This window comes from Paraburkholderia tropica (assembly GCF_914484835.1).
Classification (GTDB): Bacteria; Pseudomonadota; Gammaproteobacteria; order Burkholderiales; family Burkholderiaceae; genus Paraburkholderia; species Paraburkholderia tropica_A.
In genome coordinates, this window is sequence record NZ_CAJZAR010000062.1 from 400,052 (window position 1) to 457,722 (window position 57,671).

The window sequence follows — 57,671 nt, forward strand, 5'->3', positions numbered from 1 at the left end:
TTTGCGCGCCAGCGAATCGGAGAGATACGGATCGATCAGCAGACGCCAACCCGCGCCCTCGATCACGAAGCCCGCCTGGCCGAGCCAGTTGAGCGCGACGCCGCCCGACGGCGGCGCGGGCGTGAACGGTTTCGCAGCGGGCCGTGCGCGCGCCGCGAGTTGTGCGGCGAGCGGCATCTCGAAGGTGTCGACGTCGATCGACAGCGTGGCGGCGCGCATCGTCACCAGCACACGTAGCCGCCGTCGGCGAGCACGATCGAACCGGTCATCAGGCTCGCGGCTTCGCTGGCGAGGAACAGCACCACGGAGGCGACTTCGTCCACGCGGCCGAGCCGGTTCATCGGCGTGCCGCCGACCCAGTGGCGATACATCTCCGGGTCGTCGTAGACGTACTTGTTCATTTCGGTGTCGATATACGTGGGCGCCACGGCGTTCACGCGCACGCCGCGCGCGCCCCATTCGGCGGCGAGCGAGCGCGTGAGGTGATGCACGCCTGCCTTCGACGCGTTGTAGTTCGCCTGTTCCTGCGGCCGGTTCACGATGAAGCCCGACATCGAGCCCACGTTCACGATGCTGCCGCCGCCATGTTCGAGCATGCTTTTGCCGAACGCGCGGCAGCAGCGGAACACGCCGTTCAGATTCACGTCGATGACGCGGTCCCAGACTTCGTCGCTCATGGTTTCGGCGGGATGGTTCGAAATGGCGATGCCCGCGTTGTTCACGAGCACGTCCACGCGGCCGTGGCGCGCGATCACGGCGTCGTGCACGCGCTGCACGGCGGCGGCGTCGGTCACGTCGAGCAACGAGCTTTCGACCTGCGCGCCCGCGGCCGTGAGCTTCGCGACGGCTTCGTCGAGCGCGCCCTGATGCATGTCCGTGAGCACCACGCGTGCGCCCGCTTGCGTCAGCGCCTCGGAGATGGCGAAGCCGATGCCGCGCGCGGCGCCGGTCACGACGGCGAGCTTGCCGTCGAGGCGGAATTTGTCGAGATACATCGTCGATCCTTCGGTTCAGTGTCGGTTCGGTGGCGATTCAGTTTCAAGCCGCCGGTCTGGCCGGAGCGGGCTTGCCCGCCGCGGCGGCGATGCGGCAGATTTCGTCGAAGTCCGGGCCGCGCGTCGGGATGTCGATATGAAACACCTCGGCGATCACGCGCGTCCAGCCATAAATGAAGTAGGTCCAGCCGTCTTCGACCTGCAAGGCGCGCGCGCTTTCCTGGGCCCGCGCCTGATCGAGAAACACCAGATCGCCGCGATAGTTCAGATCCCAGGCGATGGCGCGCTCGGGAAATGCGCCCGCGTTCGTGAGCGGCGAACCGGGCGCATCCTTGCCGAGTCCCGTCGCGTTGATGACGAGCGCGCCCGGCGAAAGGCGCGCGAGCACCGCGTCGTTGTCCTGCGGGCGCGGCGCGACGACGTACTCGCACGGCACGCCCAGATCCAGCTCGCGGTGAATGCGCTCGATTTCCTCCAGGCGCGCGGCGGAGCGGTTCGAGACGATCACGTGCGACGGACGATTCGCGCCCCGGCTCGTCTGCATCAGATGCCAGGTGAGCGCGATGGTCGAGCCGCCCGCGCCCATCGAGAACACTTCCGCGCCGGTGCGCGCGAAATGCTCGGGCGGCAGAAAGCCGTCGAGCGCGAGGCCCGACGTGATCGGGTCTTTCGCGTGGCAGACGAACTTGCCGTCGCGCTTCGAGAGGCAACTGGTTTCGCCCATGATGCGCGCGTGCGGATCGATCTCGTCGAAGAGGTCTTCGCAGGCCGCGTACAGGTCGATCTTGTGCGTGGTCACGAGCGCGCCGAGCGAGAGCGGATCGTCGCGCAGAAACTCGACGGCCTCGCGGTACGCCTCGCGGCTCGCGTGCAGCGGAAAGTCGATGCCTTTCATTTCGACGTCGCCGAGACCGAGATGGCGCGCCCACGCGGGAAACACACGCATGATCGAGCTCTGCGCCGTGGTCACGCCGATGAAGTAGAAGGTCGGTTTGGTGGCGGCGGTGTAGCTCATCGGGCTTGCTCCGTTTCGTTGCGGCGCGCGACCAGCGCCTCGATTTCCGCGAGCGTGCGCGCCCGCCATTCGGGATTCGGCTCGCTGCGCCAGCCACGTCCACCGTTCTCGCCGCTCTCGCCGTCTTCGACGATGCGCAGCCGCATGCCGTTCGAGCGCTCGATGATCTCGTAGTCCTGGCCGGAGTCGGCCGGATAGCAGAACAGCATCACGAAGTCGCCCTGGCCGAGATTGACCGAGCGGTGAATCCAGCGCGGCGGCACGTAGCAGACGGTGTTCGCGCGGATTTCCACGATGCGCGTTTCGCCGTCGGGCGCTTCCATCAGCATCAGGCCGTGGCCTTTCAGGCCGAAGTACAGCTCAGGGCGGTCGATGTTCGCGTGGATGTGCCCGCGCGTCATGAAGAACTCCTTGCCGACCTTGCCCGCGCTCATGCGCGTCACGCCCGTGATGAGGTCGCCCGGCTCCGCGTTGGGCCGATGGTCGGTGACTTCGTAGACGACTTCGCCCGCGCGCGCGGCGGCCAGCGCGTCGAACGCGGCGCCGTCGGCGTACAGGCCGGCGAGATCGCCAAGCCGTTTCTGATAGTGCGAATCCGTACCGGTCATCAGACCCGTCTCCAGATTCACGTCGAACGAACGGGGTTCCGGCCATTGCATGGTGCTTCTCTCCCTGACAGTGTGTGGATAGCAAAACGTTAGTATTAGTGATGATATAGTTTGTGAAACAAACGAACACTCGGGTTTTCACTAGGGTTAAACGTCAGTTTTACAAATATAATGGCAGCCACACTATCGTTAATGCATCTCGGGTAGGAGGCAGATTCCATGCAAGAACAGGCCGAACAGGTGCGCCGCGACACGGTCGTCGCGGCATTGCGCGAGGCGCTCGGGGCCGCCGTGGTCAGCCTGCCGGCCGACTTCGCCGGCCGCCGTCACGCCGACTCCAGCCGCATGCCGTGCGCGGAGCCGATCGCGCTGGTGCGGCCGCGCACGACCGAACAGGTCTCGACGGCGTTGCGCATCTGTCACGCGCACCATCAGCCCGTGGTCACGCAGGGCGGGCTCACGGGCCTCGCGGGCGGCGCGTGCATGCTGGGCGGCGAAGTGGCGCTGAGTCTCGAACTGATGAATGCGATCGAGGAAATCGATCCGGTCAGCGCAACCATGACCGTGCAGGCGGGCACGCCGCTACAGACCGTGCAGGAAGCCGCCGACGCGGCCGGTTTCATGTTCCCGCTCGACCTCGGCGCGCGCGGCAGCGCGACGATCGGCGGCAATCTGGGCACCAATGCGGGCGGCAACCGCGTGATCCGCTACGGGATGATGCGCGAGCAGGCGCTCGACGTCGAAGCCGTGCTGGCGGACGGCAGCGTGGTCGGCGGCCTGCGCAAGATGATCAAGAACAACACGGGCTACGACCTGCGCGATCTGCTGATCGGCAGCGAAGGCACGCTCGGCGTGATGACGCGCGCCGTGCTGCGGCTGCGGCCCAAGCCGCGCGCCGTGTCGACTGCGTGGTGTGGTCTGCCCGACTACGAAAGCGTGACGACGCTGCTGCGCCTCGCGCAGGAACGCTTGCCTGCGGGCGTGTCCGCGTTCGAAGTGATGTGGCCCGGCTATTACGACTTCGTGCTCTCGCGCCTGCCGGAACTGCGCGCGCCGCTCGAAGGCCGTCACGCGTTCTATGTGCTGCTCGAAAGCAGCGGCGCGGACCCGCAGAGCCAGACCGACGTCTTCGAGGCCTTTCTCGCGGACAGGCTCGAAGCCGGCACGCTGAACGACGCCGCGCTGGCCGCCAACGAGGCGCACGCGGCGGCGTTCTGGGCAATCCGGGATGCGCCCGGCGAATACGGCCGCTTCATTCCTGGCCGCGTGTCGTTCGACGTGAGCTTCTCGGTTGCCCAGGTCGGGCTCGCGGCGCAGCGCTGCGAAGCGCGTCTGCGCGAGCACTGGCCGAACGCGACGATCCTCGTCTACGGCCATCTCGGCGACGGCAATCTGCACATCGTCGTGCACGAGCCCGACTGGCCCGCGAGCGCAGCCGCCGAAGTCAAGCGCGTGGTCTATGGCGTGACGGGCGAGCTGGGCGGCTCGGTGTCCGCCGAGCACGGCATCGGCACCAAGAAACTCGACGTGCTCGCGCTCTCGCGCACGCCCGCCGAACTCGCCGCGATGCGCGCGGTGAAGGCCGCGCTCGATCCGCGCGGCATCCTGAATCCTGGCAAGTTGTTCGTTCCGTCAACGCCCACGATGCAGTTGAAGTAGATCCGGCGTCCCCGCGCCGATTCATTACGTGACACACCTAAAAGAGGAGGAGACATGTCGCGTCTCATGCAGAAGTTGCTTTGCGCAGCCGCGTTCGCCACGGCGGGTATTCTGGCCACGGCTCCGGCGTTCGCCGCCGACAAGATCAAGGTCGGCATTTCGATGAAGGTGCTCAACGCGCCGTATTTCGCCGCCGCGATGGAGTCGGCGAAGGCGCGCGCGACCGAACTGGGCGCGGACGTCATCGTCGCCGATGCGCAGGGCAAGATGGGCAAGCAGATTTCGGACGTCGAGGATCTCGTCACGCGCGGCGTGAAGGTGCTGCTGATCGATCCCGCCGATCCCGAAGCGCTGGTGGGCGCCGTCAACGCCGCGAGCGCCGCGGGCGTGAAGGTCGTCGTGTTCGACAGCACGCTCAACGAGAAGGCCAATTACCTCACGCTCGTGCAGTCGTCGAACAGCCAGAACGGCGCGCTGGTGGGCCGCTGGGTGGTCGACAACATGGGCGACAAGCCGCTGAAGATCGCGCTGATTTCCGGCGAGAAGGGCAATCCGGTCGGCCGCGAACGCCGTGACGGCGTGCTCTCGGGCATCGTCGAGGCGCAGCTCGAAAAGACCGGCAAGTCGAATCTCCAGATCGTCGGCCAGGGCTGGGGCAACTGGTCCGACGAGGGCGGCCTGAAGGCGATGGAAGATCTGCTGGTCGCCAACAAGGACATCAACATGGTCCTGAGCGAGAACGACAGCATGCTGCTGGGCGCGCGCCGCGCGATCCAGAGCGCGAACCGCGACGGCATCACGCTGGTCGCGGCCGCCGACGGCCAGAAGGAAGCGCTCGCGCTCATCAAGCAGGGCAAGTACGGCGTGACCGCACTCAACGATCCGGCGCTCGTCGCGCGCACCGCGGTCGATATCGGCATGAAGGCCGCGAAGGGCCAGGCCGTGAACGTGCCGAAGGTCTCGTACACGCCGGCGGTCGCCATCTCGAAGGGCAACGTCGACAAGTACTACAACCCGAAGGCGATTTTCTAAGGCGTCTCGTTCGCCGGTATTTTTCGACGTATGCGCGCGCCCGCCGGACGCCGGGCGCGCGCCTGAGTGGAGACAGTTCAATGATTCCGTTCATCGCACTAACGGGCATCGACAAGCGGTTCGGCGGCATTCACGCAATCGAGAACATCGATTTCGATGTCCGCAGCGGTGAAGTCCACGCGCTCGTCGGCGAAAACGGCGCGGGCAAATCGACGCTCATGCGCGTGATTGGCGGCGGCCATCAGCCCGACGCCGGCAGCATCCGCGTGCAGGGCCGGGAAATGTTGCTGCGCAATCCGCACGCGGCGCTCGCCGAAGGCATCGCCGTGATTCATCAGGAGACGGCGCTCGCGCCCGATCTTTCCGTGGCCGAAAACGTCTTTCTCGGCACGTTGCCCGCTGTGATCGACTGGCGCACGCTGCGCGCGAAGGCGCGCGCGCTGATCGAAAGTCTCGGATTCGAGATCGATCCGGCGGCGCTGGTCGGCACGCTCTCGGCGGCGCAGTGCCAGGTGATCGAGATCGCCAAGGCGCTCTCGGGCGAACTCAAGCTGCTTGTGCTCGACGAACCGACCGCCGCGCTCGCGCCGTCCGACGCGGATCGTCTGCTCGAAATCGTGCGTGCGCTGCGTGCGCGCGGCGTGGGCATCGTCTATATCTCGCACCGGCTCGAAGAAGTGTTCGCCATTGCGGACCGCATCACCGTGCTCAAGGACGGCCGCCGCGTCGATACCGTGACGCCCGCCGAGATCACGCGCGACGAACTGATCCGCAAGATGGTCGGGCGGCCGCTTTCGGTGCTGTTTCCCGAGCGCAAGGCGCAGACCGGCGACGTCGTGCTGAAGGTGGATGGCCTGTCGCGCGGCGAGGCGGTGCGCGATGTGTCGTTCAGCTTGCGCGCGGGCGAAGTGGTGGGGCTGGGCGGGCTGATCGGCTCGGGCCGCACCGAAGTCGCGCGCCTGATCTTCGGCGCTGACCGCGCGGACGCGGGCACGATCGAGCTGAAGGGCAAACGTCTCAACGTGCGCACGCCGATGGCGGCCGTGCGCGCCGGTATCGGTCTCGTACCCGAGGACCGCAAGGGCCAGGGCGCGGTGCTGTCGATGCCGATCCGCATCAACGCGACGCTGGCTTCGCTGAAGTCGGTGAGCGCGCCGGGCGGCTTTCTCGCGTTCGGCCGCGAACGCGGCTACGTTTCCCAGCTGATGGACGCGCTGCGCATCAAGGCGCGCTCGATGGACGCCGACGTGTCCACGCTCTCGGGCGGCAATCAGCAGAAAGTCGTGCTCGCCAAGTGGTTTCATGCGGACGGCGATCTCATCATCCTCGACGAACCGACGCGCGGCGTGGACGTGGGCGCGAAAGTCGAGATCTACACGCTCATCAACCAGCTCGCGGAGCGCGGCAAGGCCGTGCTCGTGATCTCGTCCGAGCATCAGGAATTGATGGGCCTGTGCGATCGCATCATGGTGATGGGCGAAGGCCGGATTCGCGGCGAATTGCAGCCCGGCGACTTCAGCGAGGAAGCGATTCTCGCGCTCTCGCTGCGGCGCGATCCCGGCGAATCTCACGGTGATCCGCATGGCGATCTCGCGGGCCAGCAGGCCAGCACGCGTGAAAGCGCCACGCTCATGCACGGTTGACGCCGCACGCGCGCGTCGAAACAGACAGTCGTATCAGATTGCATAGATTGGACAGATTGGAGACACCTATCATGAATCCCAGCGCCACCACTCCGAACACGCGTCAGCGCCAGGCCAGCAACTGGCAGCATCTCTGGCAGACGGCGCGCCGCTTCAACACGGTCGCGATCCTCGTCGTACTGGTTGTGGCCGCATCGTTTATTTCCGACGATTTCTTTTCCGCACCCAATCTTTCGAACATCACGCGCCAGGTCGCGGGCGTCGGCATCATGTCGGTCGGCATGCTGCTCGTGGTGCTCACGGGCGGCATCGATTTGTCGGTCGGCTCGGTCGCGGCGCTCGGCAGCGTGCTGTCGGCGATGCTGATTCCCGAGCACGGCCTGTTGTTCGCGCTGGTGGCGGCGCTCGTGACGGGCGGCCTGTGCGGCCTCGTCTCGGGCGTGCTGGTGGCGTTCTGCCGCCTGACGCCCTTCGTCGTGACACTCGCGATGATGACCGTCGCGCGCGGCATCGCCATGATCGTTTCAAACGGCTCGCCGATTCTCGTCGACGACGCGGGCCAGGCGCTGCTCGACTTCGGCCGCCACAGCTATCTGGGCATTCCAGGCCCGACGCTGGTCATGCTGATCGTGTTCGTGGCGGGCGGCGTTGCGCTCGGCCGCATGCGCGCGGGCCGCGTGGTGCGCGCGATCGGCTCGAACGAGGAAGCGGTGCGGCTCTCCGGCGTGCCGGTCGCGCGCCACATTCTGGGCACTTACGTCTGCTCGGGCGTGCTGGCCTCGCTGGCGGGCATCATCTCGACGGCGCGCGCGAGCGTGGGCGCGCCTACCGTGGGCGTGGGCGACGAGCTGACCGTGATCGCCGCCGTGGTGATCGGCGGGGCGAGCCTCGCGGGCGGCAAGGGCGGCGTGCTCAACACGCTGATGGGCGTGCTGATTCTGGGCGTGATCGGCAACATCATGAATCTCGCGAGCGTGCCGGGCTACCACCAGCAGGTCGTGATGGGCGCGATCATCGTCGCGGCGGTGCTGATGCAGCAGGGCGCGGGCTTCTGGCGGCGTTGGATCTTCCGCTAAACTCCTCTTCTGGCGCGCCGCGGACCGAACCACGACGCACGGCGCGCCGGATTGCAGGACCCTGGCTCCGCGCCCGTACGTCAAAGAAGGAAATCTCGCGTGCCCGATTACAACATCCTCGAAGTGATTGACCGCGCCCGGCCCAATTTGCGGCGCGGCAGCCGGCAGGTCGCCGATTACATTCTGGAAAACGTTCACTCCATCGCGGAGATGAGCCTGTCCGAACTCGCGCGGCTCGCGCAGGTGAGCGAGCCGACGGTGCTGCGTTTTTGCACGACGATCGGCTGCAACGGCTTCAAGGACTTCAAGATCCGCGCGGTGCAGAGCCTCGCGCTCGGCGCGCCCGCCACGCATTCGGTGCTGTCCGGCGCGGATACGCCCGAAACCGTGGCCACGAAGATTTTCGATTACACGATCACGAGCCTCGACTGGGCGCGCAAGAAGCTCGACTTCGAGGCGATCGGGCGCGCCGTCGATCTGCTGGCGGCGGCCTCGCGCATCGAGTTTTTCGGCTTTGGCGCATCGGGCATCGTGGCGCTGGACGCGCAGCAGAAGTTTCCGCTGTTCGGCGTGCCGTGCGTGGCGCATCAGGATTCGCATCAGCAGTTCATTGCCGCTTCGATGCTGAAACCGGGCGATGCGGTGGTAGCGATTTCCAATACCGGCGCGACGCGTTCGCTCATCGAAGTCGCGCGCACGGCGAAGGAACGCGGCGCGCATGTGGTGGTGATCACCGGTTCGCACGGGCCGCTGACGCGTTATTGCGATGTGGCCGTGGTGGCGGAGACGCTTGAAAATACCGATGTGTATACACCGACCACGTCGCGGCTGGCGGCGCTGGTGATCGTGGATATTCTGTCCACCAGCGTCGCGTTGAAAAAGGGCGAGGCCCACGCGCGCGACGTGCAGGACATGAAGCGCCATCTCGCCGATATGCGGACTTCCGGCGTGATCTGATTTTTGCGGCTGGCAATTGCTCGAAACGGGTGATTGTCCTGTTCGATTATTTAGCTATCCGTATGATATGAAAATTCTTGTCGCTGTGAAACGCGTGGTGGATTACAACGTGAAAGTGCGTGTGAAGTCGGACGGCACGGACGTGGATATCGCGAACGTGAAAATGTCGATGAATCCGTTCGATGAAATTGCGGTTGAAGAAGCGGTGCGCTTGAAGGAAGCGGGTGTTGCGACCGAAGTGGTCGCGGTTTCTGCGGGCGTGTCGCAGGCGCAGGAAACGCTGCGCACCGCGCTGGCGATTGGCGCGGATCGTGCGGTGCTGATCGAATCGAATGAGGACTTGCAGCCGCTGGCGGTGGCCAAATTGCTAAAAGCGCTCCTCGATAAGGAACAGCCCTCGCTGGTGATTCTCGGCAAGCAGGCTATCGACGACGATTCGAATCAGACCGGCCAGATGCTCGCGGCTTTGGCGGATCTGCCGCAAGCGACGTTCGCTTCGAAAATCACGGTCGCCGATGGTAAGGCCACGGTCGCGCGTGAAGTCGATGGCGGCGCGGAAACCTTGTCGCTGACGTTGCCCGCTGTGGTCACCACCGACCTGCGTCTGAACGAGCCGCGCTACGTCACGCTGCCGAACATCATGAAGGCGAAAAAGAAGCCGCTCGAAACTCTGACGCCGGAAGATCTCGGCGTCGATGTCGCTCCGCGTTTGAAAACGCTGAAAGTTTCGGAACCGCCCAAGCGCAGCGCAGGCGTGAAGGTGCCTGACGTGAAGACGTTGGTCGAGAAGCTGAAGACCGAAGCCAAGGTGCTGTGAGGGGCGCAATCAATATGACGAATCTGGTAATTGCAGAACACGACAATCAGTCGATTAAAGCTGCGACGCTGAATACGGTTGCTGCGGCACAGAAACTGGGCGGCGATGTGCATGTGCTGATCGCGGGCCACAATGCGCAAGCGGCGGCGGATGCGGCGGCGAAGATCGTCGGCGTTTCTAAAGTACTGCTGGCTGATGCACCGCAACTCGAACAGGGCCTTGCAGAAAACGTCGAAGCGACGGTTCTTTCGATTGCGAAGCACTACACGCATATTCTCGCGCCTGCTACGGCAAGCGGGAAAAACGTCACGCCGCGTATCGCCGCGAAACTCGACGTCGCGCAGCTCAGCGATATCACGGCGGTGATTAGCGCCGACACATTCGAGCGTCCGATCTACGCAGGCAATGCGATTGCGACCGTGCAATCACAAGACGCGATCAAGGTGATCACGGTTCGCACCACGGCATTCGATGCTGTCGTTTCGGAAGGCGGCAGCGCATCGGTGGAAAAAATCGAAGCGCCCGCAGACCGTGGCCTCGCGCGATTCGTCAATCGCGAAGTCATGAAACTGGATCGCCCTGAACTGACCAGCGCGAAGATCATCGTTTCCGGCGGTCGGGGTTTGGGCAGCGGCGAAAACTACACCCAGGTGCTCGAACCGCTCGCCGACAAACTCAACGCCGCGCTCGGCGCGTCGCGAGCCGCCGTCGACGCAGGCTACGTGCCGAACGATTATCAGGTCGGTCAAACCGGCAAGATCGTCGCGCCGCAGCTTTATATCGCGGTGGGCATTTCAGGCGCGATCCAGCACCTCGCAGGCATGAAAGACTCGAAGGTGATCGTCGCAATCAACAAAGACGAAGAAGCGCCGATCTACAGCGTGGCCGATTACGGCATCGTCGGCGATCTATTCAGCGTTGTGCCGGAACTCGTTGCGTTGACCTGAGCGCGATCGCTAACGGCCCTGCTTGAACAGCAGGGCCGCGCCGCTTGCGCGTCTAAACTGTTCGCAACATCCCCCCGTCCACAAAATACGTGGACCCCACGCTATAACTCGCGCGCTCCGAGCACAGGAACACGATGAAATCGGCCAGTTCCTTGGGCGAAGCAAAGCGCTGAATCGGCGCGTGCTCATTCGCGACCTGTTGCAGATAATCTTCCCAGTCGCCGCCCGTTTCGCTGGTCAGTTGTTTGGCCGTCTTGATCCAGTCCGGCGTGAGGACGAGCCCCGGATTGATGGTGTTGACGCGAATATTGTCGCGCACCACTTCATTGGCCAGCGTCTTCGAAAACATCATCAGCGCGGCTTTCGTGACGTTGTAGATGGGCTCGTAGTCCAAAGGCTGCGTCGCACAGATCGAGGCGTTGTGCAGGATCGCGCCGCCGCCGCGCTGCTTCATCAACGGCACGAGGCCGCGCGCGAGACGCACGGCAGCCATCACGTGCAGGTCCCAATACGCTTGCCATTTTTCGTCGGGCGCATTCATGATCGTTTCATTGCTACCCGTGCCTGCGTTATTAAACAGAATGTCCGCACCGCCGAATGCGTTGGCGGTGGCGTCGACGAGCTGCGTTACGCCTTCGACCGTCGCAACGTCGCACGCCACGGGTATCGCCTGAATGCCGTGTCGAGCGGCGAGTGCTTGGGCCGCTGTTTCCAGACGTTCGCGTTGACGCGCGGCCAGCACGAGATGGGTCCCTTCGGCGGCGAAACTCTCAGCGACCGCGAGACCAATGCCGACACTTGCGCCGGTAATGACCGCGACTTTTCCACGCAATTTCAAATCCATCGCTCGCTCCTGAATGCAGTGAATCGTGTGAATGGCATGACTCGCCATGCCCGCATTTTGCTGTCGTTCCGTGCAGTACAGCGCACTATCGCTGCGCTTATTAAACATTATCATTTGTAATGATGTTTGGGTTTGATAGCGCGCGATTTCACGTATACACCTATGTAACGATAGCAATACTATCGTTATTCTGCGCTTGCACCGTCGTCGAAAATCCGCGCCATCGTGCGCGCGGAGGGCGGTCAGTGTTGTCGTGACGATGTGAATCGCAATCCCGCCAAGCAAAACAAATAAACAGGAAAGTGCGTCATGAGACTACGAAATGTGTTGATGGCCGCGCTCGTTTGCGCCGTGTCCGCGGGTCATGCCTTTGGTGCCGACAAGCTCAAGGTCGGCATTTCGATGAAGGTGCTGAACGCGCCGTATTTCTCGGCGGCCATGCAAGCCGCGAAAGCGCGTGTGACCGAACTCGGCGGCGAGCCGATCGTCACCGACGCACAAGGCACCATGCAAAAGCAGATCGCCGACGTCGAAGACCTCGTCACACGCGGCGTGAAAGTGCTGATCATCGATCCGGCTGATCCCGAAGGCCTGGTCAGCGCGGTCAATGCAGCCACGGCAGCGGGCGTGAAAGTGATCGTGATGGACGCCGACCTCGATCCGAAGGCGAATTACCTCACGCTCGTGCAATCGTCGAATCGGCAAAACGGCGCGCTGGTCGGCCGCTGGATCGTCGATACGTTCGGCGACAAGCCGCTCAAGATCGCGCTCGTATCGGGCGACAAGGGCAATCCGGTGGGCAAGGCGCGGCGCGATGGCGTGCTCGAAGGCATCGTCGAAGCGCAGCTCGAAAAGCTCGGCAAGGCGAATCTGCAAATCGTGGGGCAGGGCTGGGGCAACTGGACCGACGAAGGCGGCCTGAAGGCGATGGAAGATCTGCTAGTCGCGAATAAGGACATCAATCTCGTGCTCGGCGAAAACGACAGCATGGTGCTGGGCGCGCGGCGTGCGATCGAGAGCGCGAATCGTCAGGGCATCACGCTCGTGGCGGCCGCGGACGGTCAGAAGGAAGCGCTCGCGCTCATCAAGCAGGGCAAGTATGGCGCGACGGCGCTCAACGATCCGGCGCTGATCGCGCGCACTGCCGTCGACCTTGGATTCAAGGCCGCGAATGGCCAGGCGCAGAACCTGCCGAAGATCACTTATACGCCGCCCGCCGTGATCGATCGCGGCAATATCGACAAGTTCTATAACCCGAAGGCCGTGTTTTAAATCGGTCCTTCGATTCAACTGCAATGCAGTTTCCATCGAACTGGAGTCAAGCTTGATGTCAGTTATTCCCGCGCTGGGTCTCGGCACATTCCGCGTCGCCCCGGACATCACCACGCAATCGGTGCGCACGGCGCTCGAACTGGGCTACCGCCATATCGATACGGCGGTCCACTACGAGAACGAAGCGGCCGTTGGCGCCGGCATTCGCGAGAGCGGTGTGAATCGCGACGAGATTTGCGTGACGACCAAGGTGTGGTTCGACAGCCTGCGCCATCGCGCGGTGCTCGACAGCCTGGAAGCGAGCCGCGAGCGGCTGGGTGTCGGTGTGATCGATGTGGCGTTGGTGCATTGGCCGTCGGTCGACGGCGTGCCGGTGGCCGAGACGATCGGTGCGATGCGCGAGGCCGTGGACGCGGGGTTGATCCGCTACTACGGCGTGTCGAATTTCACCGGGCCGTTGCTCGACGAGGCCGTTGCGGTACCGGGCGGCGACGCAATCGTGACGAATCAGATCGAGGTGAATCCGTTCTTCGCGAATCGGGCCGACGTGGATGCGACGCATCGGCATGGCATGAAGGTCACCGCGTATATGCCGCTGGGCGAGGGGCGCGTGCAGCGCGATCCCGTGATCGCCGCGATTGCCGAACGTCATGGCGTGGACGCGCCGCAGATCGCCTGTGCGTGGCTGCTCGCGCGCGGCATGCTGGTAATTACCGCGTCGCGCAGCGTCGAGCATCAGCGTGCGAATCTGCGCGCGCTGGATGTGCGTCTGAGCGATGACGAACTCGCACGCATCGACGCGCTCGATTGCGGTGCGCGCAATGCAAATCCGCCGTTCGCGCCGTGGAATCGGGCGTGAGTCGCGCTCATTGCCATGCTGGTCAAAAAATTTTCGTTTTTCGACTGGCATCTTAGATACTCAAAAAGCATGGGGTGAGAAAGGCCGAACCGGATAGAGGCGGTTCGGTGGCTAAAAGAAGCATTCGATTCACGCAGCACAATGTTAGGCATCCAAATCAGTTGAAGCGGGTTCATAAAAATCAGGGAACTCGCTTCTCAATCGAGAGAGGAGACAGCAATTGAAAAGCACGACTCGTCTGCTTGCGGCGTCGGTGGTGGCGTCGGTCATTGGCGTTGGAGTGTCGTCGCCGGCATGGGCGGCTTCCGACAAGACCACGCTCGTCGTCATGATTCGCGGGCTCGACAACCCGTATCACGCCGACTATGCAGCGGGCGCGAAGGCGCTCGGCAAGAAGCTGGGTTTGCCCGTCGATGTGCTGAGCAGCGAGGGCAATAGCCAGAAACAGTTTTCCGATCTGAAAGCGGAGATCGCGAAAACGGGCGGCAACATGGTCGTGAACGTCGATCCGAACGAAGCGCCCGATGTGGTGCCGATCGCGAAGATGCTGGAAAGCGCGGGCGTGTACTGGGTGAGCTGGTGGAACAAGCCGGACGACATCAAGGTGCAGGACTATCCGCACTGGGTCGCGCATATCAGTTTCGACGCCGTGGGGCAGGGGTATTTCAATGCGAAGACCCTCTTCAAAAACATGCCGACGCCGAACAAAGGTTCGATTATCGCGATCCAGGGCATGTTGTCGAATAACGCGGCCATCGGGCGCTTCCAGGGCCTGCAAAAGGCGCTCAAGGAAACGCCTGGCGTGAAGCTCGTGCAATGGGAAGCCGCCGATTGGGACACCAACAAGGCCTACGAAATCACCAAGCAATTGCTGGCCGCGCATCCCGATACGGCGGGCGTGTGGGCCGCCAACGACAACATGGCGCTCGGCGCGGTGGCCGCGCTCAAGGAGGCGGGTCTCGGCGGCAAGGTCAAGGTGAGCGGGACGGACGGCGTGCCCGATGCGTTCGACGCGATCAAGGACGGCACGATGTCCTCGACCGAATACGATGATGCGCGCTATCAGGCGCAACTCGGTTTGTCGATGGCGCTCGCGGCCAGGCAGGGCGCGCTCGACGTGAAGGCCACGCCCGCCAAATACCGCGCGTTTCTGATTCCCGGCATCGAAGTCGATCGCTCGAACGTGGAGAAAGTCGTGAAGGACACGGTCAGCAAGATGCCGGATTACGACCTGAAGAACTTCTACGCGCGCTGGGTTGCACCGCTCAAATAAAACCGCGCATCAGGTCTCGAAGCAAGCTTTCGGCGCGGGCGTTCGAAACGGGAACGCTCGCGGCTGGAACCACCAGGAGGGATGGTAGTTCATGGAACCTGTGGAAAGCATGGGCGACGCGAGTTTCTCGCGCGAGCCCGCACAACACGCGTGGATGCAGGGCGCGAGACGCTGGCTGCGCCGCACCGGCGTGGGCGCACAGCTGCTCTCGCTCGCGCTGATCGTGGCGGTGTTCGCCATCGGCACACGCGGCGCGAGCCTCTCGTGGGACAACGTGCAGGTTGTGCTGAGTCTCGCAGCCATTCCCGCGATTCTCGCCGTTGGACTGCACTTGACCATCGTGATCGGCGGTATCGATCTTTCGCTGCAAGGCACGGTCGCGTTGTGCGCGGTCTTTGTCGGCGTGCTCAGCAAGAACCGCTACAACGAGCACGACGTCGGGCTCTGGATTTTGCCGATCTGTCTCGCCATTGGCGGCGCGGCAGGTATGTTGACTGGCGTACTCCATACAAAACTCAGGATTCCTTCGTTCATTACCACGTTGGGCGTGAGCTGGGTGCTCTATGGCGTGGCCGTCTACGTGAACAAGGCGATGCTGATTACGCTGCTCGATAACCGCATTCAGAACTTCATCAACGACAAGCCGCTGGGCGTCGCGAATGTCGTGCTGGTGGCGCTGGCGATTGTCATCGCCGTGCAGTTCTTCGAGGATCGCACACGCACCGGCCGCTATCTCTACGCGATCGGCGGCGACGAAGCGCTGGCGCGCCAGGCGGGCGTGAACGTGCCGCGTATGAAAGTGATCGCGTTCGCTATCGCCGGTTGTCTCTATGGCCTGGGCGCGCTGCTGCTTGTGAGCCGGATGGGCAGCGCGACCGCGCGCACCGGCCTCAATCTGCTGTTTCCGGTGATCACAGCCGTTGCAGTGGGCGGCGTGTCGCTCACGGGCGGACTGGGCGGCGCGAAGAATGCATTGCTCGGCACGCTCGTGCTGGCCGTGCTTAATAACGGCATGGTGCTGATGGCCGTGAATCCGTACGCGCAAACGGCCGTCAACGGCATCGTGCTGATCGTTGCCGTTGCGCTCACGCTCGACCGCCGCAAGCTCGGCTTCATCAAATAAGGCCGCCCTATGGAAACACTCGAAACGCCTGATACGCATGGCGAACAGGACACCGGCGTGGTGCTCGCGCTCGAAGGCATCACGCGCCGATTTCCCGGCGTGATCGCGCTCGATGATGTCTCGCTGACCGTGCGCAGGAACGAAATTCTGGGGCTGGTCGGCGAAAACGGCGCGGGCAAGTCGGTGCTCACGAAAATCATGACGGGCATTTATCAGCCCGACGAAGGGCGATTGATGCTGGACGGCAAAAAGGTCGTCATGAAGGGCACGGCGGATGCGATCCGCAAAGGTATCGGCGTGGTGTTTCAGGAAGGTTCGCTGATTCCGAATCTCTCGATCACCGAGAATCTGTTTCTGTGCCACGAAGAACGCTTTCGCCGCTTTGGCGTGCTGTCGCGGCGCGAGATGGCGGCGGAGGCGCGGCGCGTGCTCGAACCGATGAATCTCGATGTCGACATGGATCTGCCTGTCGCTTCAATCTCGCCCGCGGCACGGCAGATGGTGGAAATCGCGCGCATGGTCTGGCTCTGCGAGCAATATGGCGCGTCGAATCCGATTGTGATTCTCGACGAACCGACCACCGTGCTCAATGACGGCGAGCGCGACACGCTGTTCGACATTCTCAATCGCCTGAAAAGCCGCGCCTCGATGATCCTCATCTCGCACCGGCTTCAGGAGGTGCTGGAGAATTGCGATCGCATCGTCGTGCTCAAGGACGGCCGCAACGTGACCGACATGTCCACGTCCGGGCTGGATATCGCCAATGTCGAAAAGCTGCTCGTGGGGCACGATTTTGCGGGCGACCGCTTTCGCGAAAGCGAGCAGCGCGCGCCGGGCGGGAAGGTGACGTTCCGCGTCGATCAACTCGCGAAACAAGGCGAATTCGCGCCGCTGAGTTTCGAGGTGCGCGAAGGCGAGATCGTCAGTCTCGTCGGACTCGTGGGCTCGGGGAAGGAAGCCCTGTGCCGCTGCATCGCCGGGCTGGATCGTTACGACGCGGGCACGCTCGTGGTCGAAGGCAAGACGCCCGTGAACGGATCGTCGCGATCCGCCGTGCTGCATGGCGTGGGACACGTGCCCATCGAGCGGCGCGAAGAAGGGCTCGCGCTGAATATGAGTGTGGCCGACAACATCAATTATCTCGTGCTCGACAAGCTCAAGGTGGGCGGCATGATCAGCACGCGCAGAGAGCATGAGCACGCGAAACAGTGGGTGGCGGAATGCCTCGTCAAGACGCCTTCGATTCATGCGGCCTGTTCGGGATTGAGCGGCGGCAATCAGCAAAAGATCATTCTGTCGAAATGGCTGAGTTCGGACGTGCGCCTGCTGATTCTCGATCATCCAACGCGCGGTATCGATATCAAGGCCAAGGACGAGGTCTATCGGCTCATTCGCAAATTCGCCAACGCTGGCATTGCCATGATCATCATGTGCGACACGCTGGAGGAGGATATCGGCCTCGCCAACCGTCTGCTAATCATGCGCGACCGGCGTTTGATCGGCGAACTGGAGGCGTCGGCGCACGCCAAGCCGACGCCGCAGGATCTGATCAAGCTGATCGTCTGAACGAAGCTCTCGACAAGGAACCGTAAATTGGACGCACCTTCTTTTGATGGCGCCCAGCGCGCCTCTTCGCGCACCGGCGTCAAGCATTTGACGAGCCGATTGAAGCCAATCCATTTGACGCTCGCGCTGATCGTGGTCGTCGGCGCATTCATGGCGATCGGCAACGACAATTTTCTGTCTCTGTACAACATCAATACGATTCTGGACTTCGGCGCCATTCTGCTGATCGCCGCGCTCGGGCAAATGTTCGTCATTCTGATTGGCGGTATCGATCTTTCGGTTGGTGGAACGATTTCACTGGTTTCGGTGGTGTTTATTACGCTTGTACATCGCGTTGGGTATTGGGCGTATCCGGTCTGTCTCGCGCTCGGGTTGGCGCTCGGTTATATCAACGGCGTGATTCTGACGCGCGTGAAAATACCGTCGTTCATCGCCACGCTCGGCACAGGCGGCATCATCACGAGTCTCGCTTATCTGGTGTCTCCGCGCCCCGTTAGCGCTGCGCCCGGCGATTATTCGATGCTCGATATCGTCAACGGCACGGTGTTTTCGATCAGCAACGTGTTTATTATCGGCGCGCTGGTTTTTTGCGCGGTTGCCATGTTCCTGCGTTTCACGCGCACGGGGCGCAATATCTATTTCGTGGGGAGCAATATCCGCATGGCGTGGATGTCCGGCACCGACATCGCGCAGACCCGCAACGTGCCGTTCATGATTTCCGGCGCGTGCGCGGCGCTCGTCGGCATCATTATTTCCTCGGTGCGTTTCGGCGGCGATCCGGTGGTGGGAACCTCTTATGTACTCAATTCCATCGCGGCCGTGGTGGTGGGTGGCACGGCGCTTACTGGCGGCGCGGGCGGCGTGCTCAACGTGCTGTTCGGTACGCTCTTTCTCAGCATGCTCGATAACGGCATGAACGTGATCGGCGTGGACCAGTATTTTCAGCAAGCGATTTACGGCGCCATGATTATTTTTGGCGTGGCGGTCACATTTGACCGCAAAAAGACGCCGATTATCAAATGACGTTTGCCTTTCCTTCGACGAGACAAACCAATATGAATGCAATCGCAACGAGAGCCGTAGCGGCCAACGGGCTGGCCGTGACGACCATGGGACTCGGCGGAACCGGGCTCGGCAATATGTATCGCGCGACCGATCCAGAGGTCGCCACTGCCACCGTTCATGCCGCCTTCGAGCGCGGCATGCGCTATTTCGACACCGCGCCGGTTTACGGTTACGGCCTGGCCGAAACGCGTCTGGGAGAAGCGATTAAAACGCTGCCGCGCGATGAGATCGTAATCTCCTCGAAAGTCGGCTACAGCCTCGTGCCGATTGCCGAGCGCGAGAAGTCGCCCGCGCTGTGGGCCGATGCGCCCGCATTCAAACCCGAATTCGATTATTCGCGCGACGCCGTGCTCCGTTCGATCGAGCAAAGCCTGAAGCGGCTGGGTGTGGATCGCATCGACATGATCGCGATTCACGATCCCGACGAATCGCTCGTTTTCGGTCCCGGCGAAGACCCCTATGCGCGCAGCCATTTTCGCGAGGCGATGGACGGCGCGTATGTCGTGCTCGACGAATTGCGTTCTCAGGGCGTGATCGGCGCAGTGGGCGTGGGCATCAATCAATGGCAGATGCTTTCGGATTTCGTGACGGCGGGGCGCTTCGATTATTTCCTGCTCGCCGGACGTTATACGCTGCTGGAGCAAGAGCCGTTGCGCACGCTGTTTCCGCTTTGCGAGCAACGCAACACGAAGCTCATTATCGGCGGCCCGTATAACTCGGGCATTCTCGCGTCCGGGCCAGTGCAAAACGCCACGTTCAATACGCGGCCCGCGCCGCCGTTCGTGATTGACCGCGTGCGCCGCATTCAGCAGGTGTGTCAGCGTCATGCCGTGCCGCTGGCTGCTGCGGCGTTGCAATTTCCGCTGGGTCATCCGCTGGTTGCGAGTGTGATTCCGGGCGCGCGCAGCGTGGCCGAACTGGAAGAGAACGTAGCGTTCATGCGGCATCCGATTCCGGCCGCGTTGTGGTCCGACCTCAAGGAAGAAGGGCTGATGGATGCGAAAGCGCCGGTGCCCGCGAGGGTTTAGCATGGGTGTGCCGCGCGATTCAGGAGAAGGCTTCCGTCCGTAAGCTGTTCGATCTCGACCTCTGGGCCGGAGTAAGACGTCATCGACGCCGGCTTCCGCCCTGTTCGTCGGAACGAGTTTCCCGAACCGGCCAAAACCATCTTCGATCAGGCACTAGCCGGATCAGGTATCCCCGACCATGGCTGTGCTTATGCGCGCTTTTGCGCTGCCTGAGTCCTGCGAGGCAATTCAAGTAAACTGGAGACACATCTCTAAACCTGTTCGGCCCCTCTAAAATCCGGTTGACATTGTCGTCATTATGTCGACAATTATATGAGCAGAGTCCCCTCGCGGTGACGCGACAAAGCAGATTGGACAAAGCAGGGTCGCACGCTCCACAAGCTGCAAGAATTCAGGAATTGATATGGCTAAGCCAGTAGCGGAACAGCCGTCCGGCAAAGAAACGGGCGCTGCCCGGGTGTATAAGATGCTCCGCAGCGAGATTCTCACCATGACGCTCTCCCCCGGCGAGGCGCTGGACGAAGTCAGTCTTGCGGAGCGTTTCGATTCGTCGCGCTCTCCGATCCGGGAGGCGCTCGTACGGCTTTCCGCCGATGGGCTGGTGACCACGCTCGCCAATCGCAGCACCGTTGTCACGCCGATGGAACTGGCCCGGGTGCCTGAATTTCTCGACGCACTGGATCTTCTGCAACGTGTCACGACGCGCCTGGCTGCGCTGCATCGCACGCCGGCGGATCTCGTGAAAATCCGCGAGACGTACAAGGCCTATCAGAAAGGCGTGGCGACGAGCATCAAAACGCGCGTCAGCCTGCCGATGATCGAGACGAATTACGATTTCCATATGGCGGTCGCGCGCGCCGGGCGTAACACCTATTTCGCCGATCTGTACAGTCGCCTGCTGGACGAAGGGCGCAGAATGCTCCATCTGCACCTGCAATTCAAGCTCCAGGACCCCAACATCAGTCCGCAGGAGATGGGCTCGGATCACACCGAAATTCTCGATGCGATCGAAAGAGGCGACGCCGATAAGGCTGAAGAATATGGCCATCTGCACGCCGTGCAGTTCAAGGGCCAATTTATGGAATTCATGGACCGCAACCTCACTGCGTCCGTGCCGCTGAACTACCGCGCGCCGTCGCGCGAAGCGACGACGACGCAATAACGTTTCGGGTCCAATCGACGTGACTCCCGTCTACCAGACGGAAGTCACGCTAGGCATCGCAGCGCGCCTATTTCGCCGACGCGCTGCTCTGCGCCGGCTCCGCGAGCGTGCCGCCGACCGACCACATCGAGCGTTCCACTTCCGTCATCACCAGTTGCACGTCCGAGAGCGGGCATTTAGCGATACGCGCGGTTTCGCGCGTCAATACTTCTGCAAGTTCTGCCTTCTGGGCATGCGTTCTGCCTGTGAGCATTTCCAGTCGAATGATTGGCATTACGAATTGTCCTTGAGTGTTCCGATTGTGGAGTTAGTTAGGCTGCGATGCGTATGCGAGGTAAGCCGAACGAACGAGCCATCCGCAATCGATCGGCAGCGTCGAACCGGTGATCGCTGAAGCGCCTGGCGAACACAGGAAGAAGATCGCGTCTGCCACTTCAGAAGGCTTGACGAAGCGCTTTAACGCCGACATGTCGATAATTGCCTTCGGATCGCGCTCTCCGCTGTCGATGCGATTCTGCATCGCGGGCGTGAGGGTGTAGCCAGGCGCTACCGCATTGACGCGCACGCCGCTCGGCCCCCATTCTGCCGCCATCACTTCGGTCATCATTTTCAGCCCGGCCTTGCCAACGGCGTATCCGATCTGCGCGGAAGGGCGATACGTCGTTAGCGAGCAGAGATTGACGATGGCGCCTTCGCCTTGACGGCACATTTCGCGGGCAAATGCTCGCGAAACCAGTAGCGTCCCGCGCACGTTGATGTCGTAAAGGCGGTCGATTTCCGCGACATCGACTTCGAGCAACCGCACGGCATTCTGCAAAATGCCGCCCGAATTCACCAGCGCATCGGGTACGCCAAAGCGCTCGATCACCTCGGCGGCAAAGCGGCGCACATCGTCCTCCTTCGATACGTCGACCGCCAGAAACTCGGCGGTCGCGCCGGATTGCTGCATGTCGGCCACGACGCTCGCGCCGCGATCAGCGTTCACGTCGGCCACCACGACGCGATAACCGGCGTCGCCAAACCGACGCGCAGTCGCTTCGCCGATACCGCTTGCACCGCCCGTCACCACGACCAGATTTTGCTGCTTGTTCATAAGACGCCCTCATTGTGTTGAGCGCTCCCGCGCCACCGCGGCGCAAGAGTGTTTTTGCGTACTTCCCTCTGACGAAAAGCCATCTTTTTTAGTTGTTTGTTAGTCGACCAAATGTCGACAAATGCTTGCACTAGCCAAAAAAACTGTCAAGCAAAGAGCGACTTTTGACGCGGATTTTGGTCCAGGGTTTTCCTTGGGTACACGGAAATACCATTGAAAACAAAGGACAAAATCCTTTTGTCTGGCGTTTTCTCTTTTTTTCTCGTTGACTTTGTCGTCATTTGGTCGACAATTGGTGTGCGGCGGATGTACCTGAGAACGCACTCAAGCAGCAGCCTGGCGAGGACTTGATCAACCCTCTGCCGGGAGCGATTCCTGGCACGCATCCCCTCTCGTTAGCGGTATTTGCATCGCGCAAACTCTGAACGGATGAAACTATGGCAAGCGCACGCATCGGCGTTGACATCGGCGGGACATTTACCGACCTGGTACTTCTCGACGACAACGGACAGGTGACCTTTACTAAGGTTTCCTCAACTCCGGCAGCACCAGAAGAAGCGGTCCTGACCGGGATCGACCGGATTCTCGGGCAGGCCGGACTCAAGACCTCGGATGTCGCCGAGGTGCTGCACGGTACGACCGTCGGCTCGAACACCATGCTTCAGAAGGTCGGAGCGAAGTGCGGTCTGATCACGACCAAGGGCTTTCGCGACGTGCTGGAAATCGGCCGCGTGCGTACGCCGTCGATGTTCGACCTCACCTGGGACAAGCCGGTGCCGCTCGCTGAACGGCGCTATCGTCTGGAAGTCAACGAACGCGTCAATGCGGCAGGCGAAGTCCTGGTGCCGACGCCCGTCGACGAAATCCTCAGCGCCGGTGAATTTTTTCGCTCAGAAGGTGTGGAGTCCGTAGCAATCTGTTTTCTGAATTCGTACAAGAACGCGGAGAATGAAAAAGTTGCATTGGATGCTTTCCAGAAGGCCTTTCCGGAAATCAGCGTGACGGCTTCGATTTCCGTGCTGCCGGAAATGCGCGAATACGAACGCACTTCGACCACCGTCGTGAACGCGTACGTGCTGCCCGCGCTGCGCACCTATCTGCAGCGCCTGGAATCAGGCCTCAAGCGTATTGGCGTGAACGCGCCGCTGCTGGTCAGCAATTCGAATGGCGGGCTGTCGAGCGCACGTATCGCCCAGGACACGCCGGTCTTCTTCATTTCCTCGGGCCGTTCGGCGGGCGTGGTCGGCGCGGGCCGGCTGGGCGACGCGCAGGGCAGCAAGGAAATGGTCGTGTTCGATATGGGCGGGACGACGGCCTCGGCCTCGCTCATTCACGACGGCCAACTGGCCCGCACCAACGAATACGAGTTCCGTGCCGGTATCTCCACGCCTAGCCGCTTCATCAAGGCGGGCGGCTACATGATGCGCGTGCCGACCATCGACGTTGCCGAAGTCGGTAGCGGCGCGGGTTCGATCGCGTGGATCGACGGCGGCGGTCTGCTCAGCGTCGGCCCGGTTTCCGCAGGCGCGTTCCCGGGCCCGGTGTGCTACGGCATCGGCGGCGAGCGCCCGACGGTGACTGACGCCAACGCGGTACTCGGTTTCCTGCCACCGAGCCTCGCGGGCGGCACGATGGAGCTGAAGCTGGACGCTGCGCGCAATGCGATCGATACGTTGCTTGCGAAGCCGCTCGGCATCGGCGTCGAGGAAGCGGCGGTGGGCATCCGCGAAGTGGTGAACGTCAATATGGCGCGCACCATCAAGGCGGTGACGGTCGAGCGCGGCGTCGATCCGCGTGACTTCACGCTGGTTGCGTTTGGCGGCTCGGGTCCTGTCCACGCGTGCGATCTCGCGCGCGCGCTCGACATGAAGCAGGTGATTTTCCCGGCGGCGCCGGGCGTGTTCACCGCCATGGGCATGCTGGCCGGTGCAGTGGAGCGCTATTTCGTCCGCCCCTCGCTGAATCTGCTGGACAGCCTGGATATCGACGCACTCGCCGGTACGGTCGAGCAGATGCGTGAGGACGCCCGCAAGGCGCTCGCCGAAGAAGGCTACTCCGCCGATCGTATCGAATTCGTCTTCGATCTCGACATGCGATTCCGTGGTCAGGATTACGAAATTCCTGTTCGCGTTCCGGAAACGATCGACGACAACACGCGCGAGTCGCTGCGCGAAGGCTTCATTGCAGCCTATACGGCGATGTACGGCTACGCGTCGAAAGACGCCATCGAATGCGCGAACCTGCGCCTTCTGGCACGCGGCGTCGCATCGAAGACGCTGGACTTCCGCGATATCCGCAGCGCGCAATCGACGAAGGGCGAGCAAAAGCGCGGCACGCGCCGGGTGTATTTCAATCGCGAGTCGGGTTGGGTCGATACGCCGGTGATGTCGCGCTCGTTGCTCGACAACGAGATTACGGGCCCCGTCATTCTCGAAAGCACCGACACCACCATTGTGGTGCCGCCGGGCTGGCGCGTGAGCGCGGATCGGGTTGGCTGCGTTATCGCGACGCTCGCCTGACTTCATTGGAGCTAACATGACACAACGTAAAGTCGACCCCATCACATTTGCGGTCGTAAAGAATGCGCTCGACACCATCGTCGACGACATGGCATTTGCCGTCATGCGCACCGCGCGCTCGCCGATCATTCGCGATGTGCTCGATTATTCGGTGACGATGTGCGACGCCGCGGGCCGTATTCTCGCCCAGGCGAAAACCGTTGCGCTGCACCTCGGCGCGGTGCCCGATGCCGTGGACGTGGTGATCCGCAAGTTCGCCGCGACCTGCAAGCCCGGTGACGTGATCGTGCTGAACGATCCGTACGAAGGCGGCATGCACCTGCCGGACATTTTCATGTTCAAGCCGATCTTCTTCGAAAACCGGCTTCAGGGCTTCTCGGTCGTGATCGCACACCATTGCGACGTGGGCGGGCGCGTGCCGGGTTCCAATGCGGCCGATTCGACCGAGATCTTCCAGGAAGGCCTGCGCATTCCGCCGATGAAGCTCTACAGCGAAGGCAAGCAAAACGAAACGCTCGTCGACATCATCAAGAAGAACGTGCGCCTGCCCGATCTCGTGCTGGGCGATCTGGACGCGCAACTGGCGACCTGCAATATCGGCGAACGCGAACTGCTGCGCATGATCGGCCGCTACGGCGAAGACAATCTGCGTCTCTACTTCGACGAACTGCTCGATTACGGCGAGCGTCTCACGCGCAAGGCGATCGAAGCGTGGCCGGACGGCACCTACGAATTCACTGACTACATCGACAACGACGGCTTCACGAGCGACGCGATTCCTATCAAATGCGCGATCACGGTGGCGGGTTCGAGCCTGTCGGTGGATTTCGCCGGATCGTCGCCGCAGGTCAAAGGCGCAATCAATTCGACACTTTCGTTCGTCAAGTCGGCGACGTATCTGAGCATCCGCTGCGTGCTCGACGCCGATGTGCCGAACAATGCCGGCGTGTATCGCTGCATCGACATCACCGCGCCGGAAGGGTCGATCCTGAACCCCAGAATGCCGGCTCCGGTGGCGGCGCGTGCGCTGACCGGCTACCGCGTGGTCGATACGGTCTTCGGCGCACTGGCGAAGATCGCGCCGAAGAAGGTGATGGCTGCCGGTGAGGGCGGTAATACGGTGATTGCACTGAGCGGGTACGACGCAGACGCGAGCGAGCCGTTCATTCTCGTCGACATGATCAACGGCGCGTGGGGTGGCCGCTCGAACAAGGACGGCGTGGAAGGGGTGACGAACCCGTCGCAAAACATGTCGAATCTGCCGATCGAAACGCTCGAAGCGCGCTATCCGATCCTGATGGAAGAGTACGGCTTCCGTAACGACTCGGGCGGCGCAGGGCGCTATCGCGGTGGCCTGGGACTCGTGCGCCAGTATCGTGTGCTGGCAAAGCGGGTGGTTGCGCAGATTCGCTCCGACCGCGCGGATCATGCACCGTATGGCCTGTTCGGCGGCGCAGCGGGCGCGCCTTCGCGCAACATCCTCAACCCGGCCACCACGGCCGAGGCTGCGCCTAGCAAGTTCACGATGGAGCTGGAAGAGGGCGTGGTTATCCGTCACGAACAGGCGGGCGGCGGCGGCTACGGCAATCCGCTCGAACGCGACGTCGATCTCATCGAACGCGATCTGCGCGACGGCAAGGTGACGGCGGCGTTTGCCGAGCAGCACCACGGTGTTGTCGTTACCGCAGCGGGTGCCATCGACCGCGAAGCGACAACGCAAAAACGTCAGCGCGCCGCGGCCTGAACGTAATAGCGGAATCTTCGTATGTCATGCCGTCGGCGGCTTGATAGACCGGCGCCGGCGGCAACCCGAAAAGGAAATGGAAATGGAGCAAATCGAAGGACGTCTCGCCGAATTGGGCTACACGTTGCCGGACAGCCCGGTTCCCAAGGCGAATTACGTCCCTGCGCGACAGGTCGGGAATCTGCTGTTCATCGCCGGTCAGATCCCCACTGCCAATGGCGAAGATCAATTCGTCGGCAAGGTGGGGCGCGATCTGCCGCTCGAAGACGGTCAGGCGGCCGCCAGGCTCTGTGCGCTGAACATGCTCTCGCAGGTGCGCACCGCGCTGGGCGGGAGCTTCGATCGCCTCGTTGGCTGCGTGAAGCTCAGCGGCTTCGTGAACTGCGAACCGGAGTTCGGACAGCAACCCCAGGTGATTAACGGCGCCTCCGACCTCATCGTGCAGGTGTTGGGCGAAAGCGGCAAGCATGCACGCTTCGCTGTGGGTGCGAATTCACTGCCTAGAAATGTTGCGGTGGAAATCGACGGGATTTTTGAAATCAGTTCGTAAGTTCTTCGTCGAGTGTTGTTGGTACGCCTTTGTATATTTTTAGTATTCCGATGTAAATCATCTCGGATCGTGGAAATTGCATTGACGTATGGTTGGTTTGTCTTTGGTACTGATACGGCGCTCCACAAAAATAGATTGCGAAGTTGAATCGAAAGCGTCTGATTTCACCCTTACCCTACGAGGTTAGAAATGATCCGGATGTCCAGCCTTATTCGCCGCACGCTGATGTGCGCCACCGCATTCTCGGCCTTGCTGTCGAGCGTTCCGTCCCATGCGCAGGATACGTCGACGTGGCAAAGCGTCCGACAGGCCGGCGTGCTTCGCTGCGGCATCGCGCTTTCGCCGCCCTACACCATGCGCGATATCAAGAGCGGCGAATACAGCGGCATCTTCCCGTCGCTCTGCAAGGAGTTCGGCGAAAAAGTCCTGCACGTGAAGGTCCAGTTCGTCGACACCTCGTGGGACAACATCGTCGCGGGTCTGCAGTCCGACAAGTGGGATCTGTCGCTGTCACTCAACGACACGCCGGAGCGTGAGAAGGCCATCGCTTTCTCGCGTTCGGTGGTCGATTACAACGTGACGCTCGCCTACAACAAGAATAATCCCAAGCTGCCGAAGGCGATCCACTCGATTGCCGATATCGACAAGCCGGGCGTGATCATTACGGTGATGTCCGGGACGGCGCAGGACAAGGCGATCTCCGGGCAGATCAAGCAAGCGCAGATCATGCGCCTGCCGGGTTTCGACGAGACGCGTCTCGCGCTGATGTCGAAGCGCGCCGACATGCTCGCCGACGACAACATGACCAACCGTCTGCTGGCCGCGGCGCATTCCGACTGGGCGCTGACCTTCAACCCGAATCCGCCGCTGGCGCAACAGGGCATCTGTTTCGGTGTCCGTAAGGAAACGTCCGCGGCCGATATCGCGGTGCTCAACAAGTTCATCGAGGACGAGCAGAAGTCGGGTGGTGTGAACGCCGTCGTTCAACGGTCGGTGAAGGAAACGATCGCTTCGACGAAGTAAGTGTCAGGCGCGTGCGGTGCGACAGGGCGTTCGCGCCGCACGGCCTGCTGAATGACGGTACCGGCGTCAGCCATCCGGTTCGGATCAAACCGGAGCGCCCGCCAGGCGTTCTACGGAGAAAGTTCCCATGTTGCAATCTACTATGAAGATCGTACCCACCTCCGTTCCTGCGGATGATCCTGTCGATGCGGCAAGCGCGGGTGACTTCGTCCAGCTCCATTCGGTTTGCAAATCGTACGGCGAAAATCTTGTCGTCATGGACCATATGAATCTCGACATGCGCGCGGACGACCGCCTCGTCGTGATCGGGCCGAGCGGAAGCGGAAAGAGTTCGCTGCTGCGCGTGATGATGGGCCTCGAAGGGATTCAGAGCGGATCGATCGACTTTCAGGGCAAGTCGTACATTCACGGCGCGGACTCGGGGCGCGGTAAGCGCATCGACGGCAAACTGCAGCGCCAGATCGGCATGGTGTTCCAGCACTACACGCTGTTTCCGCATCTTTCGGTACTGAGCAATCTGATCCTCGCACCGGTGAAGGTGGGCGGCGTGTCGAAGGCCGATGCAACGGAACGCGCCCGCATGTATCTTGCCAGGCTCGGTCTGGAGAGCAAGCTCAATGCGTATCCCAGCCAGCTTTCGGGCGGCCAGAAGCAGCGCGTGGCAATCGCTCGTGCGCTGATGCTGGAACCCAAGCTCATGTTGTTCGATGAAGTCACGTCCGCGCTCGACCCGGAAATGGTGGTGGAAGTGCAAAACGTGATGCTCAAGCTGGCCGAGCAGAAAATGGCGATGATTATCGTCACGCACGACATGCATTTCGCACGCGACATCGCCACGCGCGTCGTGTTCTGCGCAAGCGGAAAAGTCGTGGAGCAGGGCGCGCCCCGCGACATGTTCAAGTGTCCAAAGGAAGCGCGCACGCGCGAGTTCCTCGAGAAAGTTCTTCACCTCGATTGAGAGAGCGACCATGCACTATCACTTCGATTTCAGCTTTCTCACGGATAGCGTGCCGCCCTTGTTGCAGGGTTTGCAGGTGACCGTCGAGTTAGCGATCGCCGCTAACCTGATGGGCCTGACGCTGGGGTTCGTGCTTTGTCTGCTCGTGATGAGCCGCTGGGCAGTCGTGCGCGTGCCGGCGCAACTCTTCATTGAGTTCTTCCGTTGCACGCCAGCGCTGCTGCAAATCGTCTGGTTTTTCTATTGCATTCCGATGTTGGTGAATGTCTTTCTCGACCCGGTGTGGATGGGCGTCCTTGCTCTGGGACTCAATCTGACCGCGTTCAATGCAGAGGCCTATCGAGCCGGCGTGCAAGCCGTGCCGAAAGAACATATTGACGCCTGCGTGGCGCTGGGCCTCAAGCCCTGGCAACGCACGGTTTTCGTGATTCTTCCGCAGGCGTTGCGAAACTCCCTTCCCGTACTGATGACGAACGGCATCGGTACCTTGCAGCAGAGCGCGCTGGTGGCGATCGTCGCCGTGGCCGATCTGATGTATGTCGCCAAGACCATCGCGACGCAAGCCTATCGGCCCATCGAAACCTATTCGGTCGTGGCGCTGGTGTATTTCCTGTTGTCCTTGCCCATCGCGCGGCTGGTGCACGTGATCGAACGCCGCCAGGACCTGGCTCATCAGCGCTAAGGAGTCGACATGAATATCGATTTTTCGGTCGTACTGCCGTATTGGCTGCTTCTTCTGAAAGGGCTCGGCTTGACGCTGGGCCTGACCGGACTCTGCGCGGTGATCGGCAGCCTGCTGGGCTTCGTGGTTAGCCTGTTGAGAAGCTCCACCGTGGCATGGATCCGCATGCCCATGACGCTGTATGTGGAATTCTTCCGTGGCACGCCGCTGTTGATCCAGCTGTTCTGGGTCTTCTTCTGCTTTCCCGTGGTCTTCCAGTTGCCGATCCCGCCGTATCTGTCGGTCGTGATCGCGTTGACGCTCTATATGGGCGCCATTACCAGCGAGACGTTTCGGGCCGCCTTGAAGTCCATTTCGTCTGAACAACACGATGCCTGCATCGCGCTGAGCCTGTCGCCTCAGGCGAAGGTGCTCTATGTGATCTTTCCGCAAGCGCTGCTGCGCGCCATTCCGCCTTTGCTTTCGAATATCGTCAGCCTGTTCAAGGAAAGCGCGCTCATTTCGTCGGTTGGCGTGGCGGATCTGATGTTCGTGGGCGAAAGTATTTCCAATAGCACGGCCAAGCCGCTGGAATTCCTGACTACCGTCGGATTGATTTATTTTGCCGTCGCATTCCCGCTCACGCGTCTGGTCGGACTGGTCGAGCGACGTTTCCTGCGCCGGTTTGCCTACTAGAGCAATTCAGTACCGCAAAAAATAGTGATGAGAAATATCATGAAAAAGCATACGTTCAAGTGTATTGAAGGTCATACCGAAGGCATGCCGGTTCGCATGGTCATCGAGGGCGCACCGCAGTTGCAGGGAGCGACGATGAACGATCGGCGTCACTATTTCATCGAGCATTACGACTGGATTCGCCGCGCGTTGATGCTGGAACCGCGTGGTCATGCGCATATGTCGGGCACGCTGCTTTATCCGCCGATGAGCGATAACGCGGACTTCAGTCTGCTGTTTATCGAAACCTCGGGCTGCCTGCCGATGTGCGGTCACGCGACCATCGGTTCGATTTCGTTCGCGCTCGAATCGGGCCTGGTCACGCCGAAGCAGGAAGGGCGGGTTGTGGTCGACGTGCCCGCCGGTCAGGTGAGCGCGCGCTATGAAATGGATGGCGAGAAGGTCAAGTGGGTCCGTTTCACCAACGTGCCAAGTTTCCTGCTTCACCGTGACCTTGAAATCGAGGTCTCGCGGCTGGGTAAACTCAAGGTCGATATTGCCTACGGCGGTAACTTTTATCCGATTGTCGACGTTCAGGAAAATTATCCGGGCTGCGAGCACTTTACGCCGGATGAACTGCTGGCGATGGGGCGCGAGGTGCAACGGCGTGTCAATGAAGCGCTCGACGTGGTTCACCCGGACAATCCGAAAATCGCTGGCGTCAAACACTGCATGTGGACCGGCCGGCCGGTTGCGGCCGACTCCGACGGTCGCGCGGTCGTCATTACCGGCGACATTCTGATCGACCGCTCGCCGTGCGGAACCGGCAGCTCCGCGCGAGTGGCGCAGCGTTATGCACGCGGCCTGCTTTCGGAAGGCCAGGCATTCCGGCACGAAAGTCTGATTTGCAGCCGCTTCATTGGCCGTGTGGAAGCAGTCACGAAGCTCGAAAGCGGGTTGGACGCCGTGTTTCCGAGCATCGAAGGACGTGCGTTCATCACGGGGCGCGGCGAGCATTACGTGGACGAATCGCAGCCTTACGCACACGGCTTTACGCTGGAGGACTTCACGAAATGAACGCGATTCCTCAGGCAGCGGTTTCGCCGGTCGGCCGCGCGGTGCCGCAGGAGCACGCGGTGGTGATAGGCGGCGGCATCGTCGGGACATGCTGTGCGCTCTATCTGCAACGCAGCGGCTATGCGGTGACGCTGGTCGATCCCGCGGAGGCCGGCGACAGCACGGCGAAGTGGAGTTGCGGCCAGATTTCAGTCGGCGAGATTATTCCGCTCTCGAAGCCGGGCATCGTGAAGAAGGTGCCGGGCTGGCTGATGGATCAAACCGGGCCGCTCGCGCTGCGTCCGAGCGCCATGCCGGGGATCATCCCCTGGTTTCTGCGTTTTCTATCTTGCGCGCGGCATTCACGGATCAATGCGATCGCGGGCGAAATGGCGTCGCTCACGCAACACGTGTTTGCCGACTACGCACCGTTGCTCGAAGCCTGCGATGACAAGGCTCTGCTCGTGCAGCGGCCAATCCTGCAGGTTTTCGACAGCGCGGCCGGTGTCGAGCACGAGCGCGAGCATAACGAAACGCGCGCGGCGTTGGGCTTTGCATCGCAGGTCCTGAATGGATCGGAGATTGCCGATCTGGAGCCCGCGCTCGCGGGGCGCTTTTCGCACGGCGTGCTGCTGCCGCAGTGGCGATTCGTGAGCGACACCGAAGCGTTCATTCGCGCGCTGACCGATAGCTTCGTCGCACAGGGCGGCCGCCGCGTGCAGATCGGCGCCGATCGCATCGACGAGTCCAACGGCCGGGCGACCGGCGTCACGCTGGCGAATGGCGAACGTCTGGCGGCGGCGCATGTCGTGGTGGCAGCAGGCGTTGGATCGCGGCGCTTCTTCGGCCAGTTGGGTGTCGATGTTCCGCTGGAAGGCGTCGCTGGTTATCAGACGCTACTGGCCGATCCGGGCGTCGAATTCAGACATTCGGTCATCTATTCAGATGGCGGATTCTGCTTCACGCCGATGCGACGCGGCTTGCAGATTGGAGGCACGATCGAATTCGCCGCGCGTGGTGCGGCGCCGAACTTCAAGCGCGCCCAGATCATCGTCGACAAGGCCAAAAAGATTCTCCCGGAATTGCGCACGGAGAAGCACGAATTCGGCGTGGGTTACCGGCCGCTTTTGCCGGACACCAAACCGGTGATCGATCGTTCGAAACGCCTTGCCAACGTCACGATGGCGATCGGACATGGCCAGCTCGGGCTGACACTGGGCGCGACCACGGGACGGCTGGTGGCGGAACTCGTCGCGGGCCAGACCCTGACAACCGATTTGAGTCCGTTCAGCGCGTATCGCTTCTGAAGGCGCCGCAACGAACCGACTGGGCAGTACATCATTTTTCGAGGATGTTTCAATCATGCGTTGGAAGAAAACCCTGCAACTCGTAGGCGTGCACTGTGAAGGCGAGATCGGGAAGGTGATCACCGGCGGTGTGGTCAGCATTCCCGGCGAGACGATGCTCGACAAGATGAATTACATCAACGAGGTCGACGACAGCCTGCGTCGTCTGGTGGTGCTGGAGCCGCGTGGCTGCCTGCAAATGTCGGTGAATCTGCTGCTGCCGCCCACGCGGCCCGAAGCGCATGCGGGTTTCATCGTCTTGCAGTCGGACAAGGCGCATCCCATGTCGGGCAGCAATTCGATCTGCGTGGTCACGACGCTGCTCGAACTCGGCATGGTGCCGATGCAGGAGCCGGTGACGACGGTGGTGCTCGATACGCCCGCCGGTCTCGTGACGGCGCGTGCGACGTGTCAGGACGGCCGCTGCACGTCGGTCTCGCTCGATATGGTGCCTGCGTTTGTCGAGCAGCTCGACGTGGAGATCGACGCCGAGGAGTTCGGCAAGATCAAGGTGGACCTGTCGTTCGGCGGGGTCTATTACGCGCTCGTCGATGTGGAGCAACTGGGTATCGCAATCGCACCCGAGAACGCACGCAAGCTGGCCGATCTCGGTGTTCGCCTGCGCGCGTTGATCGATAGCCAGGTGAAGGTGCAGCATCCGCTGTATGCGTCGATCAACAAGATCGCGTATGTGATGTTCCGCAATCGCGTGGATGGTACGACGTATCAGACGTGCACGACGCTGCCGCCCGGACGTGTCGACCGCTCGCCGTGCGGCACCGGCAGCTCGGCGAATCTCGCGACCCTTGCGGCGCGCGGCCTCGTGCAGAAAGGCGCGACGTTGACGTCGCGCTCGACGATCGGCAGCGAGTTCCGCGTCGAGCATCTCGGCGACGCGGAAGTGGGCGGTCGGGCGGCGGTGCTGCCACGCATCACCGGCCGCGCCTGGATCTACAGCGTGGAGCAGATGGGCGTCGACCCTGACGACCCGCTGGCTGCGGGCTTTATGTTGAGCGATACGTGGGGCGAGGGTTCGCCCGGTGCGTGACGGTTCGATGCGCGTGTCCGGCCACGGGAAGCAGGGCCTCGCGGTCGGATTCTACGAAAGACAATATCAGGAGTGAATGGTGATTACCGGAAAAACGGGTGTGTTCTTCATGGTGGCGGATCCGATCGATCAGGTCCGTACGCCCGAGATATTTAATCAGGTATTCGAACAATTAGGTATCGACGCCGTGATGGTGCCGCTGAACGTGAAAGCGGACCATCTGACGCAGACTATCCGGTCGGTATTCGAGTCGCCTACGACCCGCGGCATGGTGCTGTCGATTCCTCACAAGACAGCCGCTGCACAACTGGTCGATCATCTGACCGCCGGCGCGCAGGTGGCCAATTCGGTGAACGCCATACGCCGCAATCAGGACGGCACGCTCGAAGGCGCACAGTTCGACGGTATCGGCTTCGTCGAGTCGATGGACCGCTATTCAATGAACTATCGCGGCAAGTCCGTGCTGCTGATCGGCGCCGGCGGAGCCGCTTCGGCCATCTGTACCGCGCTCGCGGAAGGCGGCGTTGCGTCGTTGGCGATATTCGACGTCGACTCGTCAAAGGCAGAAGCGCTCGTGCAAGCGATCGCGCAACGCTATCCGATTCGCACGGCGGTTCAGGAAAACAACGATCCTGCGGGCTTCGATGTCGTGATCAATGCGTCGCCTGTGGGGCTGAAGGATTCGGATCCGTTGCCGGTCCCCGCTGAGCGCATCGGCGCACATACGCAGGTTTGCGACATCCTGATGAAGAACCAGCCGACGCCGTTGCTGCGCGCGGCGATGGCGAAAGGCAATGCCGTTTTGCCCGGCTTCGACATGCTGATTCTTCAGTCGCCGCTATTTCTCGAATTTTTCGGCGTCAAGGAAGCCGCCGAGCAGTTGCGCAAGGACGATACGCCCGCCCGTGACCTGTTGTTTCCTCACGAGCTGCGCAGCATGGTCAAGTCCGTTGCCTGATTTTTCTTGTAGTTCGCTGTGAGCAGGGCCGCAGTGTCGAGTCCGTAGCGCCGGGTCTAATGCTACGTCATTTGAAGTGTTCCCCATCATCGCCGTCCACGAAGTTAGAGATAAAGGAAGGCATGTGTTTAACGACAAAGGTTTGGATTGCTAATGAAGAAAATTCTATTGGTGGGCTGCGTGGCGGGATTTTCCCTGCCTGCATTCGCACAAAGCTCGGTGACGCTTTATGGTCTGATCGACGAAGGGTTCGACTACACGAACAACGTCAAGGGCGGCAAGGTCTACGAACTGCAAAGCGGCTATACGCAAGGCAGCCGCTGGGGCCTCAAGGGCAACGAAGATCTCGGCGGCGGTCTCGGCGCCGTCTTCCAGATCGAGAGCGGTTTCGATGTCAATAACGGCAAGCTCGCACAGGGCGGGCTCGGTTTTGGTCGGCAGGCGTATGTCGGCCTGAATAGCAATAAATTCGGCGCTGTCACGCTCGGCCGGCAATACGATTCGGTTGTCGACTATCTGGCGCAGACGACCTCGAACGGTAGCTGGGGCGGCTATCTGTTTTCCCATCCGTACGATAACGACAATACGGATAACACCTTCCGTGTGAACAACACGATCAAGTACGCGAGCCCCAATATCGCCGGCTTGCAGTTCGGCGGAACCTATAGCTTCAGCAACGACACGAACTTCGCCAACAACCGCCAGTACAGTATCGGCGCGCAGTACACGATCGGCGGCCTGCTGCTTGCCGCGGCGTATTTGCAGGCAAATAATCCGTCGGCGACGGCGAACGGCGCGATCAACAATGGCGGCGACGAGAATTTCGTGGCGAAACGTCTGCGTATCTTCGGCGCTGGCGCGACCTATGGATTTGGCAATGCCACGGTCGCCTTTGCGTACACGAATACCTTCGTCGCGGAGCCGGTCAGCTCGGGCTACGTTGGCGCGATTACGCCAGGCGGTGGCGCGACGTTGTCGTCGCTGCGCTTCAATAACTTCGAGCTGAACGGGAAGTATCAGTTCACGCCGGCCTTCTTCGTGGGCGCAGCCTACACGTACACACGCACGGATTTCAACGCGAGTAACGGCACATCGCATCCGCAATTCCACAGCGTCGGCATCATGGCCGACTACAACCTGTCGAAACGCACGGACGTGTATTTTCAGGGCGCCTACCAGCACGCGGGCGGCGACAAGACCGGCTCGGTTCTGGACGTTGCCTATGTTCCCGGCGCGGACGGCGTCTCGTCGACCTCGAATCAAGTGGTCGGCCGAGTCGGTATCCGTCACAAGTTCTGAGCATTCCGCGTGAGTAGAAGTTCGTCGCTTGAGAAGGGCGACGTTTTGGACCCGGCATAGCCGGGTCTTTTTTTCGGTGATGGGGCTGGGAGACTGCTTAGAGTACGCGTTTGAGCGAGGCGAAGAACAATTCCGATTGCAGCCGTTCGCTTTCCATTTGCGCGGCCACGGCAGCGGCGAGACCGGCGTCGACGGGGCGCAGCGGCCTGCCGGTCGACATGGCGAGCACCTGCGATTCGCAGGCGCGCTCCAGGTAATACAAATCGTCGAAAGCATAATCGACACGCTCGCCGCAAACGACCACGCCATGATTGCTCAGGAAAACGATGTCCTTGCCATTCATGGCGTTCGCTATGCGCTCTCCCTCGGCGGCGTCGAGCGCAAGACCGTTGTAGGTGCGATCCGATGCGACGCGGCCGTGAAAGCGCATGGCGTTCTGGGAGAGCGTGGTATCGAGACCGCAGTCGTCGATGAGCGTCAAAGCCGTTGCATTCGGCATATGCGTATGGAGCACGCAGCGCTTGCCGGCGATCCGATGGATGGCAGCGTGGATGAACATCGCCGTGGGTTCGACGTCGTGCTTGCCGGCGACGCGGGTGCCTTGCGCATCCACAATGACAATGTCGTCTGCGCGAACTTCACGCCACATCAATCCTCTGGGGTTCAGCAAAAACAAGCCGTCCTCGCCGGGCAGCGCCACGCTGAAATGATTGCAAACGCCTTCTTCCAGGCCAAAATGCGCGGCCGCGCGCAAGGCAAAGGCCAGATCGTTGCGCAGTGCCGTGACCTGTTCGGACCGGTAGAGTTCACCCATTTCGATATTCGCCGCGTGAAGAAAGGGAAAAGGGTGAAGGATCGCGTGCAGGTTCACAAGTATCTCGGGATTGGGTGTTGCGAATCGGCGACGCCGCGAAGCACGCCGCCGGACACGGGATAAGCAGAATTGCGCGGTGCGGTCGGCGAATGCCGACCGCGGCGGGTGTTGGCTACAGCGACCGGAATCCCCGTCGTACAGAGGGGCATGCCTGCGACCGGCGATCAGAGGGCTGCCGGCTTGCTCCAGAGATTCAGCGATTGGCCGATGCCTTTATCGAGGGCGTTCTTGTAGAGATCGAATCCCCAGCTGATATCGAAGACTGCCATGCCGCAGGCGATGAACAGGATTCGCTCGCCAGCGTTGGCGCGACCCGTCTTGTTGCCGTTGACGATATCGCCCAGACCCGTCGAGTCCTTCAACGAAGGCAGTTTGCCCGCGTCGATCAGCCGATATAGCGGGCCCCCGATCACGCCGCTGTAATAGCCTTCCTTGTTGCCCGATGCGATGGCGTCTTCGACATAAGCCTCTTGCAAGGCGGTATGGTCGTACACCACCTTGCAGTTCGTGAGAAACGACTCGTCGGTATTGAAGGGACCCGAAGCGAGAATCGTCGCGCCTGCCTTGATCCATTCGTCCTTGAAAAACAGCGGTTTCAGGCGCGAGGCCGCGACGGTGATGACGTCCGCATCGCGGAAGCCCTGTTCCGCCTCGTCCACGCCCACTGCACGAATCTGGTACTTTTCTTCCACCCAGCGCGCGAACTCATTCGCCTTGTCGAGGAACACGTCGAAGCAGACGACTTTCTCGACAGCCTCCAGTTGCGTCATGATCGCGGTGAAACAGGCCTTGTTGATGGGCCCGCAGCCGATCACGGCCACGCTTTTCGCAGAGCGGTTGGTCAGATATTTGGCTGCCACGCCCGGCACCGCGCCCGTGCGCGCCGCGCTCAGCAGATTGGCCGACATCAGCGCGAGCGGTGCACCCGTGTCCTTGTCGTTGAGCATCATGGTCAGGATCGAGCGGGGCAGTTCTTTCTGCGCATTCGCGTGATTCGAGCCATACCATTTATTGCCGCACACGTCGAAGCGGCCGCCCAGATAACCCGGCATCGCGGCGAAGCGGCGATCGGGACCGGCCACCGGCATATTCGGGAATTTCGTTTCCTTCGGGAAGACGATGTTCATGCCGTGGTTGTTGTGATTGGCGCCGCCCATCAGATAATCGCCCTTGCCGAGCAGACTGAAGGTTTCTTCGCAGACGTCCACACAACGCGCGGCATCGAGCACGCCGGCTTCGATCATGTCCGGCTCGGAGAGATAGAGGAAGTCGATTTTCGGATACATGTTACTTTTGCCTTTAAAAGTGTGCTGACTATGAAGAAGCCGGATCAGAACCGCAGCAGCGGCGAGATATCGAACAGACGGCAGCCGGGGCTGCGGGCATTGGCGCGCATCAGGAAGTTCAGTTTCTCGATGCGTTCACCGGAGCGCGGCGCGCCGTTTTTCTGGAAGGGCACTTCCAGGCCAACGGAGAAGTCCATCACCACGTCGTCGACCATGCCGCCCGAGCGGCCCGAAGGCACCGCGAGCATGCTGTTCTGACTGGCGAAGCGATAGGCGTCGAGCGCTTCGGTGATGGTGCCGACCTGGTTCGGTTTGAGAACGAAGCCGTCGACCGCGCGTGTTTCGCGGGCCCGTTGCAGCAGCGGCAAACTCGTGACGGTCAGGTCGTCGCCGAGAATGATCGTGCGCGGCAGCGCCTTGACGGCGGCGCTGTATCCGGCCCAGTCGTTTTCGTCGAGCAGATCTTCGATAAAGACGAGGTTGAAGCGCTCGCTAAGATGCTTCGCGTAAGCGATCAATTCGTCAGTGGAAACCCGTTTGCCCTTGAGCAGATAGGTGCCGGTCTCCTTGTCGTACATTTCGCTCGATGCGCAATCGAGCGCGAACGCGATACGCCCCGTGTAACCGCACGAGTCGATCGCTTGCTGCATCAACTCCAGCAGAACCTCGGGATCGTCGGACGGTGCTGCATAGCCATACGAACTCGCCACTTGCGGTTTGTGTCCGAGATAGCGGGTCAGCACTTCGCCAAGCCGTTGAAATACCGTCACGGCCATCTCGATGGCGAAGTCGATGCTGTCGGTGCCGTACGGAACGATCAGGAATTCGTTGAATGCCTGCGTGAACGTCTCGTAGCGGCCGCCGTTGATCACGTTGAAGCACGGCACCGGCACGGTTTTCACGTCACGCCCCGCAATGTGCCGGTAAAGCGGCATGGCGCGCGCGGCGGCCGCTGCGCGAAACGCGGCGATCGAAACCGAATAGATCGTATTGCCGCCGAGGCGCGCCTTGTTGGGCGTGCCGTCGAGTTCGATCATGCGCTGGTCGATTGCGCGCTGGTCGAATACATCCATGCCCAGGAGTGCAGGGCCAATGACATCGCATGCGATATCGACCGCCTTATGCACGCTCAGACCGTTATAGGTCGATTGATCGCCGTCACGCAGCACATACGATTCGTGCATGCCGACCGACGTGCCGGTCGGCGCGGCGCCCCGTCCGATCGCGCCGGATTCGGTGACGACTTCGACTTCGACAGCGGGGCGGCATTTGCAGTCGATGATCTGCTGCGCCCGGATAGAGATGATTTTGTCCTGCACGTTACTTGCCCTCGTTGATAGCCGGAACATAGAGAATGTTCAGGTCGCAAAGATTGGTGCCGGTATTGCCGGTGAAAATGGCGGAGTCGATTGCGTCGAGCGCCTCGAAGCAGCTGTGCTCGCGCAACGTTTGATAAAGGCTGATGCCTTTTTTTGCCGCCGCATCGAAGCTGGTGGGGTCGGTGATGCCGCCCGCGACTTTGGCTGTGCCGTCCGTGCCTTCGCTGTCGATGGACAGCAGGCAGGCGCCCTTCGTCTTTGCGGCGGTGATCGCGAAGCTCACGGTCATTTCCTGACCAGGGCCACCGTGTCCTTTGATGACGCTGTTGTCGGCGATATGGGTTGTGACTTCGCCAGAGCTAAGCAGCACGCAGGGTGGCTTGAGCGGATTACCGTAGGTCTGGATTTCCCGCGCCATCGAGGCGAACAGCGTGCCCGCATCGCGGCTTTCCCCTTCGAGAAAGGACGAAACGATCATCGCGGGCAGACCCATTTCCTCGCAGACCGCCTTGGCGTAAATGCACGAGTCGGGCAGCGTGTTGAGCAGGAAATAGGTGTTGTCGGGGAAGGCCTTCGGCGTCTCGCCCTCGGGGCCCGCGTGCATCAGATAATCGACGACGCTGGCTGGCAGTCGCTCGGCGACATTGCGATTGACGATGGTCGCGCGCGCATCGTCCAGTGTCGTCATATCGGGGCCGATCGGCGTGCTCTTGTACGCCGCGTACGGAACGGCGATATCGCCAGTCGCGGGCGAACCGACTGCATCGCTGATACCGAAGCCGATCAGTTCCGCGCCCACAGCCTGAATGCGCTTGGCCAGCATGCCGCCGTTCAGCGCGGAAATATGGCGACGCACCGCATTGATTTCGTAAATGCCAGCGCCGGATTTCAGCAGCACATCGGTGGTGTCGATTTCGTCCTGAAGCGAGATGCCGTCGATCGGACACGACATGAGCGCCGAACTGCCGCCGCTGATGACCGCGATAAACAGATCGTCGGGACCGGCTTCGTCGACCAGTTTGATGATTGCCTTCGAGGCGCGATGGCCTTCTTCATTAGGCAGCGGATGGCCGCCCACGAAGACCTCGGTTTTATTGAAGCGATCGGTCTCTTCGTGAATCTTCACGATCGCAATGCCACGCGTGAGCCGATCGCCCAATACATGATCGACCGCCATCGCCATGTGATTGCAGGCCTTGCCTGCACCGATCAGATACACGTGGCGCTTCTTCGCAAGATCCCACGAGCGGGTGCCGATATGCAGCACGCTGCCTTCGAGCCGCATGATGCTGCGGATGCGCTGGTAGCTGTCGAGGCGTGCAAGCGTTCGGTCGGCGATCTCAAGCACGACGCGGCGCGATGCCACGTCGCCCTGCGAAAGAAGCGCATCGGAATTGCGGATTTTCTGCATACCTGGGTACTCGATTCGATCGTGAGGAAAACGAAATCAGCGTGTTCGTGCTTCGCGCCATTTCTGTTCGCGACGAAATAACGACGCTGAGCTGGAATCGAATTTAATTTTTTGACCTGTACAGAACCATGTACACTTCATCGAGGTGTTTATTTACTGTGCAGGTTCCAGGACCTCTACAGTTACCCAGACTGACTGTTTTCACATTCATGAATCCCGTCCTGACCCTGAAAGCCAACGCCGAAGAACCGCTGACCCTGCAGATCGTGGGCGGCATCATCGAGGAAGTGAGGGAGAAGCGCTGGAGGCCGGGCATGCGTGTGCCCAGCATCCGGGTGTTCGCGGAAGCGCATGGCGTGTCTACCTTTACAGTCGTCGAGGCGTATGACCGGCTGGTCGCTCAGGGTGTGCTGGTTGCCAAACGCGGCTCGGGCTTTTACGTCTCCGAGAAAAACCAGAACATGCCGCGTATTGCCGTCGAAAAGCTCGACGAGCAGCTCACCAACGGCTGGTCTTTGCGCAACTTCGCGGGCTCCGACGAAGGCACCATTCATGCTGGCGCGGGCTGGTTGCCTGATGCCTGGTTCGATAGCGACGGCCTTGCGCGCGCATTGAGGCAAGCCGCATTGCAATCGGAAAATCTGCTCGGCTATGGGCATGCGAAAGGCTACGAGCCGCTACGCACGCAGATCGTTCGGCAACTGGCTGAGCAGGAAACTTCAACCGATGTCGCCGGCGTGATGACCACGCTGGGCGCCAATCAGGCACTCGACCTGATCATCCGGCAGTGCACGCAGCCAGGCGACACCGTATTCGTGGACGAGCCCTGTTATAGCGATCTGCTCGTTGCGTTACGGCTTCGCGACGTCAAATGCGTCGGCATTCCCATGACGCCGACGGGACCGGATGTCACGTCGATCGAAACGCTGTTCGAAGCGCATCGTCCCCGCCTTTACTTCACCAACAGTCGCCTGCACAACCCGACCGGCGCGAGCTACAGTTCCGCCGCTGCGTTTCATGTCTTGAACGCCGCAGGACGTTTCGATTGCCTGATTGTCGAAGACGATGTTTCCGCGGGCCTCGTGCAGGCGCCGATGGTCACGCTCGCGTCGATGGATCAGCTCAAACGCGTGATTTATGTCGGCAGCTTTTCCAAAACGATTGGTGCAGGTTTGCGCGTGGGGTTTGTGGCGGCGGACAAGGCGATTATCGAAGGGCTGCTGTATCAGAAGCTGGTGTCGGGCATGTCCACGCCTACGGTCACCGAGCGTCTGGTGAGTTCGATTTTGTCGGAAGGGCATCTGCGCAAGCAGATGGAGCAATTGCGCGATCGCCTGGCCGCAGCGCAGGAGCGTGTGTGCCGACGCCTGGAGTCCATTGGATACGAGATTTTCTGCGAACCGCGCGCCGGTATGTTCGTCTGGGCGAGACCGGCGGGATGGGATGGAGATTCTGCGGATCTGGCCGCCCGCGCATTACGTGAGCGGATCATGCTGGCGCCGGGCAAGCTCTTTTACGGCGGTAATGTCACGACGGGATGGATGCGATTCAATGTTGCACATTCCCATTTCGATCAGCTTTATGCGTTTCTCGCGCAGGCAATTGCGCGGTAGGCCGAAACACGCCCGCGTGTTTCGCGCTTGATTAATCGGCGGTATAGAGTTCAGCGGAGGAGCAATGCTTCGTCGAAGCATCGAGACGTTGATTGCCATTTTGGCAACCTGCGCGATTGTGCCGTCCGCGCAGTGCGAGGACGTGAACGTCGTCAAGATCGGCATTGCCGAACCGCTCACCGGTTTTTCCGCCTCGTACGGAAAAGACGAGGAGAACGCGGCACGCCTGGCGTTCGAGGAAGCGAATCAGCAAGGTCTGATGATCGGCGGGCGAAAAGTGCACTTCGATGTCGATGCACAAGACGATGCCGGCGACCCAAAGACCGCAGTCGTGGTCGCGCAGCGCTTCGTGGATGAGGGCGTGGTCGGTGTTATCGGCCATCACAATTCGGGCTGCTCGGTTGCAGCGTCGGCTTTGTACGCTCGAGCAGGGATTCCGCAGATTTCGCCCACATCGAGTTCGCCGACTTATACCGCGCAAGGCTTTAAAACTGCCTTTCGTACGACGAGCGGTGACAGGCAGATGGCTGCATTGAGCGCGCGTTATTCCACTCGGGAACTGTACGCGAAGCGGATTGCCGTGATCGACGACGGAACGGATTACGGCAGCAACTTTGTCAGTCAGTACGTGGCTGCCGTGCAGAAAGACGGCAGCGAAGTTGTCTCGCGCCAGTACACGACGCCACAGTCGGTGGACTTCCGCGCGATCCTCACGGTCATCAAGGGCGTGAGTCCCGATCTCATCTTTTTTGTCGGACAGGATGTGCAGGCGGCGGGTCTGGCAAGACAGATGCGTCAGCTCGGCATCAAGACCCGTTTCATGGGCGAAGGCGGATTTACGAACGAGAATTTTCTCAAGCTCGCCGGGGAAGGCGCGCAGGGCATGTATAGCTGGGAGTATGGACTGCCGCTGGAGAGAATGCCGCATGCGGCCGAACTCGACGCTAAATTAAAGGTCCGCTTTGGCTCCGGCATCGTGCACTACGCGCCGCTCGCGTATGACGCCGCATGGGCGATGATCAACGCCATGAAGCAGGCCGACTCTACGGATCCGAAGCAATACCTGAATGCATTGCGCACGAGATCGTTTGAAGGCGTGAGCGGCCGCATCGAGTTTGCTGCCAATGGAGACATTCGCAATGCGACGGCCTCGGTATATCAGGCGCGGGATGGGAAATGGGTGCTACTCGGTGTCGAAACTCAGGGTGGCAGAGAGTAGTCTGCGTGGCATCCTGGTTGCGGTGATCAGCATGTCTGGTCGTGGTCCAACGAACCCAGACGCTGATTCAGTCGAGAATGCTCGCTATGAAGAGGTGTCTGATGACCAGGCAACGTCGTACGTCCCGAAGTTAAAATAGCGAGCCGCGTGTTTTGTCGAATTCTCCGAATCGAATTTCCCATCGACCGGATAAGCATTCGCTAACTTGTTCGTTGTGCGCGGCGAATCGTCCTCCTATAACTACGCGCTGTCATGGCCGTTATTCAAAAGGGGGATTCCATTGAGCACGCTCGAAATTGATTCAGCGGTGTCGTCGCCGATACGCTCGGCCAGCGATGTTTCGCGCCTCATCAACACCAGCACCGCTCGCGCGAGTCATGCGCGCGTGATCGTGCTGCTCGCGCTCGGCGGCGTGTTTCTCGACGCTTACGATCTCACGACGCTTTCATACGGCATTCAGGATGTCGTGCGCGAATTCAATCTGACGCCTGCGCTGACCGGCATCGTCACGTCGTCGATCATGATCGGGACGATACTCGGCAGTCTCGTCGGCGGCTGGTTCACCGACCGCATCGGCCGCTATCAGGTGTTCATGGCCGACATGCTCTTTTTCGTGGTCGCGGCGATTGCCGCCGGGCTCGCGCCCAACGTCTGGGTGCTGATTGCCGCGCGCTTCGTCATGGGCCTCGGCGTGGGCATCGACTTGCCCGTGGCGATGGCGTTTCTGTCGGAGTTTTCGAAATTCCAGGGTAGCGGCAACAAGGCCTCGCGGCTGGCTGCGTGGTGCCCCATGTGGTACGCGGCATCGTCGGTGTGCTTTCTGATCGTGTTCGGCCTGTATTTTCTTTTGCCGCAGGAACACGCGGGCTGGTTGTGGCGCGCGTCGCTGATTTTCGGCGCGGTGCCGGCGCTCATCATCATCGCAGTGCGTAGCCGCTTCATGAACGAATCGCCGCTGTGGGCCGCTAATCAAGGCAAACTCGACGACGCGGTACGCATTCTGCGCGAGTCATATGGCATTCACGCGCATAAGGCCGAAGCGGAAGCGCCGGCGGCGCCGAGTCAGCCGCCCGTGAGTTTTCGCGTGCTGTTTCAGCGTCCGTATCTGGCGCGCACGATCGTCGCGAGCGTGATGAATCTGTGCATTCCATTCGAATACACCGCGATCGCCTTTTTCCTGCCGTCGATACTTTCGCAGTTTCTCGGCGCGGGCGTGTTCGAAACCATTTCGGCTTCGCTCGCGCTCAATCTGCTGTTCGCGCTCACGGGCGGTTTGCTCGGCATGCGGCTCGCGCACACGCGCCCTTCGCGGCACGTTGCGCTGGCGGGTTTCGCGCTGCAATTCGTGGCGCTCGTGGCGCTGGCGCTGCTCGGTCATCCGCAGACGGCGCTGGGCATTGGCATCGCGCTCGCGATGCTGGGCACGTGGCTGTTCGCGGAGGGTTTTGGTCCCGGCGCGCAAATGATGATCTACCCGGCGCTCTCGTATCCGACATCGATTCGCGGCACCGGTCTGGGTTTTGGCCGCGCGTTGACGGGCGTCGGCAGCGCAGTGGCGCTATTCGTTCTGCCGATACTCAACGCGCGACTCGGCACCGACATGTTCTGGGTCGTGGCGCTCGCGGCGATTATCCCCATCGGCTTTCTCGCGCTCGTGAAATACGAACCGACCGAGCACGATATCGATGATGAAGCGGTGCTCGCGCGCGATCACGCGGAGCATGCGTAATCGCGATGACGTCTGCGTGAACCGCGAGGGACTGGCGCGGCGTGTCGTTGCAGCATGAAACTCGACACGACCGCGTCATTCATTTTCGTTTATGTACTCTCTCGCACGATCAATTCACATGCGAGCGGTTTCGGGCGGCGTGGTGATGGTGCGCGTTCTGCGTTTTCAGCCTGCGCGTCGAGCCGCGCGAAAATAAGCTCGGCGGCCAGCACGCCCATTTCGCGCGCCGGAGGGCGGATCGTGGTGAGGCCCGGCGTGAGCATCTCCGAAAACAAATAATCGCCGAATCCCATCAACGCGACGCGGCCCGGCACCGCAATGCCCGCGCGTAGCGTCGCGAGCAGCGCGCCGGAAGCCAGATTGTCGTTGGCGAAGATGATCGCGTCCGCGGCCTGATCGCCTTCGATTAGCGCGAGCAGCGCCTCGCGTCCCGCATGCGCGGGCTGCGTCTCTTGCGGCACGAAGCAGCGCGGCTCACGCCCGTGCTCGCGCATGACTTCCACGTAACCGTCTCGCCGCTCCATCGCGCTGAAATCGCCCGCCGCGCTGTTCTGCACGAATGCGATGCGGCGGTAGCCGCGCTCGATCAGATGGCGCGCCGCCATGCGCCCCACCTCGGGATGCGAAAAGCCCACTTGCCACGGCTTGCGGCGCGGCTGGTAATCCCACGTTTCGATCAGCGGCACGGTGGCGCGCGCGAGCATCGCCTCGGTCCCGCGCGTGTGAAAGTGCGAGGTCAGCACGAGCGCGGCAGGCGACCAGCCGAGCAAACCACGCACCGCGCTTTCCTCCTGTTCCGCCGAGAAATAGCTCGATGCCAGCAGCAGTTGATAGCCGTGCGCCGTTACGGCGTCGCTGAAGCTCTGGATGGTCGCGGCGAAGATCGGCCCCGAGATGTTCGGGATCACCATGCCGATCACGCGGCTGTGCGCCGAAGCGAGCCCGCCGGCCACGAGATTCGGCACATAACCCAATTCCGCCACGGCGCGCGCGACGCGCTCGCGCAGCGCCTCCGACAAGCGCGCGGGCTCCTGAAAATATCGCGAGACGGTGATCTGCGAGACACCGAGATGGCTCGCGACGTCGCGCAACGTGACGCGCCCCGAGTTGCGTCGTTGCCGCGACGGCGGTTCATCTGTTGCAGCGTGTTTAGTCGAATCCGGCATATGTTCCGCTGATTTCGTTATTTGACGCGTGCGCGTCGTGCAAAGGAAACTGCCGTCCATGTTAGCGCTAACCAGCGAACAAGCAAAGCGGTTCGAACACGGTGCTGTCCGATTTGCGAAACAGCGTTGATGACAGAGGCAGCGTTGGATCGAGGCGCGTGATGTTTGAAATGGCGGACACGGTCAATTAGTGAGGAGTTCGATGAAACGGAAGTTGCATCTCGGCGCGTTCCTGATGGAGACGGGCCACCACCTGGCCGCCTGGCGGCTGCCTGACGCTCAGGCCGACGCGGGACTCGATATTCGCGCGTGGATCGAATTGGCGCGCGTTGCCGAAGCCGCATGCTTCGACACCCTGTTCGTCGCCGACAGCGTCGCCGCCAATCTCGGCCCAGGCGCGGATCGCGTGGCGCGTGCGGACCGGCTCGATCCGCTCACGCTGTTGCCCGCGCTCGCGGTGGCGACGCAGCGTATCGGTCTGATCGGTACGGCGACCACGAGTTACAACGAGCCGTATCACATTGCGCGCAAATTCGCGTCGCTCGATCACATCAGCGGCGGCCGCGCCGGATGGAATCTCGTGACGACCGATAACGCCGCCGAAGCGCGCAATTTCGGGCGCGCCGAGCACTATGCGCACGCAGACCGATATGCCCGCGCGCAGGAGTTCCACGAAGTCGTGGCCGCGCTCTGGGATAGTTGGGATGACGAAAGTTTTGTGCGCGACAAGGCGAGCGGGCTTTACTACGACGCGCGGAGCGTGCGTGCGCCGCTGCATCGCGGTGAGCATTTCTCGGTCGATGGTCCGCTGAACGTCGCGCGCGCGCCGCAAGGGCGGCCCGTGGTGGTGCAGGCAGGATCGTCGCCGCGTGGTCGCGAACTGGCCGCTCGCACGGCGGAGGTCGTGTTTACCGCGCAGCCGGATATCGCTTCGGCACAGGCGTTTTATCGTGACCTCAAGGCGCGTGTCGTGGCGGCAGGTCGCGAGCCGGATGCGCTCAAGATCATGCCGGGCGTTTCCGTGATCGTCGCGCCGACGCTCGAAGAAGCCCTGGCGCGCGAAGCCGAGCTTCAGTCGCTCGTGCATCCCGAAGCGGGCATTGCGCTGCTCGAACGCATGCTGGGCAACGTCGATTTGAGTGGCGTCGATCTCGACGCGCCGCTTCCCGCGCTCGCGCCCACCGAAAGCGGCCAGCGCAGCCGCCAGGATTTGCTGACCTCGCTCGCGGGCGCACAAGGTCTCACGGTGCGCGAGTTGTATTTGCGGATCGCGGCGGGCCGTGGGCACTTCACGCTGACCGGCACGCCGCAAACCGTCGCCGACGCCTTGCAGCACTGGTTCGAGAACGGTGCCGCCGACGGCTTCAACGTGATGGCCGCCGATCTGCCGGGTGGGCTCGCGCGCTTCTGCTCGCTCGTGGTGCCGGAGTTGCAGCGTCGCGGACTGTTTCGCACGTCGTATCGCGGCACGACGCTGCGCGATCACCTGGGCCTTGCGCGTCCTGTTCGTGCGCCGAACGTCACGCCCACGCATTGACTCATGAATTGACGCATGACGGCGCGCCGTGCGCCACACAACAACAATCTCTCACACACTCGCTACGCCATGAACGCAACTTCCACGCCGCGCCGGGCCGCCGGGCGCGCCACTTCGCTTCGCCATTCGACTTCGCATCAGAGCAGGACGCGCGCGGCGCGCTCGACGCTGCGCGCTTCGCAGAGCTGGTTTGTCGGCGCATTCTGCGCGGCGAGCGTCGTGGCTCATGCGGCTCAACCTGCGGCTGCCGTTTCGCCCGCGTCGGGCGTCGCGGCCACGGCGTCATCGACGCCATCGACGCAAGCCGATACGGCGCAGGCTTCATCGTCGCGCGCCACGGCGTTGCCGACGGTGACCGTCACGGCCACGCGCCGCAACGAGTCGGCGCAGAAGGTGCCGATCGCGCTCACGGTCGTCAGCGGTGCGGAAATGGAGCGCGCGGGCAACAACACGGTTCAGTCGCTCGTGACGGCGGTGCCCGAACTCACGTTCAAGCCGTCGCTGTCGAGCAAGGACACCACGCTCACCATTCGCGGCGTGGGCACGAATTCCACTTCGCCGGGCGTGGAGCCTTCGGTGTCCACGGTGATCGACGGCGTGGTGTACGCGCGCCCCGGTCAGGCGACGTTCGATCTGCTCGATGTCGATCACGTGGAAGTGTTGCGCGGCCCGCAAGGCACGCTGTTTGGCAAGAACGCGACGGCGGGCGTCATCAACATCGTTACGCAGGACCCGACAAAACAGCCGCGCGGTTATATCGACACGCAGTTCTATCAGGGCGGCGAGCAGCGCATTCGTGCGGGCGTGGAAGGCACGCTGCTGCCCGGCGTGCTGACCGGTTCGTTCACGGCGCTTTATGGCCGCTACGACGGCAACGTGAAGAACGTTTATAACGGCGAGGAAATCAACGGCTACAACCATAAAGGCTTCCGCTCGAAATTCGTTTTCACGCCGACGAACGATATCAAGGCCACCGTCATTGCCGATTATATGTACGCGCACGATTCCTATGCGGCGGGCGTAATTGGCAAGGCCACGAATTCGATCTATACGGCGGCGCTGTCGCCGGTGGTGCCGAGCCTGCAAAACCGCGAGGTCAATTATCCGTATGGGCCTTCGGTGGAGGACACGAATTGGGGCGTGTCGGCGCAGGTGGACTGGAAGCTGGGCGGCGGTTATACGCTGTCGTCGATTTCGGCGTATCGGCAATGGCTCAACCAGCAGCGCACCGACGAAGCGTGGGTGCCGCAAGTCTATGAGCAGATTCCCAGTTCGAACGATCGCGGCGATCTGGGCTTCACGCAACTCTCGCAGGAATTGCGCCTGACCTCGCCGAAGGGCGGTTTCTTCGATTACGTCGCGGGCCTTTACGCACTGCATACCCAGGACAACGAGCACTACAACCGTGCCGTGGTGACCTGCACGAACTCCAGCTTGCCGAGCATCGTGAGCGGCTTGACGCCGTGCGCGGCGGGCTCGTCGACGCTCACGCCCACGACCGGCGACGCCGTGTTCGACACGCTCACGAACAGCTTCGCGGTCTATGGCGAAGGCACGTTTCACCTGAGCGACCGGCTGCGCGCGATCACGGGGCTGCGCGTTACGCACGACGAAGTGGGCTACGACTTCGCCCGCACTTCGACCTCGACGGCGGCGGTCTCGGGCATCAATCCGTCGTTCTCGTCGTCGGGCTGGACCAGTGCGAATGGCGTGTCGGGGCGCGCCGGGCTGGAGTTCGACCTGACCCGCGACGTGATGCTGTACGCCATGTACTCGCACGGCTACAAAGGCCCGGCGTTCAACGTGTTCTTCAACATGCAGCAGCGCGATACGCCCGCGCTCAAGCCCGAACAGTCGAACTCGTTCGAGATCGGCGCGAAGATGCAGACGCCCGATCATCGCTGGACCGCGAATATCGCGCTCTACGATACGCATTATCAAAACTACCAGGCCAATTACTACGACACGGTGGCGGGGCAGGTCGTCACGCGGCTCATCAATGCAGGCACCGTCTCCACGCGCGGCGTCGAACTGGATCTCGGCGCGCATCCGCTGCGTGGCCTGAGCCTGACCGGCGGCCTTGCATTCACCGATGCGCATATCGATGAATTCAACTGCCCCGTGGGCGCGCAGGCGAGCTGCAACGTGAATGGCAAGACGCTGCCGTTTTCGCCGACGTTCAAGGGCAATCTGTCCGCTGATTATCGCCGTCCGTTGTCGTTCGGGCCGGAGCTGGAGCTGTACGCAAATTACTTCTGGCAGAGCCGCGTGCAATACGACCTGGCGCAATCGCCGAATACGATTCAGGGCGCGTACGGCATTCTCAATGCGAGCGTCGGGCTGAACTTCGACAACGGCTGGCGCGTGGCGCTGATCGGCAAGAACCTGCTCGACAAATCGTATGTGAGCGTGATGGCGACGGGTTCCGGCTACGTGACGATCGGCGTGCCGCGCGACGCGGATCGTTATTTCGGCATTCAGGTTCGCAAGGACTTTTTCTGATTTCGTGCTGGGAGGTTTCACTCATGCAGATGCTCGCGAAAACGCCGTTGCGTGCTTTTTTCAAGGGTCTTTCGCGCTGGCGGCGTGCCGCAGGACTGGCTGTAGCCCTCGCGGTATCGACTGGCGTGCACGCCGGGCCGGTGGTGGATATCGGTTATCAGAAAGGCACGCCGCTTACCTTGCTCAAGGCGCGCGGCACGCTCGAACGCGCGCTCGCGCAGAAGGGTTACGCGGTGCGTTGGACCGAATTCGCGGCCGGTCCGCCGCTGCTCGAAGCGATGAACGCGGGCGCGATCGATATCGGCTACACGGGTTCGCCGCCGCCGATCTTCGCGCAGGCGGCGGGTAGCCGGCTCGTCTATCTCGCCGCCGAACCGGCCGGGCCGCAGAACGAAGCGCTGATCGTGCGCGCGGGTTCGCCGCTCAAGCGCGTCGCCGATCTCAAGGGCCGCACGGTGGCGCTCGCGCGCGGTTCCAGTTCGCACTATTTGCTTGTAGCGGCGCTGGCGCAAGCGGGCTTGCGCTACGAGGACGTCAAGGTTGTGTTCCTCTCGCCCGCCGACGCGCGTGCGGCCTTCGACAGCGGTCACGTCGACGCATGGGCGATCTGGGATCCATATCTGGCCGTGGTGCAGCAAGCGGAGCCGACGCGCACGCTCGCCGATTATGGTTCGGGCATCGCTCAGCCTTACAGCTTCTTTCTCGGTGCGCCCGATTTCGTGAAGGCGCATCGCGATGTCGTGGCGACGGTGCTCCAGGCGGTGAAAGAGGGCGATGCGTGGGTGCTCGTGCATCGCGACGAGACCACGCAGTTGATCGCACGCGAGACCGGCGTGCCGCCGCCGGTCGTGGCGTATTTTCTCGCGCGTTCGCGCCTTGGCGTGCTGCCGCTCGACAACGCCATACTCGCGAGCCAGCAGCGCGTGGCCGATGTGTTCTTCGCGCAGAAGCTGATACCGCACGCCGTGAACGTGGCGCAAGCGGCCGTATCGGTCGCGTTGCCGGGAGCGGCGTTGGCGAACACGGGGCCGTGACGGGCGTGCAGGCAAATCGCCGCGACGGCGCCGTGTTCCGGCGTTATTGCGGCGTTATTGCGGCGTTATCGCGGAGTTATTGCGGAGTTATTGCGGAGTTATTGCGGCGAGTTCATCGCTACAGATTTATCAGCATCGAAACGTAAAGTTAGACCATAACGTTATTCGAATTGATTGGTTAAACGCCTCGCAATGAACGGATAACCTTCTGGGGATCGCGCGTTAGCGGAATACATGATTCAGGAATGTGAACGGAGTGGTTTATGTCGGAGGGAACAGTCGCAGCGCAACGCTGGTCGGGTCGGCCGAAGCAATATGGCGCCAGGCAGCAAAGTCCGGCGCGACGCTATGGCGGCATCGCGATCGTCCTGCTGCTGCATGTCGTGCTGATCTGGGCGCTGCTCAACGGTCTCGCGACGAAGGTCGTGCAGATCGTCCAGAAGCCGGTGGAGACGCGCATCATCATGCCGGTCAAACCGCCGACGCCCGCGCCGGCGCCGCCCGCTCAACAGGTCGTCAAGCAGCCGCCGCCGAAGATCAAGCACCCGCCGCCGTTCGTGCCGCCGCCCGAAGTGCCGGTGGCCGCACCGCCCGCGCCGACCATCGTGCATCAGGCCGCGCCTGCGCCCACACCGGTGATTCCCACGCCCACGCCGCCCGCGCCCGTCGAAGCGCCTGCGCCGCCGAAGCCCGTGAGTCACGAAGCGGGCGTGGTGTGTCCGAACTCGGACAAGGTGCGCGCGAGCATGACGTATCCCGAGGAAGCGCAGGAGAACAACATCACGGGTGACGTGCTGATTTCCTTCGTGGTCGATCCGCAAGGTCATGTGACCGACGAGAAAGTCGAGAAGTCGGCGGACCTGCTGCTCGATCGCGCGGCATTCAACGCGGTCAAGCGTTTCAACTGTATTTCGCAAGGTCAGGCGGTGCGCGTGCAGGTGCCGTTCTCGTTCAATCTGAACTGAAATTTTTAGCGTGCTTGCGAGGACTGTTCGGTGCAATGCGCCGCGCGAGCACGCCGTCGTCATTAATGTTGGAGTCCTGATGAAAGTGCATTCGAAATCGACCGCGATGACGGTCCTGTCCATCGCCGCCCTGGCTGCGGCGATTCCCGTCACTGCATGGGCGCAGGCCGCGGGCGTCGAGACCGCGAATCCCTACGGCCTCGACGCGCTGTGGAAGAACGGCGACTTCGTCGCGCGTTTCGTGCTGCTCGTGCTCGTCGCCATGTCGATGGGTAGCTGGTACATCATGGTCACGAAGTTCGTGGAGCAGGCGCGCGCCAATCGCCGCGCGAAGTCGGCGGACCAGCAGCTTTGGGAAGCGGCCTCGCTCTCGGCGGGCGCAGCGCAACTCGACGAGCGCTCGCCGTTTCGCTTCATCGCCGAAACGGGCATCGAGGCGGCCGAGCATCACGACGAGGTCCTGCTCGAAGAAGTCGATCGCAATACGTGGATCCAGGTGAGCATCGACCGCTCGATCACGAACGTCGGCAACCGCTTGCAGGACGGTCTCGCGTTTCTCGCGACCGTCGGTTCGACCGCGCCGTTCGTCGGCCTGTTCGGTACCGTGTGGGGCATTTATCACGCGCTCACGGCGATCGGCATCGCGGGTCAGGCGTCGATCGACAAGGTCGCGGGACCGGTGGGCGAGGCGCTCATCATGACCGCGATCGGTCTCGCGGTCGCCGTGCCGGCCGTGCTCGGCTACAACTTCCTCGTGCGTCGCAACAAGTCGCTGATGGAGCGCGTGCGTGCCTTCGGTGCGCAACTGCACACGGTGTTGCTGTCGGGGCGCAAGCGCAAAGTGCGCGCCGTCGCCAACGCGGGTTGAGCGCGCGAAGAGAATCATCATGGCCATGAACGTAGCCCAGGACGGTGGCGAGGACGAGGTGATCGCCACCATCAACACGACGCCGCTCGTCGACGTCATGCTCGTCCTGTTGATCATCTTTCTCATCACGATTCCGGTGGTCACGCATACGGTGCCCGTGCAATTGCCGAAGGAAACCGTGAGTCCGTTGCAGACCAAACCCGACGCCATCGAAATCGCCGTCGACAAGGACGGCAACCTGTTCTGGAATGAACGGCGCGTCGACTCGCCCACGCTGCTCGCGCAACTGAAGACGATTTCGCAGCGCAATCCGCAACCCGAAGTGCACGTGCGCGGCGATCAGACCACGCGTTACGAATTCATTGGCCGCGTGGTGACCGACTGCGAACGCGCGGGCATCACGAAGGTGTCGTTCATCACGCAGCCGCCCGCGCGCGGCGGTTGAACGAAAGGAGAGAGTCATGGCCATGCAGATGAACCCGACGCCCGGCGACGAACCGGACGTGATGGTGGACATCAATACGACGCCGCTGATCGACGTGATGCTCGTGCTGTTGATCATGCTGATCATCACGATTCCGATCCAGATGCACGCGGTGAAAATGGATCTGCCCGTGGGTAATCCGCCGCCGCCCGCCGCGCCGCCGCCGGTCGTGCAGGTGGATATCGATGCGAGCGGCGCGCTCGCATGGAACGGCGCGCATCTTCAGGATCACGCCGATCTCGAGCGGCATATGGCCGACGTCGCGGCGCAGTCCGACCAGTCGGAAATCCATCTTTTGCCGGACAAGGCAGCGCCGTATCGCGCGGTGGCCGAAGTGCTCGCAGCCGCGCAGCGCGAGGGCGCGACGAAGATCGGTCTCGTGGGGAACGAGCAATACATGCAGTGAGCGTGCAGTAACTGCACAGTAACTGCGCAGAAAAACTGGGGATGGCCTTCGTTCGATGAGAGCGAGAGGACTTCGTTATGGCGAACGGCGTGCCGTTCGCTTTTTTTTGCGCGTCGAATTCAATACGCGACCGGCCATATCGATTGCAGGCATCGCGCGATATCGAATTGCCAATCCGTTATTGGAGCGCGGCGAGCGTGTTTTCTATACTCGGTTATCCATCAGCACTCGCCTTTAACGAGTGCCAGCCCATCGCCGATATCGTAAAAGGAAATTGCCCATGAGCCTGCGCCCATTGCACGATCGCGTGATCGTCAAGCGTCTCGATCAGGAAACCAAAACCGCTTCGGGCATCGTGATTCCCGATAGCGCCGCCGAAAAGCCGGACCAGGGCGAAGTGCTCGCCGTCGGTCCCGGCCGGCGCGACAACGATGGGCGCCGCATCGCGCCCGATCTCAACGTGGGCGACCGCGTGCTGTTCGGCAAGTACGCCGGGCAGACCGTGAAGGTCGACGGTAACGAACTGCTCGTGCTGCGCGAAGAAGATATCGTCGCAGTCGTTCAATCCTGAGGAAGCATCGATCATGGCAGCGAAAGACATCGTATTCGGCGACATCGCCCGTAGCAAACTCATCGAAGGCGTGAATATTCTCGCCGACGCCGTGAAAGTCACGCTCGGTCCCAAGGGCCGCAACGTCGTGCTCGAACGCAGCTTCGGCTCGCCGGTCGTGACGAAGGACGGCGTGTCGGTGGCGAAGGAAGTGGAGCTTGCCGACAAGCTGCAAAACATCGGCGCGCAGATCGTCAAGGAAGTGGCGTCGAAAACGAGCGACGCCGCCGGCGACGGCACGACCACGGCGACCGTGCTGGCTCAGGCCATCGTGCGCGAAGGCCAGAAGTATGTGGCAGCCGGACTCAATCCGCTCGATCTGAAACGCGGTATCGACAAGGCCGTGAGCGCCGCGATCGAAGAACTGAAGAAGATCAGCAAGCCGACCACCACGAGCAAGGAAATTGCGCAGGTCGCGACCATTTCGGCCAACGGCGAGGAATCGATTGGCCAGCGCATTGCGGAAGCGCTCGACCGCGTGGGCAAGGAAGGCGTGATCACGGTGGAAGACGGCAAGTCGCTCGACGACGAACTCGATGTGGTCGAAGGCCTGCAATTCGATCGCGGCTATCTTTCGCCGTACTTCATCAATAACGCCGACAAGCAGATCGCCGAACTCGACAATCCGTTCATCCTCCTGCACGACAAGAAGATTTCGAATATCCGCGATCTGCTGCCGGTGCTCGAACAGGTAGCGAAGGCCGGACGTCCGCTGCTGCTGATTGCCGAAGACATCGAAGGCGAAGCGCTTGCGACGCTCGTCGTCAACAATATTCGCGGCGTGCTCAAGACGGTGGCCGTGAAGGCGCCGGGCTTCGGCGATCGCCGCAAGGCGCTGCTCGAAGATATCGCGATTCTCACGGGCGGCCAGGTGATCGCCGAGGAAACCGGGCTGGGACTCGACAAGGCGACGCTTGCCGAACTCGGTCAGGCCAAGCGCGTGGAGATCGGCAAGGAAAGCACGACGGTGATCGATGGCGCGGGTCAGGCTGCTGCGATCGAGGCGCGCGTGAAGCAGATTCGCGTGCAGATCGAAGAAGCGACGTCGGACTACGATCGCGAGAAACTGCAGGAACGCGTGGCGAAACTCGCGGGCGGTGTCGCCGTGATCAAGGTCGGCGGCGCGACCGAAATCGAAGTGAAGGAAAAGAAGGATCGTGTCGACGACGCGTTGCACGCGACGCGCGCGGCGGTGGAAGAGGGCATCGTGCCGGGCGGCGGCGTGGCGCTGATTCGCGTGCGTCAGGCGATTCTCGACCTGAAGGGCAACACGCCCGATCAGACGGCGGGTGTGAAGATCGTGCTGCGCGCGCTCGAAGAACCGCTGCGCCAGATCGTGACCAATGCGGGCGACGAGGCGAGCGTGGTGGCGGCGCGCGTTGCAGAAGGCTCGGGCAATTTCGGCTACGACGCGGCCACGGGCGAATATGGCGATCTCGTGGAAAAGGGCGTGCTCGATCCGACCAAGGTCACGCGCACGGCGCTGCAAAACGCGGCCTCGGTGGCCGGCTTGTTGCTGACGACCGATGCGACCGTGCATGAGGCGCCGAAGGCGGCAACTGCGGCTGCGCCGGGTGGCGTGCCTGGCGGCGGCGATCTGGGTTTCTGATCGCTGACGACTCGCGCGAATTTTTCGCGCGTAGCGGCGAAGCTGCGAAGCCGCAAAGCAAAAGGCCACGGTGAAGACCGTGGCCTTTTTTATCGTGGCGATCGGCGTGGCTCGTTCAGCCAGGCGCGACTTGTTCCCGCCGCGCGATGTACGCATCGCCCCATTGTTTCATCGATTCATCGCTTCGAGCACCGGCGCGAGCGTTCTGCCGAACCCGGTCAGCGAGTACTCGACACTCGGCGGCACTTCGGCGAAAACCTCGCGGATCGCGATGCCGTGCGCTTCGAGTTCCCGAAGCTGAACTGGCGAGCGCCGTGCCAACGCATCGCGCTTAATGCCACTATCAAGTACCTGAAATATCGGCAATTCCGCGCGACTCGCGCGTTAACCATTCACTCAATCGAGCGGCAGCTTTTCTCAATCGGCCCGCCGCGCCGCGCTGGCAGAATCCTCACACAAACGGAGACAACGCAATGCATCGCCGACGCACGTCGCGCGATGGATCGCGTGCACTATTACATGAGGATAAAGACGGCCATGAGGTACAGGTCCGCAATGTTTATCTGCGCGTCGCTTATTTGCGCCTCGCCGGTGTGGGCGACGGAAACGCCGCCCTGGGTGCTGGGCGGCGAGAATACCGTCACGCTATATGGCTCGGTCGACGAAGGCGTCGAATACATCACCGGGCAGGCGGTCGGCAAGGGCACGGGCAGCAGCCTGCGAACCGGCTGGGGAACGGACACCTCGTTCTTCGGCCTGCGCGGCAATGAAGCGCTGGGCGGCAATCTGCGCGTGATCTGGGACCTCGAAGGCGGCTTTCAGGCGAGCAACGGTACAGCGAGCCAGGGCGGACGACTGTTCGGGCGGCAATCCTATGTGGGCGTGGCGGGCGATTTCGGCAGCCTCACATTCGGCCGCCAATACACGATGCGCGCTTACGCGATCAAGCCGATCAATCCCTTTGGTTTTGGCGCGCAAGGTCTGACCACGCTCGATAACGGCATTGCGAATCCGCGTGCCGATAATTCGATCAGCTATCGCTACCATATCGACGGCTTTGAAACCGGTGTGAACTATAGCTTTGGCCGCGATGCCGTCGATGGCGACAGCGTGGTCGCCACCAATTGCCCCGGTGAGACGTCGCCATCGAATGAATGCCGCGAGTGGT

General features: G+C 61.8%; 53 protein-coding genes (2 of these 53 running past the window's edge). 40 read left to right on the plus strand and 13 right to left on the minus strand.

The annotated features are described in order from the left end of the window. The 4 genes in view from LDO54_RS22840 to LDO54_RS22855 are tightly spaced (at most 43 nt apart) and all read right to left on the minus strand, a layout consistent with a single transcriptional unit that may run on beyond the window. On the minus strand, nt 1-231 hold the start of the coding sequence (locus LDO54_RS22840; protein ID WP_224012932.1) for an MBL fold metallo-hydrolase. Its footprint begins 720 nt before the window's first position; only the first 231 of its 951 coding nucleotides appear in the window; its start codon is at nt 229-231; the stop codon falls past the left edge of the window. Continuing rightward, nucleotides 222-995, minus strand: a complete 774-nt coding sequence (locus LDO54_RS22845) for an SDR family NAD(P)-dependent oxidoreductase (RefSeq protein ID WP_224012933.1) — start codon at nt 993-995, stop codon at nt 222-224. The genes LDO54_RS22840 and LDO54_RS22845 overlap by 10 nt, the downstream gene beginning before the upstream one ends. Nucleotides 996-1,038: 43 nt before the next feature. Next, a complete protein-coding gene (locus tag LDO54_RS22850) occupies nt 1,039-2,010 on the minus strand; it encodes a shikimate dehydrogenase family protein (protein ID WP_224012934.1) in 972 nt (323 codons plus the stop codon). Continuing rightward, nucleotides 2,007-2,669, minus strand: a complete 663-nt coding sequence (locus tag LDO54_RS22855; protein WP_224012935.1) for a glucose-6-phosphate isomerase — start codon at nt 2,667-2,669, stop codon at nt 2,007-2,009. The genes LDO54_RS22850 and LDO54_RS22855 overlap by 4 nt, the downstream gene beginning before the upstream one ends. A gap of 168 nt (nt 2,670-2,837) precedes the next feature. Between LDO54_RS22855 and LDO54_RS22860 the strand changes: the two genes are divergently transcribed. The 7 genes from LDO54_RS22860 to LDO54_RS22890 all read left to right on the plus strand — a co-directional run bounded on the left by LDO54_RS22860 (nt 2,838) and on the right by LDO54_RS22890 (nt 10,749). Further along, complete coding sequence (locus tag LDO54_RS22860; protein ID WP_224012936.1) at nt 2,838-4,277, plus strand: FAD-binding oxidoreductase; 1,440 nt, start codon at nt 2,838-2,840, stop codon at nt 4,275-4,277. Nucleotides 4,278-4,331: 54 nt separating this feature from the next. Continuing rightward, nucleotides 4,332-5,309 carry a sugar ABC transporter substrate-binding protein gene (locus LDO54_RS22865; protein WP_436975650.1) on the plus strand — a complete coding sequence of 326 codons (978 nt, stop codon included), beginning with the start codon at nt 4,332-4,334 and terminating at the stop codon, nt 5,307-5,309. An 80-nt stretch (nt 5,310-5,389) separates the two neighbouring features. Further along, nucleotides 5,390-6,952: a sugar ABC transporter ATP-binding protein gene (locus LDO54_RS22870; protein WP_224012938.1), complete on the plus strand. Its 1,563-nt coding sequence runs from the start codon at nt 5,390-5,392 to the stop codon at nt 6,950-6,952. 71 nt (nt 6,953-7,023) lie between these two features. Further along, entirely contained in the window at nt 7,024-8,028 is a 1,005-nt protein-coding gene (locus LDO54_RS22875) for an ABC transporter permease (RefSeq protein WP_224012939.1), read from the plus strand. Nucleotides 8,029-8,127: 99 nt separating this feature from the next. Beyond that, nucleotides 8,128-8,985, plus strand: a complete 858-nt coding sequence (locus LDO54_RS22880; RefSeq protein WP_224012940.1) for a MurR/RpiR family transcriptional regulator — start codon at nt 8,128-8,130, stop codon at nt 8,983-8,985. Nucleotides 8,986-9,052: 67 nt separating this feature from the next. Then, on the plus strand, nt 9,053-9,802 hold the full coding sequence (locus tag LDO54_RS22885; RefSeq protein WP_224012941.1) for an electron transfer flavoprotein subunit beta/FixA family protein: 750 nt from the start codon (nt 9,053-9,055) through the stop codon (nt 9,800-9,802). A 14-nt stretch (nt 9,803-9,816) separates the two neighbouring features. Continuing rightward, complete coding sequence (locus LDO54_RS22890; protein WP_224012942.1) at nt 9,817-10,749, plus strand: electron transfer flavoprotein subunit alpha/FixB family protein; 933 nt, start codon at nt 9,817-9,819, stop codon at nt 10,747-10,749. A gap of 52 nt (nt 10,750-10,801) precedes the next feature. Here the strand turns inward: LDO54_RS22890 and LDO54_RS22895 are convergent, their stop codons facing one another. After that, complete coding sequence (locus LDO54_RS22895; protein ID WP_224012943.1) at nt 10,802-11,701, minus strand: SDR family NAD(P)-dependent oxidoreductase; 900 nt, start codon at nt 11,699-11,701, stop codon at nt 10,802-10,804. 201 nt (nt 11,702-11,902) lie between these two features. Here LDO54_RS22895 and LDO54_RS22900 point away from each other — a divergent pair, with 201 nt between their 5' ends. The 8 genes from LDO54_RS22900 to LDO54_RS22935 all read left to right on the plus strand — a co-directional run bounded on the left by LDO54_RS22900 (nt 11,903) and on the right by LDO54_RS22935 (nt 20,941). Further along, nucleotides 11,903-12,865: a sugar ABC transporter substrate-binding protein gene (locus LDO54_RS22900; protein WP_224012944.1), complete on the plus strand. Its 963-nt coding sequence runs from the start codon at nt 11,903-11,905 to the stop codon at nt 12,863-12,865. 55 nt (nt 12,866-12,920) lie between these two features. Then, on the plus strand, nt 12,921-13,724 hold the full coding sequence (locus LDO54_RS22905; RefSeq protein ID WP_224012945.1) for an aldo/keto reductase: 804 nt from the start codon (nt 12,921-12,923) through the stop codon (nt 13,722-13,724). Nucleotides 13,725-13,944: 220 nt separating this feature from the next. Next, on the plus strand, nt 13,945-14,997 hold the full coding sequence (locus LDO54_RS22910) for a sugar ABC transporter substrate-binding protein (protein ID WP_224012946.1): 1,053 nt from the start codon (nt 13,945-13,947) through the stop codon (nt 14,995-14,997). A 91-nt stretch (nt 14,998-15,088) separates the two neighbouring features. After that, nucleotides 15,089-16,120, plus strand: coding sequence for an ABC transporter permease (locus LDO54_RS22915; RefSeq protein WP_224012947.1), 1,032 nt, complete (start codon nt 15,089-15,091; stop codon nt 16,118-16,120). Nucleotides 16,121-16,129: 9 nt separating this feature from the next. Further along, nucleotides 16,130-17,686, plus strand: a complete 1,557-nt coding sequence (locus LDO54_RS22920) for a sugar ABC transporter ATP-binding protein (protein WP_224012948.1) — start codon at nt 16,130-16,132, stop codon at nt 17,684-17,686. A gap of 27 nt (nt 17,687-17,713) precedes the next feature. Continuing rightward, nucleotides 17,714-18,709 carry an ABC transporter permease gene (locus LDO54_RS22925; RefSeq protein WP_436975651.1) on the plus strand — a complete coding sequence of 332 codons (996 nt, stop codon included), beginning with the start codon at nt 17,714-17,716 and terminating at the stop codon, nt 18,707-18,709. Nucleotides 18,710-18,741: 32 nt separating this feature from the next. After that, complete coding sequence (locus LDO54_RS22930; protein ID WP_224012950.1) at nt 18,742-19,779, plus strand: aldo/keto reductase; 1,038 nt, start codon at nt 18,742-18,744, stop codon at nt 19,777-19,779. 403 nt (nt 19,780-20,182) lie between these two features. Continuing rightward, on the plus strand, nt 20,183-20,941 hold the full coding sequence (locus LDO54_RS22935; RefSeq protein ID WP_224012951.1) for a GntR family transcriptional regulator: 759 nt from the start codon (nt 20,183-20,185) through the stop codon (nt 20,939-20,941). A gap of 67 nt (nt 20,942-21,008) precedes the next feature. Here LDO54_RS22935 and LDO54_RS22940 read toward each other — a convergent pair whose 3' ends face one another. Next, nucleotides 21,009-21,215, minus strand: a complete 207-nt coding sequence (locus LDO54_RS22940) for a tautomerase family protein (protein ID WP_224012952.1) — start codon at nt 21,213-21,215, stop codon at nt 21,009-21,011. A gap of 33 nt (nt 21,216-21,248) precedes the next feature. Further along, a complete protein-coding gene (locus tag LDO54_RS22945) occupies nt 21,249-22,010 on the minus strand; it encodes an SDR family NAD(P)-dependent oxidoreductase (protein ID WP_253074414.1) in 762 nt (253 codons plus the stop codon). Nucleotides 22,011-22,471: 461 nt separating this feature from the next. Here LDO54_RS22945 and LDO54_RS22950 point away from each other — a divergent pair, with 461 nt between their 5' ends. From LDO54_RS22950 to LDO54_RS23005, 12 genes are all read left to right on the plus strand, one after another. Continuing rightward, nucleotides 22,472-24,553, plus strand: a complete 2,082-nt coding sequence (locus tag LDO54_RS22950; protein ID WP_224012954.1) for a hydantoinase/oxoprolinase family protein — start codon at nt 22,472-22,474, stop codon at nt 24,551-24,553. A gap of 16 nt (nt 24,554-24,569) precedes the next feature. Continuing rightward, complete coding sequence (locus tag LDO54_RS22955; RefSeq protein WP_224012955.1) at nt 24,570-26,297, plus strand: hydantoinase B/oxoprolinase family protein; 1,728 nt, start codon at nt 24,570-24,572, stop codon at nt 26,295-26,297. Nucleotides 26,298-26,379: 82 nt separating this feature from the next. Next, entirely contained in the window at nt 26,380-26,847 is a 468-nt protein-coding gene (locus LDO54_RS22960; protein ID WP_224012956.1) for a RidA family protein, read from the plus strand. Between the two features lie 198 nt (nt 26,848-27,045). Then, entirely contained in the window at nt 27,046-27,870 is an 825-nt protein-coding gene (locus LDO54_RS22965) for a substrate-binding periplasmic protein (protein ID WP_224012957.1), read from the plus strand. A gap of 256 nt (nt 27,871-28,126) precedes the next feature. Continuing rightward, the gene (locus LDO54_RS22970) at nt 28,127-28,828 is read left to right on the plus strand and encodes an amino acid ABC transporter ATP-binding protein (RefSeq protein ID WP_224012958.1); all 702 of its coding nucleotides are present in this window, start codon (nt 28,127-28,129) and stop codon (nt 28,826-28,828) included. A 10-nt stretch (nt 28,829-28,838) separates the two neighbouring features. After that, on the plus strand, nt 28,839-29,510 hold the full coding sequence (locus LDO54_RS22975; RefSeq protein WP_224012959.1) for an amino acid ABC transporter permease: 672 nt from the start codon (nt 28,839-28,841) through the stop codon (nt 29,508-29,510). Nucleotides 29,511-29,519: 9 nt separating this feature from the next. Beyond that, nucleotides 29,520-30,185, plus strand: coding sequence for an amino acid ABC transporter permease (locus tag LDO54_RS22980; RefSeq protein ID WP_224012960.1), 666 nt, complete (start codon nt 29,520-29,522; stop codon nt 30,183-30,185). Between the two features lie 39 nt (nt 30,186-30,224). Then, nucleotides 30,225-31,241, plus strand: a complete 1,017-nt coding sequence (locus LDO54_RS22985) for a 4-hydroxyproline epimerase (RefSeq protein ID WP_224012961.1) — start codon at nt 30,225-30,227, stop codon at nt 31,239-31,241. Continuing rightward, a complete protein-coding gene (locus tag LDO54_RS22990; RefSeq protein WP_224012962.1) occupies nt 31,238-32,527 on the plus strand; it encodes an NAD(P)/FAD-dependent oxidoreductase in 1,290 nt (429 codons plus the stop codon). Before LDO54_RS22985 ends, LDO54_RS22990 begins: the two co-directional genes overlap by 4 nt. Before the next feature lie 55 nt (nt 32,528-32,582). Then, complete coding sequence (locus LDO54_RS22995; protein WP_224012963.1) at nt 32,583-33,614, plus strand: proline racemase family protein; 1,032 nt, start codon at nt 32,583-32,585, stop codon at nt 33,612-33,614. A 76-nt stretch (nt 33,615-33,690) separates the two neighbouring features. Further along, nucleotides 33,691-34,572: a shikimate dehydrogenase family protein gene (locus LDO54_RS23000; RefSeq protein ID WP_224012964.1), complete on the plus strand. Its 882-nt coding sequence runs from the start codon at nt 33,691-33,693 to the stop codon at nt 34,570-34,572. A 153-nt stretch (nt 34,573-34,725) separates the two neighbouring features. Then, nucleotides 34,726-35,871, plus strand: a complete 1,146-nt coding sequence (locus tag LDO54_RS23005; protein WP_224012965.1) for a porin — start codon at nt 34,726-34,728, stop codon at nt 35,869-35,871. A 97-nt stretch (nt 35,872-35,968) separates the two neighbouring features. Here the strand turns inward: LDO54_RS23005 and LDO54_RS23010 are convergent, their stop codons facing one another. The 4 genes from LDO54_RS23010 to LDO54_RS23025 form a co-directional block, all read right to left on the minus strand. Then, nucleotides 35,969-36,685: an aldolase gene (locus LDO54_RS23010; RefSeq protein ID WP_224013002.1), complete on the minus strand. Its 717-nt coding sequence runs from the start codon at nt 36,683-36,685 to the stop codon at nt 35,969-35,971. A gap of 224 nt (nt 36,686-36,909) precedes the next feature. Further along, the gene (locus tag LDO54_RS23015; RefSeq protein ID WP_224012966.1) at nt 36,910-38,031 is read right to left on the minus strand and encodes a tyramine oxidase subunit B; all 1,122 of its coding nucleotides are present in this window, start codon (nt 38,029-38,031) and stop codon (nt 36,910-36,912) included. 44 nt (nt 38,032-38,075) lie between these two features. Beyond that, complete coding sequence (eno, locus tag LDO54_RS23020) at nt 38,076-39,350, minus strand: phosphopyruvate hydratase (RefSeq protein WP_224012967.1); 1,275 nt, start codon at nt 39,348-39,350, stop codon at nt 38,076-38,078. 1 nt (nt 39,351) lies between these two features. Further along, entirely contained in the window at nt 39,352-40,761 is a 1,410-nt protein-coding gene (locus LDO54_RS23025; protein ID WP_224012968.1) for a glycerate kinase type-2 family protein, read from the minus strand. 209 nt (nt 40,762-40,970) lie between these two features. Here LDO54_RS23025 and LDO54_RS23030 point away from each other — a divergent pair, with 209 nt between their 5' ends. From LDO54_RS23030 to LDO54_RS23040, 3 genes are all read left to right on the plus strand, one after another. Then, nucleotides 40,971-42,374: a PLP-dependent aminotransferase family protein gene (locus tag LDO54_RS23030; protein ID WP_224012969.1), complete on the plus strand. Its 1,404-nt coding sequence runs from the start codon at nt 40,971-40,973 to the stop codon at nt 42,372-42,374. A gap of 64 nt (nt 42,375-42,438) precedes the next feature. Then, nucleotides 42,439-43,593, plus strand: coding sequence for a branched-chain amino acid ABC transporter substrate-binding protein (locus LDO54_RS23035; protein ID WP_224012970.1), 1,155 nt, complete (start codon nt 42,439-42,441; stop codon nt 43,591-43,593). A gap of 280 nt (nt 43,594-43,873) precedes the next feature. Beyond that, nucleotides 43,874-45,322: an MFS transporter gene (locus LDO54_RS23040; RefSeq protein ID WP_224012971.1), complete on the plus strand. Its 1,449-nt coding sequence runs from the start codon at nt 43,874-43,876 to the stop codon at nt 45,320-45,322. An 89-nt stretch (nt 45,323-45,411) separates the two neighbouring features. Here the strand turns inward: LDO54_RS23040 and LDO54_RS23045 are convergent, their stop codons facing one another. Beyond that, on the minus strand, nt 45,412-46,413 hold the full coding sequence (locus LDO54_RS23045; RefSeq protein ID WP_253074415.1) for a LacI family DNA-binding transcriptional regulator: 1,002 nt from the start codon (nt 46,411-46,413) through the stop codon (nt 45,412-45,414). A gap of 277 nt (nt 46,414-46,690) precedes the next feature. Between LDO54_RS23045 and LDO54_RS23050 the strand changes: the two genes are divergently transcribed. The 9 genes from LDO54_RS23050 to groL all read left to right on the plus strand — a co-directional run bounded on the left by LDO54_RS23050 (nt 46,691) and on the right by groL (nt 56,503). Beyond that, entirely contained in the window at nt 46,691-48,025 is a 1,335-nt protein-coding gene (locus tag LDO54_RS23050) for an LLM class flavin-dependent oxidoreductase (protein ID WP_224012973.1), read from the plus strand. A 69-nt stretch (nt 48,026-48,094) separates the two neighbouring features. Next, a complete protein-coding gene (locus LDO54_RS23055; RefSeq protein ID WP_224012974.1) occupies nt 48,095-50,527 on the plus strand; it encodes a TonB-dependent receptor in 2,433 nt (810 codons plus the stop codon). 29 nt (nt 50,528-50,556) lie between these two features. Further along, entirely contained in the window at nt 50,557-51,561 is a 1,005-nt protein-coding gene (locus LDO54_RS23060; protein WP_436975656.1) for a sulfonate ABC transporter substrate-binding protein, read from the plus strand. 263 nt (nt 51,562-51,824) lie between these two features. Next, nucleotides 51,825-52,526, plus strand: coding sequence for an energy transducer TonB (locus LDO54_RS23065; RefSeq protein ID WP_224012976.1), 702 nt, complete (start codon nt 51,825-51,827; stop codon nt 52,524-52,526). 61 nt (nt 52,527-52,587) lie between these two features. Next, nucleotides 52,588-53,394, plus strand: a complete 807-nt coding sequence (locus LDO54_RS23070) for a MotA/TolQ/ExbB proton channel family protein (protein WP_436975657.1) — start codon at nt 52,588-52,590, stop codon at nt 53,392-53,394. A 19-nt stretch (nt 53,395-53,413) separates the two neighbouring features. Further along, nucleotides 53,414-53,839 carry an ExbD/TolR family protein gene (locus LDO54_RS23075; protein WP_224012977.1) on the plus strand — a complete coding sequence of 142 codons (426 nt, stop codon included), beginning with the start codon at nt 53,414-53,416 and terminating at the stop codon, nt 53,837-53,839. Between the two features lie 22 nt (nt 53,840-53,861). Further along, complete coding sequence (locus LDO54_RS23080; protein ID WP_224013004.1) at nt 53,862-54,284, plus strand: ExbD/TolR family protein; 423 nt, start codon at nt 53,862-53,864, stop codon at nt 54,282-54,284. A gap of 280 nt (nt 54,285-54,564) precedes the next feature. After that, on the plus strand, nt 54,565-54,855 hold the full coding sequence (gene groES / locus LDO54_RS23085; protein WP_065058839.1) for a co-chaperone GroES: 291 nt from the start codon (nt 54,565-54,567) through the stop codon (nt 54,853-54,855). A 13-nt stretch (nt 54,856-54,868) separates the two neighbouring features. After that, nucleotides 54,869-56,503: a chaperonin GroEL gene (gene groL / locus LDO54_RS23090; RefSeq protein WP_224012978.1), complete on the plus strand. Its 1,635-nt coding sequence runs from the start codon at nt 54,869-54,871 to the stop codon at nt 56,501-56,503. A gap of 168 nt (nt 56,504-56,671) precedes the next feature. Here the strand turns inward: groL and LDO54_RS39285 are convergent, their stop codons facing one another. Beyond that, entirely contained in the window at nt 56,672-56,749 is a 78-nt protein-coding gene (locus tag LDO54_RS39285) for a winged helix-turn-helix transcriptional regulator (RefSeq protein ID WP_436975658.1), read from the minus strand. Nucleotides 56,750-57,040: 291 nt separating this feature from the next. Here LDO54_RS39285 and LDO54_RS23100 point away from each other — a divergent pair, with 291 nt between their 5' ends. Further along, nucleotides 57,041-57,671, plus strand: partial view of a porin gene (locus LDO54_RS23100; RefSeq protein ID WP_224012979.1) — the 5' portion only. 494 nt of this gene lie beyond the right edge of the window; only the first 631 of its 1,125 coding nucleotides appear in the window; the start codon lies at nt 57,041-57,043; the stop codon falls past the right edge of the window.

Excerpts from the sequence above, each read along its gene's own strand:
- LDO54_RS22845 (WP_224012933.1), bottom strand. The coding sequence starts at position 995 with ATGTATCTCGACAAATTCCGCCTCGACGGCAAGCTCGCCGTCGTGACC.
- LDO54_RS22850 (WP_224012934.1), bottom strand. The coding sequence starts at position 2,010 with ATGAGCTACACCGCCGCCACCAAACCGACCTTCTACTTCATCGGCGTG.
- LDO54_RS22855 (WP_224012935.1), bottom strand. The coding sequence starts at position 2,669 with ATGCAATGGCCGGAACCCCGTTCGTTCGACGTGAATCTGGAGACGGGT.
- LDO54_RS22860 (WP_224012936.1), top strand. The coding sequence starts at position 2,838 with ATGCAAGAACAGGCCGAACAGGTGCGCCGCGACACGGTCGTCGCGGCA.
- LDO54_RS22865 (WP_436975650.1), top strand. The coding sequence starts at position 4,332 with ATGTCGCGTCTCATGCAGAAGTTGCTTTGCGCAGCCGCGTTCGCCACG.
- LDO54_RS22870 (WP_224012938.1), top strand. The coding sequence starts at position 5,390 with ATGATTCCGTTCATCGCACTAACGGGCATCGACAAGCGGTTCGGCGGC.
- LDO54_RS22875 (WP_224012939.1), top strand. The coding sequence starts at position 7,024 with ATGAATCCCAGCGCCACCACTCCGAACACGCGTCAGCGCCAGGCCAGC.
- LDO54_RS22885 (WP_224012941.1), top strand. The coding sequence starts at position 9,053 with ATGAAAATTCTTGTCGCTGTGAAACGCGTGGTGGATTACAACGTGAAA.
- LDO54_RS22890 (WP_224012942.1), top strand. The coding sequence starts at position 9,817 with ATGACGAATCTGGTAATTGCAGAACACGACAATCAGTCGATTAAAGCT.
- LDO54_RS22895 (WP_224012943.1), bottom strand. The coding sequence starts at position 11,701 with ATGTTTAATAAGCGCAGCGATAGTGCGCTGTACTGCACGGAACGACAG.
- LDO54_RS22900 (WP_224012944.1), top strand. The coding sequence starts at position 11,903 with ATGAGACTACGAAATGTGTTGATGGCCGCGCTCGTTTGCGCCGTGTCC.
- LDO54_RS22905 (WP_224012945.1), top strand. The coding sequence starts at position 12,921 with ATGTCAGTTATTCCCGCGCTGGGTCTCGGCACATTCCGCGTCGCCCCG.
- LDO54_RS22915 (WP_224012947.1), top strand. The coding sequence starts at position 15,089 with ATGGAACCTGTGGAAAGCATGGGCGACGCGAGTTTCTCGCGCGAGCCC.
- LDO54_RS22920 (WP_224012948.1), top strand. The coding sequence starts at position 16,130 with ATGGAAACACTCGAAACGCCTGATACGCATGGCGAACAGGACACCGGC.
- LDO54_RS22930 (WP_224012950.1), top strand. The coding sequence starts at position 18,742 with ATGAATGCAATCGCAACGAGAGCCGTAGCGGCCAACGGGCTGGCCGTG.
- LDO54_RS22935 (WP_224012951.1), top strand. The coding sequence starts at position 20,183 with ATGGCTAAGCCAGTAGCGGAACAGCCGTCCGGCAAAGAAACGGGCGCT.
- LDO54_RS22940 (WP_224012952.1), bottom strand. The coding sequence starts at position 21,215 with ATGCCAATCATTCGACTGGAAATGCTCACAGGCAGAACGCATGCCCAG.
- LDO54_RS22950 (WP_224012954.1), top strand. The coding sequence starts at position 22,472 with ATGGCAAGCGCACGCATCGGCGTTGACATCGGCGGGACATTTACCGAC.
- LDO54_RS22955 (WP_224012955.1), top strand. The coding sequence starts at position 24,570 with ATGACACAACGTAAAGTCGACCCCATCACATTTGCGGTCGTAAAGAAT.
- LDO54_RS22960 (WP_224012956.1), top strand. The coding sequence starts at position 26,380 with ATGGAGCAAATCGAAGGACGTCTCGCCGAATTGGGCTACACGTTGCCG.
- LDO54_RS22965 (WP_224012957.1), top strand. The coding sequence starts at position 27,046 with ATGTCCAGCCTTATTCGCCGCACGCTGATGTGCGCCACCGCATTCTCG.
- LDO54_RS22970 (WP_224012958.1), top strand. The coding sequence starts at position 28,127 with ATGGACCATATGAATCTCGACATGCGCGCGGACGACCGCCTCGTCGTG.
- LDO54_RS22975 (WP_224012959.1), top strand. The coding sequence starts at position 28,839 with ATGCACTATCACTTCGATTTCAGCTTTCTCACGGATAGCGTGCCGCCC.
- LDO54_RS22980 (WP_224012960.1), top strand. The coding sequence starts at position 29,520 with ATGAATATCGATTTTTCGGTCGTACTGCCGTATTGGCTGCTTCTTCTG.
- LDO54_RS22985 (WP_224012961.1), top strand. The coding sequence starts at position 30,225 with ATGAAAAAGCATACGTTCAAGTGTATTGAAGGTCATACCGAAGGCATG.
- LDO54_RS22990 (WP_224012962.1), top strand. The coding sequence starts at position 31,238 with ATGAACGCGATTCCTCAGGCAGCGGTTTCGCCGGTCGGCCGCGCGGTG.
- LDO54_RS22995 (WP_224012963.1), top strand. The coding sequence starts at position 32,583 with ATGCGTTGGAAGAAAACCCTGCAACTCGTAGGCGTGCACTGTGAAGGC.
- LDO54_RS23000 (WP_224012964.1), top strand. The coding sequence starts at position 33,691 with ATGGTGATTACCGGAAAAACGGGTGTGTTCTTCATGGTGGCGGATCCG.
- LDO54_RS23005 (WP_224012965.1), top strand. The coding sequence starts at position 34,726 with ATGAAGAAAATTCTATTGGTGGGCTGCGTGGCGGGATTTTCCCTGCCT.
- LDO54_RS23010 (WP_224013002.1), bottom strand. The coding sequence starts at position 36,685 with ATGGGTGAACTCTACCGGTCCGAACAGGTCACGGCACTGCGCAACGAT.
- LDO54_RS23015 (WP_224012966.1), bottom strand. The coding sequence starts at position 38,031 with ATGTATCCGAAAATCGACTTCCTCTATCTCTCCGAGCCGGACATGATC.
- LDO54_RS23025 (WP_224012968.1), bottom strand. The coding sequence starts at position 40,761 with ATGCAGAAAATCCGCAATTCCGATGCGCTTCTTTCGCAGGGCGACGTG.
- LDO54_RS23030 (WP_224012969.1), top strand. The coding sequence starts at position 40,971 with ATGAATCCCGTCCTGACCCTGAAAGCCAACGCCGAAGAACCGCTGACC.
- LDO54_RS23035 (WP_224012970.1), top strand. The coding sequence starts at position 42,439 with ATGCTTCGTCGAAGCATCGAGACGTTGATTGCCATTTTGGCAACCTGC.
- LDO54_RS23050 (WP_224012973.1), top strand. The coding sequence starts at position 46,691 with ATGAAACGGAAGTTGCATCTCGGCGCGTTCCTGATGGAGACGGGCCAC.
- LDO54_RS23055 (WP_224012974.1), top strand. The coding sequence starts at position 48,095 with ATGAACGCAACTTCCACGCCGCGCCGGGCCGCCGGGCGCGCCACTTCG.
- LDO54_RS23060 (WP_436975656.1), top strand. The coding sequence starts at position 50,557 with ATGCTCGCGAAAACGCCGTTGCGTGCTTTTTTCAAGGGTCTTTCGCGC.
- LDO54_RS23065 (WP_224012976.1), top strand. The coding sequence starts at position 51,825 with ATGTCGGAGGGAACAGTCGCAGCGCAACGCTGGTCGGGTCGGCCGAAG.
- LDO54_RS23075 (WP_224012977.1), top strand. The coding sequence starts at position 53,414 with ATGGCCATGAACGTAGCCCAGGACGGTGGCGAGGACGAGGTGATCGCC.
- LDO54_RS23080 (WP_224013004.1), top strand. The coding sequence starts at position 53,862 with ATGCAGATGAACCCGACGCCCGGCGACGAACCGGACGTGATGGTGGAC.
- groES (WP_065058839.1), top strand. The coding sequence starts at position 54,565 with ATGAGCCTGCGCCCATTGCACGATCGCGTGATCGTCAAGCGTCTCGAT.
- groL (WP_224012978.1), top strand. The coding sequence starts at position 54,869 with ATGGCAGCGAAAGACATCGTATTCGGCGACATCGCCCGTAGCAAACTC.